Here is a 55246-nt window from a genome sequence, read left to right as displayed (position 1 = left end):
CTACAGCGACGTAGCACGCACCCGCCGTTCGGCGAGTGGTCCGGGCTTCCCGCACCGGGATGCCCCGCAGCGGACGAACACGGGTCCCCGGATGGGCATTCCACGCATTCTGCGCCGCCGCGCCCGCTGGGTGTCGGTCCGTCTGCGTCACCCACGCGGCTGACCCGGCCCAGAGCTTCCCGGACTTCCGGGTTCTCCCCGCCTTCTCGGGCCTCCCCGGCCTCCCGGCTCACAGCGCGCAGTTCCCGGGCCTTCCGGCTCACAGCGCGCAGTTGTCGCTGCCCACCTGCTGGTACGCGGCACGTCCCTGGACGATGTCCTGCCGGATCTCGTCCACCGTGAGGGCGTAACCGGTCTCGGCGTCGTCGAGGGACTTGGCGAACACCACGCCGTACACCTTGCCGTCGGGCGTGAGCAGCGGGCCGCCGGAGTTGCCCTGACGGACGGTCGCGTACAGCGAGTAGACGTCACGGCGGACGGTGCCGCGGTGGTAGATGTCCGGGCCGCTGGCCGCGATGCGCCCGCGCACCCGTGCGGCACGGACGTCGTACGGCCCGTTCTCCGGGAAGCCGGCGATGATGGCGCTGTCCCCGCTCTGCGCATCCGCCTCCGTGAACTGCAGGGCGGGTGCCTCGAGGTCCGGCACGTCGAGCACGGCGATGTCGCGGCGCCAGTCGTACAGGACGACGGTGGCGTCGTACTTCCTGCCCTCGCCGCCTATCTGGACGGTGGGCTCGTCGACGCCGCCGACGACGTGCGCGTTGGTCATGACACGGCGTTCGTCGAAGACGAAGCCGGTGCCTTCCAGGACCTTGCCGCAGCTGCGCGCGGTGCCCATGACCTTGACGACGGACTGCTTGGCGCGCAGGGCGACGGCGCTGTTGGCCAGGGCCGGGTCCGGGGGCCGTACGTCGGTGATGGGCTCGTCGGTGAACGGGCTGAAGACCTGCGGGAAGCCGTTCTGCGCCAGGGCCGAGCTGAAGTCCGCGAACCAGTTGTCGGCCTGGTCGGGCAGCACACCGGAGATCTCGCCGAGCACCTTGGAGGTGCGGACCTCCCTGCCGATGGTCGGTATCGTCGTGGCGCTCAGGAGCGAGCCGATCAGCCAGGCGACGAAGAGCAGGGCGGCGACGTTGACCAGGGCGCCGCCGGTGGCGTCCAGGGCGCGGGCCGGGGACCAGGTGATGTAGACGCGCAGCTTGCTGCCGAGATGCGTGGTCAGGGCCTGTCCGACCGAGGCACAGACGATCACGACGACGACCGCGACGACGGCCGTGGCGGTGCTGACGGGCGAGTTGTCCGTCAGGGCGTCCCAGACGACCGGGAGCGCGTACACGGCGGCGAGACCGCCGCCCAGGAACCCGGCCACCGACAGGACACCGACGACGAATCCCTGGCGGAAACCCACGACCGCGAACCAGGCAGCGGCGATCAGCAGCAGAATGTCCAGCACGTTCACCGCGTCGAGCCTCGCCTTGTCGTGTTCCGATCGCCACAGGCCGGCCGGGTCCCCGGCCGTGGTGCCCACCCTGTCATGATCGCCAGTCGAGTGGGACCTGCTTGCTGCGATCCCAGGGCCGCTCCCAGCCGGCGTAGTGGAGCAGGCGATCGATGATCCCGGCGGTGAACCCCCACACCAGGGCCGATTCGACCAGGAATGCCGGACCTCGGTGGCCGCTGGGGTGGACGGTCATGGCCCGGTTGGCCGGGTCCGCGAGATCCGCCACGGGGACGGTGAAGACGCGGGCGGTCTCCGCCGGGTCGACGACGCCGACCGGGCTGGGCTCGCGCCACCAGCCGAGCACGGGGGTGACCACGAACCCGCTGACCGGGATGTACAGCCGGGGCAGCGCGCCGAACAGCTGGACGCCCCTCGGATCGAGCCCGGTCTCCTCCTCGGCCTCGCGCAGGGCGGCCCGCAGCGGGCCCTCGCCCTGCGGGTCGCCGTCCTCCGGGTCGAGGGCCCCGCCGGGGAAGGACGGCTGGCCGGCGTGCGAGCGCAGGGAGCTCGCACGCTCCATGAGCAGCAGTTCGGGGCCGCGCTCGTTCTGTCCGAAGAGGATCAGGACGGCGGCCGGGCGTCCCGCGCCGTTTTCCGGCGGCAGGAAGCGGCTCAGCTGGTGGGGCCGGACCGTCTCGGCGACCCGTACGACCGGCCGCAGCCAGTCCGGCAGGCCCTTTGTGCTGAGCGTCACGGAGTCCTCCCGTGTGCCGCTCGCCGTCTCACCCGCCCGTGTCATCGCCGCCCCCCGTCCCCGTCGTCTGCCGCCGCCGTCCATACCGTCCTGTGTGCCGCCGCCGTCCTGCCGTGTCCAACGCACGGGGGCGCCGGGTTCGTTCCGCCCGCCCCGGGTCCGTGCGGGCCCCACCGGTGTCATCCGGCCCCCAGCGGTGGTGCCGGCCTGCCGCCCGCGTCCAGATAGGACTGCGGGGGCTTGAGCCGCTGGCCCGGGAAGCCGCCCTTTTCGTACTTCAGCAGCTTCTTCGCCTTCTCCGGATCCGTCTCGCCCTCGCCGTAGGCGGGGCACAGCGGGGCGATCGGGCAGGCGCCGCACGCGGGCTTGCGGGCGTGGCAGATACGGCGGCCGTGGAAGATCACGCGATGCGAGAGCATCGTCCACTCGCTCTTGGGGAAGAGCGCGCCGACGGCGGCCTCGATCTTGTCGGGATCGGTCTCCTCGGTCCACTTCCAGCGCCGCACCAGCCGCTGGAAGTGGGTGTCCACGGTGATGCCGGGGCGGCCGAAGGCGTTGCCGAGCACCACGAAGGCGGTCTTGCGGCCGACGCCGGGCAGCCTGACGAGGTCCTCGAGCCGGTCTGGGACCTCGCCGCCGAACTCCTCCACCAGCATCCTGGACAGGCCCATGACCGACTTGGTCTTGGCCCGGAAGAAGCCGGTGGGCCGCAGGATCTCCTCGACCTCCTCCGGGTCGGCGGCGGCGAGGTCCTCGGGGGTGGGGTACCTGGCGAACAGCGCGGGGGTCGTCTGGTTGACCCGCAGGTCCGTGGTCTGGGCGGACAGGACCGTGGCGACCAGCAGCTGGAAGGGGTTCTCGAAGTCCAGCTCGGGGTGGGCGTAGGGGTACACCTCGGCGAGCTCGCGGTTGATCCGGCGGGCGCGGCGGACCAGGGCGGTGCGCGACTCGTTCCCCGGCGGCTCCGGGGCGACGGTCTTCGCGGGCGGGGTCCCCCTGACGGCGGCGGTGGCCTTCTCCGGCGCGACGACCGCCTTCCGGGGAGGCGTGGCCTTCTGCACAGGGGTCTTCTGCACGGGGGCCTTCTGCACGGGGGCCTTCTGCCGGGAGGTCTTCCGCGTGCCCGTCTTCCGTGCGTCCGTCTTCCGCGGGCCCGCCTTCCGCGCACCCGCTTTTCCGGTGGCTGCTTCAGTGGCCGCCTTTCGGGCAGAAGCCGCTTTCTTCACCGGCGCCTCTTGCGCCGCTTCCGCCGCACTTGTTCCGTCGTCGGCCTCTTGTTCGCCCAAGGCGGAATTCCGATGCACAACCACCCGCGCAGTCCCTTCGACCCGTGTTCTCACCGGCGATTTGGACACTCGGCCAGCCTAGAGCCCTGCACCGATATCCGCTTCGGAGCCCGAGGATCAGGTCCCGATTAGTCCCCTGGCGGGTATCCCGGAACATCTGTACGGCATCCTTGTGACAGATCACACTGTTTGGACCGTCCGGCAAAATGGGGAACACAGGCCCCCGGCACGCGGGGGGCCGAGGTCCCCCTGAGCAGGTCGACAAGGAGAGAACTCGTGGACGACGTTCTGCGGCGCAATCCGCTCTTCGCGGCGCTCGACGACGAGCAGGCCGCGGAGCTCCGCGCCTCCATGACGGAGGTGACCCTCGCACGTGGTGACTCGTTGTTCCACGAAGGCGACCCGGGCGATCGTCTGTATGTGGTCACCGAGGGCAAGGTCAAGCTGCACCGCGCCTCCCAGGACGGCCGCGAGAACATGCTGGCCGTCGTGGGCCCCGGTGAGCTCATCGGTGAGCTGTCGCTGTTCGACCCGGGCCCCCGCACCGCGACCGCGACCGCGCTGACCGAGGTCAAGCTGCTCGCCCTCGGCCACGGTGACCTCCAGCCCTGGCTGAACGCGCGGCCCGAGGTGGCCGGCGCCCTGCTGCGTGCCGTCGCCCGGCGTCTGCGCAAGACCAACGACCAGATGTCCGACCTGGTCTTCTCCGACGTGCCGGGCCGTGTCGCCCGCGCCCTGCTGGACCTCTCCCGCCGCTTCGGCGTGCAGTCCGAGGAGGGCATCCACGTCGTCCACGACCTCACTCAGGAGGAACTGGCCCAGCTGGTCGGCGCCTCCCGCGAGACCGTGAACAAGGCCCTGGCCGACTTCGCCCAGCGCGGCTGGCTCCGTCTGGAGGCCCGCGCGGTGATCCTGCTGGACGTGGAGCGCCTCGCGAGGCGCTCGCGCTGACGGCGACGGCCGTACGCGCCGGAAGACCGCGTACCACCGCGTACTGAAGACAGAGAGGCGGCGGGCTCCGTCCCCGGGCGGGACGGAGCCCGCCGTCGTCGTCGTGCCGGGAGCCCGCCGCCGTCGTGCCGGGAACCCGCTGTCGTCGTGCCGCCGCGTCCGTGCCGCCGGTGTCCCGGCCCGGCCCGGGCCGTCAGATGAGCCCGTGCTCCTCCAGGTACTCCAGCTGGGCCCGTACCGACAGCTCCGCGGCCGGCCACAGGGCGCGGTCGACGTCGGCGTACACATGGGCGACGACCTCGGACGGGGTGCGGTAGCCGTTCTCGACGGCCGTCTCGACCTGGGCGAGCCGGTGGGCGCGGTGGGCGAGGTAGTACTCGACGGCGCCCTGGGCGTCCTCCAGGACGGGACCGTGACCGGGCAGGATCGTGTGGACGCCGTCGTCGACCGTGAGGGACCTGAGGCGCCGCAGGGAGTCCAGGTAGTCGCCCAGGCGGCCGTCGGGGTGCGCCACGACCGTCGTGCCGCGGCCCAGGACCGTGTCACCGGTGAGGACCGCCTGGTCGGCCGGGAGATGGAAGCAGAGGGAGTCGGCGGTGTGCCCGGGGGTCGGGACGACCCTCAGCTCCAGGCCGCCCACCCCGATCACGTCCCCGGGGCCCAGGCCCTCGTCGCCCAGCCGCAGGGCCGGATCGAGCGCACGCACGGGAGTGCGGGTCAGTTCGGCGAAGCGGGCGGCGCCCTCCGCGTGGTCGGGGTGGCCGTGCGTCAGCAGGGTCAGCGCGACGCGCTTGCCCGCCTTCTCCGCCGTGCCGATCACGTTGGCCAGATGGCCCTCGTCCAGCGGCCCCGGGTCGATCACCACGGCCAGGTCGGAGTCCGGCTCCGAGACGATCCAGGTGTTGGTGCCGTCCAGCGTCATGGGGGACGCGTTGGGGGCGAGGACGTTGACGGCCCGCGCGGTGGCGGGGCCACTGAGAACGCCGCCTCGGGGCTGGCCGGGGAGCGCTGCTGCGTCCGTCATGTGAAGAAACCTTCCTGGACCTCTGCCGTGCACAGGCCGCGGCTCACGCGGGAGCCGCCCCGTTGGGGATGTGCTTGGTGAACTCGTCGTGGCCCGGCCAGGACAGCACGATCTCGTCGCCCACCAGGCGGGCCTGTGCGAGAACGGGGGTCAGATCGCGGTCCCGCGCGGCCGCGAGCGCCTCGGCCGGGCTGCCGCAGGGGATCAGCTGGCGCAGGGTGGCGATGGTGGGCGGCATCATCACCAGCTCGCCCCTGTCGTACGCGGCCGCCGCGTCCTTGGGCCGGACCCACACCGTACGGTCCGCCTCCGTGGAGACGTCCCGGGTGCGCTGGCCCTCGGGGAGCGCGGCCACGAAGAACCAGGTGTCGTAGCGGCGGGCCTCGAACTCCGGGGTGATCCAGCGTGTCCAGGCCCCCAGCAGGTCCGAGCGCAGCACCAGGCCCCGGCGGTCCAGGAAGTCCGCGAAGGACAGCTCACGGGCGACCAGGGCGGCACGGTCGGCCTCCCAGTCCGCGCCCGTGGTGTCGCCGACCACCGAGTCGGCGTCGGGTCCGGCGAGCAGGACACCGGCCTCCTCGTACGTCTCCCGGACGGCGGCGCAGACGATCGCCTGGGCCGCGCTCTCGTCCACACCGAGCCGGTCGGCCCACCACGCGCGCGTGGGGCCCGCCCAGCGGACCAGGTGGTCGTCGTCGCGGGGATCGACGCCACCGCCCGGGTATGCGTACGCGCCTCCGGCGAAGGCCATGGAGGCGCGTCTGCGCAGCATGTACACGGCAGGACCGGCGCCGGTGTCCTTCAGGAGCATCACGGTGGCCGCGCGCTTCGGCGTGACCGGGGTGAGGGTGCCGTCCGTGAGCGCGCGGATACGTTCCGGCCAGTCCGGGGGATACCACTGCCCATTCGCCATGGGCGGAGGCTATCCCGTGGTGAGCGGATGTTCGAGAGGGGACCGGGGCCAGGACCTGTTCAGGCCCCGTTCAGGGCCTGCCCGGGACCTGCCTGGCGTTCCTCCAGCTCGACCTGGACCTCCACCTCCACGGGCGCGTCCAGCGGCAGTACCGCCACACCGACCGCACTGCGCGCGTGCACGCCCTTGTCGCCGAGCACCTCGCCCAGCAGCTCGCTGGCGCCGTTGACGACACCCGGCTGGCCGGTGAAGTCCGGGGCGGAGGCGACGAACCCCACGACCTTCACCACGCGCGCGATGCGGTCCAGGTCGCCCGCGACGGACTTCACGGCGGCGAGGGCGTTCAGTGCGCAGATGCGCGCCAGGTCCTTGGCCTCCTCCGGCGTGACCTCGTGGCCGACCTTGCCGGTGACCTCCAGCTTGCCGTTCACCATCGGCAGCTGGCCGGAGGTGTAGACGTACACACCGGAGCGCACGGCCGGCTGGTAGGCGGCCAGCGGCGGCACGACCTCCGGCAGCGTCAGCCCCAGCTCGGCCAGCTTCGCCTCGACCGCGCTCATCCCTGCTTCTCCCGCTTCAGATAGGCCACCAGCTGCTCCGGGTTCGGTCCGGGCACGACCTGGACGAGCTCCCAGCCGTCCTCGCCCCAGGTGTCCAGGATCTGCTTCGTGGCGTGGACGAGCAGCGGCACGGTTGCGTATTCCCACTTGGTCATGGGCCGACTGTAGCCCCTGTGGCACGCCGGTCGTACGGTCGGCCACGACCGGCGGTTGTCCACAGCCTGCCGCGTGCACGGAGCACTGACTGGTTAGGCTCGAGAGCGTGAGCAGGCTCCAGGTCGTCAGCGGCAAGGGCGGGACCGGAAAGACGACGGTCGCCGCCGCCCTCGCGCTGGCCCTGGCCACGGCAGGGAAGCGGACGCTCCTCGTCGAGGTCGAGGGCCGACAGGGCATCGCGCAGCTCTTCGAGACAGAGGCGCTGCCCTACGAGGAACGGAAGATCGCGGTCGCTCCCGGGGGCGGGGAGGTGTACGCGCTCGCCATCGACCCCGAACAGGCTCTGCTGGACTACCTCCAGATGTTCTACAAGCTGGGCAGCGCCGGCCGGGCCCTGAGGAGGATCGGTGCCATCGACTTCGCCACCACCATCGCCCCCGGCCTCAGGGACGTCCTGCTGACCGGCAAGGCGTGCGAGGCGGTGCGGCGCAAGGACCGCGGCGGACGGTTCGTCTATGACTACGTCGTCATGGACGCGCCACCCACTGGGCGCATCACCCGTTTCCTCAACGTCAACGACGAGGTGGCGGGTCTGGCGAAGATCGGCCCGATACACAATCAGGCGCAGGCGGTGATGCGGGTGCTGAAGTCGGCCGAGACGGCCGTGCACCTGGTGACGCTGCTGGAGGAGATGCCCGTCCAGGAGACGGCCGACGGCATCGCCGAACTGCGCGCCGCCCGGCTGCCGGTGGGCCGGATCATCGTCAACATGGTGCGTCCGCGGGTGCTGGACGCCAAGGACCTGGAACTCGTACGGACCGTCCCGCGTGCCGCCCTCGCCCGGTCGCTGTCCTCCGCCGGGCTCGGCGGCGCACGGCGCGGCGGAGGCGCCGAGCGGCTGGTGGAACCGCTGCTGGAGCAGGCCGAGGAGTACGCCGAGCGGTACGCGCTGGAGGAGGAGCAGCGGTCCGTGCTGGGCGAGCTGGGCCTGCCGCTGCACGAGCTGCCGCTGCTCGCCGAGGGCATGGACCTGGCAGGTCTGTACGAACTGGCGACCGAGCTACGGAAGCAGGGGATGTCATGAGTCCGGACCCGGCGCACGCGCGTGAGGCGTCACGCCCGCACGACGGCTCGCGCGCGTACGACGGCACCCGCCGTCTCGCCCCCGCGCGCGTGCTCGAGATCGACCCGCTGCTCGACGACCCCGAGACCCGGATCGTGGTGTGCTGCGGCTCGGGCGGGGTCGGCAAGACGACCACCGCCGCCGCCCTCGGTCTGCGCGCCGCCGAACGGGGCCGCAAGGTGGTCGTCCTGACCATCGACCCGGCCCGCCGGCTCGCCCAGTCCATGGGCATCGACTCGCTCGACAACGTGCCGCGCCGGGTGAAGGGCACGGAGGGCGACGGCGAGCTGCACGCCATGATGCTCGACATGAAGCGCACCTTCGACGAGGTCGTCGAGGCGCACACGGATCCCGAGCGGGCCGCCGCGATCCTGGCCAACCCCTTCTACCAGTCGCTCTCCGCGGGCTTCGCGGGCACGCAGGAGTACATGGCCATGGAGAAGCTGGGCCAGCTGCGGGCCAAGGACGAGTGGGACCTCATCGTCGTCGACACCCCGCCGTCCCGCTCCGCGCTGGACTTCCTGGACGCCCCCAAGCGGCTCGGTTCCTTCCTCGACGGCCGGCTGATCCGGCTGCTGACGGCCCCGGCGAAGCTGGGCGGGCGTGCGGGGATGAAGTTCCTGAACGTCGGGATGACGATGATGACCGGCACGCTCGGCAAGCTGCTGGGCGGTCAGCTGCTCAAGGACGTCCAGACGTTCGTGGCCGCGATGGACACCACCTTCGGCGGCTTCCGTACGCGCGCGGACGCCACGTACAAGCTGCTGCAGGCGCCCGGAACGGCGTTCCTGGTGGTCGCGGCCCCGGAGCGCGACGCGCTGCGCGAGGCCACGTACTTCGTGGAGCGGCTGGCCGCGGAGAGGATGCCGCTGGCCGGCCTGGTGCTCAACCGGGTGCACGGCAGCGGCGCCGCCCAGCTGTCGGCCGAGCGGGCGCTGGCCGCTGCGGAAAATCTTGAAGAGTCCCGCATTGTGGATCAGAAGGACGGGAAAAGACTCCGTAACTCCCCCCAAACGTACGGCAGTTCAGACTCTCCCGCTTCTCATTCCGACCCCGGTGCGCCGCAGGCCGACGCCGACGCGTCCAGCGGCACCGATGCCTCCGCTTCCGCCGACGCCCCGGACCCGGCCGTCGACCAGGTCGCCGCGGGCCTGCTGAGGCTGCACGCCGAGCGCATGCAGCTGCTGCTCCGCGAGCAGCGCACCCGTGACCGCTTCACCGCCCTGCACCCCGAGGTGCCGGTGGCCGAAGTGGCCGCGCTGCCCGGCGATGTGCACGACCTCGCGGGGCTGCGGGACATCGGAAACCGGCTCGCGAACAACCGGCGCGAGCCGTCCGACCCGAGCGCCTGACGCGCACGCGGCCCAGGAGGACGCAGAAGGACGTCCTCAGCCCACCGCCGCGTACTTCTCGTGCGCCCGGCCGTTCTCCATGGCTGCCGCGTTCGCCGCGCGCTCGTACTCCATCCGCGCGGTCTCCAGCAGCCGGCGCCAGGAGGTGACGGTCGGCCGCCGGCGCAGCAGCGCGCGGCGCTCACGCTCCGTCATGCCGCCCCAGACGCCGAACTCCACACGGTTGTCGAGCGCGTCGGCGAGGCACTCGGTGCGAACCGGGCACCCGGTGCACACCGCTTTCGCCCTGTTCTGCGCCGCTCCCTGAACGAACAGTTCATCCGGATCGGTAGTGCGGCAGGCCGCCTGCGCACTCCAGTCGGTTACCCAGCCCATACCGGCGCCGTCCTCTCCCGAATCGAGGCTCCCCCACGGCGACGGCGGCATATTCACCGCCGCCAGTTGAGGACGTTACGGAAGGTGGGCACGACGCAACACCCCCAGCGGGCCCAATCTTGAATGGTCCGAACGGACTATGGGGAAGCGGCAGATCACCCGGGGGAGTGAGCTGGCGACATGCGCGACATCACCGACATCGTGGAATAATTACGGTGCGCGACAACAGACTTCAGATGACATACAAGATGAATTCGGACACGCGCCTCCATGCCCCTGCGGCGTGCCCCGACACACTCCGCCCTCCCCCTCCGACAGAGAAGTCGAGCGGACCCGGAACGTTTCGAGGCCGTCGGACGTATTGATACGTAGCCGCGCGGCTGTGACAGTGAGAGCAGCTTAGGCCAAGGCATGTACGCGTGTCCGGCGAATGAGAACGTAGGCTGCCCTCATGCCAAAGAAGCGCTCCGGTGGAGGTCTGTCGCCCGCGCAGCAGGCCGCCAAGTTCCTCGGTGTCAGTGTGCTCGCGGGAGTCGTGATGGCCGGCATCGCGCTGCCCGCGGCCGGCGCGCTGGGCCTCGCGGCCAAGGGATCGGTCGAGGGGTTCGACCACATTCCGGCCAACCTCAAGCGTCCGCCGCTCAGCCAGCGCACCACGATCCTGGACAGCCAGGGGAACAAGATCGCCCAGGTCTACTCACGCGACCGTACGGTGGTGGATCTGAAGGACATCTCGCCGTACCTGCAGAAGGCCATCGTCGCGATCGAGGACGCGCGCTTCTACGAGCACGGCGCGATCGACCTGAAGGGCATCCTGCGCGCACTCAACAAGAACGCGCAAAGCGGCGAGGTCACCGAGGGCGCCTCCACGCTCACCCAGCAGTACGTGAAGAACGTCTTCGTGGAGGAGGCCGGCGACGACCCGACGAAGGTCGCCCAGGCCACCCAGCAGACCCTCGGCCGCAAGATAAAGGAGCTGAAGTACGCCATCCAGGTCGAGCAGGACCTGGGCAAGAAGAAGATCCTCGAGAACTACCTCAACATCACCTTCTTCGGCCAGCAGGCCTACGGCGTCGAGGCCGCCTCCCAGCGCTACTTCTCCAAGCACGCCAAGGACCTGACCCTCCCGGAGGCCGCGATGCTGGCCGGCCTCGTCCAGTCGCCCAGCCGCTACGACCCGGTCAACAACCCGACGGAGGCCACCAGACGGCGCAATGTCGTGCTGCAGCGCATGGCCGAGGTCGGCGACATCTCCCAGGAGGAGGCCGACAGGGCCAAGGAGCAGCCCCTGGGCCTGAAGGTCACCCGGCCGCGCAACGGCTGCATCACGGCGGCCAAGGGCGCGGGCTTCTTCTGCGACTACGTCCGCGAGGTGTTCCTGAGCGACCCCGTCTTCGGCAGGACCAGGGAGGAACGGGCGAAGATCTGGAACCAGGGCGGCCTGACCATCCGCACGACGCTCGACCCGCAGGCGCAGGAGGCACTGCAGAAGGCGATCCGGAACCACGTCAACAAGAGCGACGAAGTGGCCGCCGCGGCCGCCGTCGTCGAGCCCGGCACCGGCAAGATCCTCGCCATGGGCCAGTCCCGACCGTACGGCTTCGGCAAGAACGAGACGCAGATCAACCTCTCCGTCGACCGCGCCATGGGCGGAGGCGCCGGCTACCAGCCCGGCTCGACGTTCAAGCCGATCGTCGCGGCCGCGGCCCTCGAGAACGGGATGCCCCCGACGAAGACGTACGCCTCGCCGTACAAGATGAACTACCCGACCCCGGTCACGACCTGCAACGGCCTGTGGAAGGAGCGGGGCGTCCCGGTCGAGAACGAGAACGAGTCGGAGGTCGGCCCCTACGCCATGAAGGAGGCGACCGCGAAGTCGGTCAACACCTACTTCGTGGAGCTGATCAGCGAGATCGGCATCTGCCCGGTGACGAAGATGGCCAAGAAGATGGGCATCGAGCGGGCGGACGGCAAGGCGCTGGAGCAGGCCCCGTCCATCGCCCTCGGCACCCAGGAGATGTCCCCGCTGACCATGGCGAACGGCTACGCCACCTTCGCCGCGCGCGGCATCCACTGCACCCCGGTGGCCATCGAGTCGATCAGCCAGCGCATCGGCAACACGACCAAGTCGTTCAAGGTCCCGAAGACGACCTGCTCACGCGCGATGTCGGAGAGGACCGCCGACACCGTCAACACGCTCCTCAAGGGCGTGGTCGAGGACGGTACGGGTACGCAGGCCGGCCTCGGCAGCCGTCCCAGCGCCGGCAAGACCGGTACGACGGACTTCCGCTACGCCGCCTGGTTCGTGGGCTACACGCCGAACATGGCCGGCGCGGTCTGGGTCGGCGACCCGGCGCACAAGCGGCGGATGGAGAACATCTCGATCGGCGGAGTCTGGCACTCCAAGGTCTTCGGCGGCCAGGTGCCCGGCCCGATCTGGCGCGACATGATGAGCGGCGCGCTGGAGGGCAAGCCCGCCCTGCCCTTCACCCTCGTGGACATCCCGGACCCGGAGAGGGAGCGGGACAGGGGCAGGAACGACGAGGACAGGGACGAGGACAAGAACAGGGGCAGGGGCCGCGGGAACGGCGGATTCATCGGCGGCCTGTTCGGCGGCACCGGCGGACCGGGCGGACCCGGCGGGACCGGACCGGGAGGAACCGGACCGGGCGGCAACGTGACCGGCGGAATCAACGGCGGCATCCCCGGCCCGGACCCGTCCTTCACCCTTCCGGGCGGCTTCTTCCAGGGCCAGGACGGCGGCCCGCGCGGCATCGACAGCGGGCAGCGCGGCTGACGGGCCGGCCATCACGGCAAGGACCACCCGCAGGGGGCGCACGGCTGAGAGCCGGCGCCCCCTGTGCCGTTCAGTGGCCGGCCGCTGATCAGCCCGCCAGCATCTTCTTGACCACGGCGGCGACCCGGCCTCCCTCGGCCCGCCCCGCGATCTTGGGGCCCACGATCTTCATGACCGCTCCCATGGCCCGCGGCCCCTCGGCACCGGCCGCCTTGGCCTCCTCGATGGCCTCGGCGACGATCGCGGTCAGCTCCTCGTCGGACAGCTGCTTGGGCAGATAGGCGGCCAGCACCTCGCCCTCGGCCCTCTCCCGCTCGGCCGCCTCCGGACGACCGCCCTGCGCGAAGGCCTCGGCCGCCTCCCGGCGCTTCTTGGCCTCCCGGACGATCACCTTGAGGACCTCGTCGTCGGAGAGCTCGCGCTTCTCCTTGCCCGCGACCTCCTCCTTGGTGATCGCGGCAAGCGTCAGCCGGAGCGTCGCGGAGCGGAGCTCGTCGCGCTCCTTGATCGCGGTGTTGAGGTCATCGTGCAGCTTCGACTTGAGCGTGGTCATGGAGGTGATTGTCGCAGCTGTGGTCACATCCCCGCGCGTCAATTCCCGGGGCGCGCCGGTACGCCGGATGCGGGACGTGCCGGTACGCCGGATGCGGGACGTGCCGGTAAGCGGATGCCGGACCGGGCCCACGGACCGGCCTGGGGCGGGCCGCCTCCGATTTCGCCGCGGGGCGGGAGCCTGAGACGATGACCGCATGCGCGCGCGATACAGAATTCCCCTGGGCATCACGGCGGTTGCGGCCGCCGGCCTCCTCTACTCGGCGGGCTTCGAGGCCCGCTCCTTCCGCCTGAGGCGGGTGACGGTCCCGGTCCTGCCCCCGGGCATGCGCCCCCTGCGCGTCCTGCACATCTCCGACATCCACATGGTCAGCGGCCAGCGCAAGAAGCAGCGCTGGCTGCGCTCCCTGGCCGGCCTGCGCCCCGACTTCGTGATCAACACAGGCGACAACCTGTCGGACCCGGAGGGCGTACCGGAGGTCCTCGACGCCCTCGGCCCCCTGATGGAGTTCCCCGGCGCGTACGTCTTCGGCTCCAACGACTACTACGGCCCCAAGCTGCGCAACCCCGCCCGCTACCTGGTGGAGAGGGCGACCGGCCGCCACGGCCTGAACGGCAACCCGCCCGTCGTGGGCGCCGTCCACAACCCGTGGGAAGACCTGCGCGACGGCTTCGACGAGGCCGGCTGGCTCAACCTGACGAACACGCGCGGCATCCTCAAGATCGAGGGCGTCACGGTGGAGCTGACCGGCCTGGACGACCCCCACATCAAGCGGGACCGCTACGCACAGGTCGCGGGCGGCCCCTCCAACACGGCGGACTTCTCCATGGGCGTGGTCCACGCCCCGTACCTGCGCGTCCTGGACGCCTTCACGGCCGACGCCTACCCCCTGATCCTGGCCGGCCACACCCACGGCGGCCAGCTCTGCATCCCCTTCTACGGCGCCCTGGTCACCAACTGCGACCTGGACACCGACCGGGTGAAGGGCCTGTCCACCCACACCGCCGAGGGCCGCACCTCCTACCTCCACGTCTCGGCCGGCTGCGGCACCAACCGCTACACCCCGGTCCGCTTCGCCTGCCCTCCGGAGGCGACGCTGCTGACCCTGGTGAGCCGGGAGTAGCCCCCGTATCCCCCTGAACGGCACCCTGCCGACGCCGGCCGCCGCCACCCCGCCCAAACCGGATTTCGTCTCCGGCCGCCAGTGGGCTAAAGTAAACGTCGTCGCCGCCGCGAGCGGCGACACCGGGGTGTGGCGCAGCTTGGCAGCGCGCTTCGTTCGGGACGAAGAGGTCGTGGGTTCAAATCCCGCCACCCCGACACAGGCCAGGGGCCTGACCCGCTGAGTGGTCAGGCCCCTGGGTGATTTCGGAGAGCGTCCGGGAGCCGCGTTCAGAACCCGGCCTCCGGAAGCTACAGCCCGCAACACGCTCACGCCCACCAGCAAGCAGGCCCAGAAGCCGGCCACGCTGCGACTGGCCTGGGCTCAGACACTGAGTTTCTTCAGCGTTGTCGCTCCAGGGTGAGGACGGCTTCGGCGCCTGACGTCACGCGGTCGGGGCTGGGTGATCTTCTTGATCTCCCTCGCTCGGGGAGGATGAAGCTCCTGAACCGGCCGCCTTGTACGTGGGGCAGAGCGAGTCGAAGCCACCGGTGCCGAAGGTGTGGATCACATCTCGGACCCGGTCCCCCCGATGAACGGCACCTCGGCGGCCTTCGCCACAGGCTTGTCCTGCGCGGACAGCAGCACCCTCTGCACACGCCGCCAGGTCATCGCCGACCAGGTGCCCATGGGAATGATCCGCAGCAGCCTTCGGCTCCACTCGTCGTCGGTCTTCCGTGCCCGCACTCGTTCAGCCATGCGCACACCCTGGCAACAACCGGGACTTCGAGACGATGCCGCACCCCTCTTCACCTTGCTCGGCGCTCCTTCAGTTCAGCAAGCCACGCCCGTAGCTGTTCGCCGTCGTGCAGGTAGCCGCCACTCTCGCCCGCGGGGAGATCGATTCCGTGGAGACAGTTCAGCGCCCACCAAGAGAGGTCGTCCCAGACGATCCCGTCCTCCGCCACCCACCTCGCTGCCCAGCGGTCGGCCTCGTCCCGGGACAGCCGCCCCTCGACGAGTTCGACAAAGCGCTCCTCGATCTCGTCAAGAGTCGGCCGACCGCTGGCATCCATGCCCTAACCGTACAGGCAGAACAAACATTGCTTGGTACGGCACTGATGACAGGGCTTTCCCCCTCCTGGGAACTCTTCGGGAGCCAACCTGCTCCTCGAGCCCCCCAAGCCCGCAACATCGACCGAGCCCACCCATCTGACCTGCGGAAACATCATCGAAACTGGCAGACGCCCAAACCGAGCTTCATTCGAAGCGAAGAGGCCATGGGTTCACATCCCGCTCCCCGGCACAGGTCAGGTCCGGTACTGAGGAGCCAGTACCGGACCTGATTCGTTGCATGTCCCCCTTTCTTTTGGGAGTCGTCTCAGGAACCGGCTCCCAGAGCCCGGCTGACGACGAACACGCAGAAGTGTGCGCAATCAGAGCCACTGTCGGCACTTGAAAGCGAAGTACGGCGCCAGAGAGACAACGACGATGACCGTGCTGGAAACGTAAAACCCGACTGGTGTCCGAAATCAGGGCGGGAAAGGCTCTGTCCGCACACATCAGTGATCGCAGTGAGCACGGCGGTGATCGTGGCTCAGCTCGTCGCCTTCTTCATGCCGGGTTCATCCGGTTCGCTTGCGCCGATAAGCTGGCCCCTTCACCAATGGCCACCAGGTCGCACAGCGACTCCGTTCACTGACCGACAACGTGGCACGTAGCCGTAGCGTCGTCGTGGACGCTGATCAGCGCCTGTGGTGCGAGGGTGACCACGATCTCGCTCCTTGCCAGTCCTGCATCCGTCCGGGTCGACGACCATGCAGACACTGAAGAAGTAATGGATGCGGTTAAGGGGTCGTCCCACTGCTACGGTCACCCGTATGCCGTTCTCGGTCTCGACGGACTTGGCTGCTGATTTACGGGTGCAGCCGATTGATGAGGTTCTCGATCGCGTCGAGCGATCTCTCCAGGTGCGCCTGCTCCCGGACACGATGGTGCGCAAGCGCCGGTCCGTGGGAGCCCGGACGAACCGCGATACCTGGGTCCGGATCGAGCGGCGCTCGCTCTGCAAGATCACCGAACAGGGCTGGAATGGCACCGAGTGTGCCGCCCACCTGGAAGGGGTCGTCCAGCCAGCATGGCAGGGATGTGTGGTCTGGCGGGACGCGAACGAACCAGTGATGTGGCGGGCCGACGAAACCGACCTCCTGCCGGCCGCTCCCGTCGGAAACGCCGTCTTGAGTGAGGACCCGGAGCTGCCGGATGAGTGGTGGAAGGCGTTGAACGCCTCGCTGGACTCGCTGACGGCTCATAAAACGAGGCGGGTCGCCACACCGGACACCGACACCATCACACAGGAACTGGTCACCGAGTCCATCCGGAGTGTCTTCCCCGGTGACTTCGACACGACCGTCCAACGATGGGTGCCGGCCCACGCGGACCTGAACTGGGCCAACGTGACCGCTCCGGTGTTCAGCCTCTTCGACTGGGAGGACTGGGGAAACGCACCGCAGGGGCTGGACTCCGCCTCGCTGTGGGCGAGTTCGCTTGCCGTCTCCGCTCTGGCCGATCGTGTACGGCAGGAACGTCGGTGCGACTTCGAGAGCCGGGACGGCAAGCTGATGACGTTGTTCGTCTGCTCGAAGATCCTCGGGCCGTACGCGCACCCGGAAGACCCTCGGCTGGGACCCGCCCGGTACATGGCCGAGCAGGTCGTCGAGGAGCTTCAGGCGGGCTGAGCACGTGAGCGGTCGCGAAGGAGTTTTCGGTACTCCCGGATGGTCCGCTCCTCGACCTCGCCGGTCAGGGCATCGACGAGTTCGCCCAAGTGAGCGGGGTCGTCAGTGCCCACGGCAACGGAGCCGACCCGCGGGAGGTGACAGGCAACCCGGAAGGCTGCCTGCACATGGGAAAACCGGCTGCCGTCCCGTAAAAAGACACGCGGGTCGATTCTGGCCCACACCGGGGCGCCGACGCTGCCTCCGAAGGGGCTCATCCCCCACACCGCACCGTCGTCCAGGTCCCATACCTTGATGAGGGCATCAGCGGCATCGAGCGTTCTGGCTCCGACCAGCAGGCCGGCGCGGACCATGAGAACCGACGGTTTCGGAGCAGCCGGGTCGATCAGGGCCGGCAGCGGTGACGGGTCCCAGGAAGCAACTCCCCAGGCGGCGCACAGCCCTTTCTTCACCGCGTCGTCGAGGACAGTGCACGCCTGTGTCAGCACATCCCGGTCGTAAGGGGCAGCAGCACAGAGCGAGTGTTCCGGATTGTGCAGAAAGACAAGGTCAGGTTCCCGCCCGAGATCGTCGGCCGCCTGTTCCACAGCCGCGTGCAGCCGTACAGGATCCAGGGAGTGCTCCCCGCCATTCCTCCCCGGGAAGTATCCGACCTTCGTGGAGACCGTGAACTGCGGCAGCAGATCACCGGCTGTCTGCGCCAAGATCTGGTGCGAGCGAAAGCCGAGGTAGTTGGTGCTGGTGTCAAGTGCGGTGACACCGAGATCAAGCGCCCCGGTCAGGACGCGGCGTTCGTGACAAGATCGGTGTAACCCGAGGACAACTCGGGTGTCAGCACCGCACACAGCTCCTCCTTCACCAGGATCCCGGCAAGCTCCGTCACTTCGGCCCCGACGACGGCCGCGGCTCGCTCCAGGAGGACTGGCCTGCCGCTCAGCAGCAGCCGCAGCGCGGGCAGGGCCTTGGCCGTGAGAGTGAGCTTCTTTCCTGCGGCCACCACATCGACGGTTTCCCCGTTCTCCAGGATCCGGGGAGGAAAGTGGGTGGTGCACACCACGGCGTCGAGCGACCCGAGAATGTCAAGGAACGGTACGTGGCGTGGCAGTGTCGTCTCCTGCTCGTACATGGTCAGAAAGTCGGCCGGGGAGCGTTCTTCGACCAGCGCGGTGACGGCATCGATCAGGGGCTTGCTGTCGGGGCCGTGCCAGCGGTCCAGGTCGTGCCGGAAGATCTCACGTTCACGGCACCAGTCGGCCAGCCAGGCAAGCCAGCTCGCTCCGGTGCGTTTGGTGATGCCGAACGTGATGTGGAGGCTCTTTCCCGAGCCGCTGCCGGTCCGGGTCGCCTGGTGCCAGTGCCCTCGGGGGATGTGCATGACATCACCGGTCCTCATCACGCCGGACCAGATGATCTCGTCGCTTGGGATGTTGTTGGGGTCGGAGTCCCGGTACATGGGGAACTTACGGGAAGCCGCGCGCACCTCCCATTCCTTCTCCCCCGCGAGCTGCACGATCACGACATCGTGGTCGTCCCAGTGCAAGGGAAAGCCGGCGGCGTCGTTCGTCGTCAGGTACGCGTTGACCTGCACGCGTTCGTGGGACCACCACTGCAGCGCCCGGCACGCGACCTCCATCGTCGGATCAAAGACGTTGACCTGGTCGAGGATGAGCGTCGCGCCTTCTCGCAGGAGCCTCCCAAGGCTGCGCATGTTGACCATGGGGATGCTCTGGCCCCGAGGGCTGACGCTGTCGGTGTAATAGACGGCCGGATGCACCTCCTCGCCTTTTTGGAAGCACCGGAACTGCGGGCGGTTCAGGCTCCTGCGCATCGCGATGTCGAGCAGGCGATTGGGGGTCAGAAGGCGGGAGACGAGTGCGAGGTCATCCATGTTTCCTCGCACGAAGCCCTTGCCCAGCTCCTCCGCTCCGCTCCATCCGAGCGCTGTCTCGATCGCGCTGATCAATCGATGTTCCATCGCTGCGTCCTCCCTTGGGTTCGACCACGTGATGCGGACAACGGTGGGGTCGACACGCCGGTTGCGCCGACCCCACCGCTTGGTGACTACTCGCTGTCGTGCAGGTTGCCGTCGCCGCCCGGCCACGGCGCGTCGCCGGAACTTCCGGCGTTGTCGGACCGGAGGCTGTCGTACCGGTCGTGGACGGCGGTCAATTCCTCCACCGCCACCAAGAGCCCACTGCGGGCCGGAGGCGATGCGGTGTGCTCTTCCATCTCGTGCTCCTTCCTTGATGGGTCTCCCACCGGGGATCCGGCGGAAGGTCGCGGCCGCCCCACGGCTGTGGAAGAGATGGATTTCCGTAGAACGGCGATCGTTGTGGACGCGATCAGCTGCAACGTCACGCCTAGGACCAGGCAGCCCGGCCGCCCACGGCAGGGCAGCCGCGCCCTGGCGTACATCGGTCTCCAGACGCACTGGTTCAGTTCGTACAGACACACATGACAGAAGAAGAGAGCCGCGTGCAGATCGCTCGACCGGACGAGACCGGTCCACACGTCACCTCGATGTCCTCGTGTCTGCACCACAGCCGACACTCCCCATGAGCTTCCCGCGCGTGCCGGTCCCACAGCGCGTAGGCGGTGGACTCCCCGGTGACAGGGGCGATGTCGCGGCACGTGAGTCGGAACGCCAGATCACAGTCCGAGACGGAGCCGTTCGCACCGCATATCGCCCCCCCTCACGCGACTGCCAGTGCCGGGGCCTTGGGCTTGGTTACGACCTGCTGCTCGGCCCACTTCGCGGACAAGCCGCACGGAACGGCGGCGCGGGTCACCGGCACCACCATGGGCAGCTCGATCTCAGCCCACACACGCTTACCGGAACCGACGGGTTTCCAGGCACAGCACGCCGCGAGAAGACCAACCAATGCCAGACCTCGCCCGCTCTCGTCGTCCGCTCGGACGCGCCCCGTCCGCGGAACCGACGGATCGCCGTCAAGGACATCGATCGCCAAACGACCCGGCCGGTACCGCAACCCGACGGTGATCGGTCCCTTCCCATGGACCACGGCGTTGGCGATGAGTTCGGAGGCGACCAGGCGAATGGCGTCAGTTGTCCCCTCATCCAGCGGCACACCCCACGCACGCACTTTGTCGACGATCTCGCGCCGGACCTGGGGCACCTCCTTTTCCGTACCCGTGAGGACGAACCAGTGGACGAGCATGGACATGGCGGACGCCTCCGAGGAGCTGGAGACGGCTCCACCCCCCGACGAGGGCACGGGAATGGGGCCGTCGATCTGAGGAACCGCTCTGCGAGCGCCCCCTTTCAGGACGCTCTTGACGGCTGACACCCAGTCAACGGCGCTGACACGCAAGTCGGAACGTTTCCAGGGGGTTTCTCCTGAAAACACCCCTCCCCGCGCTCGGATACGAGAAGTAATCTCCCCGCTACGCCTTGAGGGGATGACAGGAGGGGTGACATGCCTGATGATCCGTTAGCAGTTCATCCACTGACCTTCCTGCTGCAAACCCGTGGGTGGGGGAAAGCAGAATTCGCTCGCCTCATGCAGGAGCACGGGAGGTCGCTCGGTATCCCGCTGGCGACCAACCGGACGACCGTGTGGAAATGGGAACAGGGTCAGGAGCCTGATGCGGACGCTCAGCGCGTTCTCGCCCACCTGCTGTGCGTTCCGTATGAGCAGGCACGCGCGGAAGGATGGCCCCGGTGGCTCCCTGTCTGGGAGGTGACAGGGCTCACCGCTCCGTGGACCGAGGCCGGTACCGTCGAGGCATTGTCCGATCTGGTGGGGAGTGGTCGCGTGGACCGCCGGGGCTTCCTCACCATCACGGGCGCCACCCTGACGGGTCTCGCAGCGAGCTGGGTGGACGCGCCCTCCGCCGTGGCCGCGGCACTCAACGGCGACCGGGTCACGGACACGATGGTCTCGACGATCGAGCAGCGCATCGGCACGCTCCGCACGCTCGACGACCAGCTCGGCGGCGCTGGACTGCTGGAGCAGGCGCGAGGCGACCTGGCCCTGGTCACCGGTCTCCTCCGCGGTGGCCGCTGCACCGACAGAGTCCGGCTCCGGCTGTACGCACTGGCGGCCCGCACAGCGCACCTGACCGGGTGGATGGCCTACGACGCCGGTCTACGATCCGCGGGACAGCGCTACTACGTCGGTGCTCTGCGCAGCGCCCGCACTGCCGGTGACGATGCCTTCGGCGCGTTCGTCCTGGCGGAGATGGGCGTGCACGTCTCCGAGGCCGGACACACCGCCGAGCGGGTCGACCTCATCTCGACCGCCATCGACAACGCGCCACGCTCTCTCTCACCCTGTATCCAGACCTTCCTCCACTTGCACAAGGCCGAGGCGCTCTCGCGGAACGGAGACCATCGTGAGGCCGGTACGGCGCTCAACCGTGCCATGTCCCTTTGGGAACGTCAGGAGGCGGAGGATAGCCCCGACTGGCTCGACTGGTTCGGCGAGGCGCAACTGAGGTCGACCGAGGGAAAAGTCCTGTTGCGCTCGGGACAGGTGGAACGCGCGACCAGCTCCCTGGAGGTCTCCGTGACGAGAGCCGCCCCTCGGGACAAGGCCGTACGATCCAGCCGCCTGGCAAAGGCCCGGCTTGCCGGCGGTGACCTGGAGGGCGCGCTGGACGCCGCACACTACGGTGCCGGACTGCTGGAGGACAACGTCAGTTCCATACGGGCTCTGGACCGCCTCAAGGAGTTCTCCGCACAGCTGGAATCGCACAAGTCCGTTCCTGCTGTCTGCGAGTTCCGCGAACGTCTGCGGGAACTGTCCGTCGCCATTTGACGGCCACCGCCTGGGCGCCGAGGATGACTCCGCCTCGGTGAAAAGGGCGATGAGGCTGCCAGGATGGGCGGCATGACGACGATCCACGGTGAGGTGGCACCCGGGTTCGAGCCGGTGCGGGCGGCGTTCGTGGAGAACTTCTCCCGGCGCGGAGACCTCGGTGCGGCGGTGTGCGTGTACCGGGACGGCCGACCGGTGGTGGACCTGTGGGGTGGTGTGGCCGACCCCGAAACGGGTCGTCCCTGGACGCGGGACACGCTGCAACTGGTCTACTCGGCGACCAAAGGCGCGACCGCGACTGCGGCGCACATACTGGCCGAGCGTGGCGCGCTGGACCTGGACGCGCCCGTCGCGAAGTACTGGCCGGAGTTCGCCGCGAACGGCAAGGCGGACATCCCAGTGCGTTGGCTCCTGTCCCATCAGGCCGGTCTGGTCGCGCTGGATCGGCCAGTGCCGTTGAGGAAGGCGCTGACCTGGTATCCGATGGCGGAGGCACTGGCCGCCCAACGGCCCCTGTGGACTCCGGGCACGACGCACGGGTACCACGGCCGGACCTGGGGCTGGCTGGTCGGCGAGGTGATCCGACGAGTGTCCGGCCGCTCGCCGGGGCGCTTCTTCGCCGACGAGATCGCAGCTCCCCTCAGGTTGGACTTCTTCATCGGCTTGCCGACGAGTGAACGCGACCGAGTCAGCCGCATGGTGCACCAACGGCCGGACGTCGACCTCACCACCGTGCCCACCGAGTCGGTTCCCGAGGAGCTCCGTGAACAGGTCGCCGCCTGGCGGGACCCGGACTCGTTCAGCAACAGGGCGTACGCGGTCACCGATCCGCCCGAGATCGACTTCGATTCACCTGAGGTACAGGCCGCGGAGCTCCCGGCGTCCAACGGGATCGGTACCGCACGTGCGCTTGCGCGCATGTACGCCGCGTTGATCGGCGAGGTGGACGGGGTACGCCTGCTCTCCCCGGCCGCCCTTGCATCAGCGACTGAGGAACAGGCCGCCGGGAAGGATCAGGTCATGCTGGTCCCGAGCCGCTTCAGCTCCGGATACATGCTGCCCACCAAGGCCAATCCGATGATCGGCCCGAGTTCTTTCGGGCACACCGGCCGTGGGGGATCACTCGGTTTCGCCGATCCGAAACATGGAATTGCCTTCGCTTATGTGATGAACCGTGTCATCGGAGGCAGCGATGATGTGCGCGCTGCCTCACTGGTCGACGCAGTGCGGAGGTCACTGGCGTAGCCTTCCAGAGCTTCTGGAGCTCCCGCCGAGGTCTTTGACGGGGCACGTGGGTGTACACCTCCATACCTTCATCGTCACGGCGATCTCGGAGCGACAAAGGGGCTGCATGACGCTCCGGACACGTCAAGGAAAGCCGGAAACAAGGCGCGGGTGTACCGGGAGTACGCGCGGAGTTGCCGCACATCGCCGCCTTTGTCGTCTTTGTTCCCTTCCTCCAGGTCCGGAGGGTTGTTCGTGGCTGCTTAGCATTGCCGCATGGAGGCGCGTGGTCAGGCTGGCCGGCAGGTCAAGCGGATAGAGCACAAGTGGGGATTCGGGCTGGCTCCGGTCAAGCCGGAGGTGCAGCGCGAGCGTGTCGAGGCCGCGCGGACGGTCCTGGCCACCCTCACCCAGGGGCACCATGCGGCTCTCGGCCGGCTCGACGACCTCTCGACGGTCACGGGCCTGTTCACCCGGGCGTACGACAAGAAGCAGTGGGACTGGTTCACGGTGTGCGCCCAACTGGGGTATCCGTCCTACAAGGAAGCACGCCGGGCGTCCAGTACGCTCCGTCACCTTCGCCTCTGTCTCCGGGACGCCAACTGGCAGGCGGCGGAGGAGGCCGCGACGACCTTGAAGAAGGCCGGGCTCGCGGACCGGCTGCGCAACTTCATCGCCGGTACGCCGGCTTCCCTCGACGGCCGTGGCTTCATCTATGTGCTCTCCACCCGCGAAGCCCCCGAGATGCTCAAGATCGGTTACACCAACCGCGATCCTCTGACCCGGGCCAAGGAGATCAATTCTGCGACCGGCGTGGTCATCCCCTGGGGTGTTCGCGGTGCGTGGATGGTCGACCACGCCCACCGTGTCGAAGCGGACGTTCACGCCCTCCTCGCCGACTACCGCGTCCGCAAGGACCGTGAGTTCTTTCATCTGCCGTTCGCGGAGGCAGCCCGCATCATCGACGACTACGTGGCAGGGCTCACCGAGGTTTCGCAGGAGCGTTGTCAGCGCGTCCGTTCTTCTTGAGCGGCACTTTCCTGTTCGTCGGATGTCGGCCGTGGGAACGCCTGTCCCGGCGGGCAGTCGTGGCGGGTCCGGGCCGCGCCGTGCTCCGGGTGGGGCAACTGTGTTTCCGGGACGCAGGGTTACCGAGTCGTCGGTCATGCGTCGCGGTTGGCGGCCACGCTGTGTCATCACTCGGACGGACCTGTCCAGCAAGGCGTGCGGGCGTTGGTCCTTCAGGCTGATGCACGACCGGCCCGTCCCCTGAAAGAGGTACAGCCATGAAGTTGCCTCGTCCTCTGTACGGCAGGGCACGCCGCATACGCACACGGTCCGTCGGCGTGGCGACGCTCCTCGGTACCGCACTGATCATGGCGGCAGCGCCGGTGGGCGGTCCCCCGGCCGTCCCGGACAGCGGGGCACAGGGCAAGGACGGCGCGACGGCACAGCAGCGTCCCACCGTCGTCCTCGTGCACGGCGCCTTCGCCGACTCCTCCAGCTGGAACGGCGTGATCCAGCGCCTCAAGGACGACGGATACAACGTCGTGGCCGCCGCCAACCCGCTGCGTGATGTCGCGGGTGACGCCGCCTACCTCAGGGGAGTCCTCGACACCATCGAAGGACCGATCGTCCTGGTCGGCCACTCCTACGGCGGCTTTGTGATCACCGAAGCCGCGGCCGGCGACCCGGATGTGAAGGCGCTGGTGTACGCCGCCTCGTTCCTTCCGGAGAAGAACGAGAGCGCGTCGGCTCTGTCCGCGAAGTTCCCGGGGAGCACCCTCAACGAGAACGTGACGTCCTTCACCTACCGCTTGCCCGACGGGTCCACCGGCACCGACCTCGTCATCAAGCCGGACAAGTTCCACGAGCAGTTCGCGGCCGACGTCCCCGCCGCGCAGGCCGCGTTGATGGCCGCGACCCAGCGTCCGATCGCCGCCTCGGCGCTGGACGACAAGCCGGCGGCAACCGCCTGGAAGTCCATCCCCTCCTGGGTGCTGCTCACCTCCGAGGACCGCAACATCCCCGTCGCCGTCCAGCGCTGGATGGCCGAACGCGCGGGCGCCCGCACCAAGGAGGTCCGCTCCTCGCACGCCGTCATGGTCTCGCATCCCGACGTCGTCGCCGACTTCATCGCCGACGCCGCTCGTGCCACCGCCCAGTGAGGCAACCGCGTGGTCGCCCGGGGGCCGTCCGGCGCGCACCGGGCGCCGGGGAAGGGCTCGCCTCGCCGAGAGTGCGCCTGTCAGGCTTCGATGCGTCGTCCGGGCGTCAGCCCCGGTTGCCGGCGCTGGCAGCCGGTGTCCTGTCCGTGTCCGCGGCGTTCTCGGGCTCCCAGCGCAGCAGGTCCCCGGGCTGGCAGTCCAGCGCCTCGCAGAGTGCGGCGAGCGTCGTGAAGCGCACCGCCTTGGCGCGGCCGTTCTTGAGGACTGCCAGGTTGGCGGGGGTGATCCCCACGCGTTCCGCGAGTTCGCCCACGGACATCTTGCGCTTGGCCAGCATCACGTCGATGTCGACGACGATCGGCATCAGATCACCCCGGCCAGCTCGGCCCGCATCCGCGCGGCCTCGACGTCACGCGCGACGGCCTGGGCGAGCAGCGTCCGCAGAACGAGCACGATCAGCGCGACCCCCAGGGCCGCCAGGCTGACCCCGCAGATCAGAAGGACGATGCCCGGGGCGACGGCCTCCCCCGGCGCCAGGACGACAGCGAGCGCGAACACCAGGAGGGCTGCCGCCGCGAAGGCACCGGTCACGATGTCCACGTACCGGAAGGCAGCGTGGGAGAACACCGTTCCGCGCCGCACCATCGTCACCAGTCGCCACACGCAGACCAGGACAACCTGGGCCGACGTGATGCCCAGAATCATGATCACGAGGACCGGGGTGCGCAGGTGCGCGTATTCCGGCTTGAGTCCGTTCATGTCGATGGCCAGCAGAGGCATCATCACCGTCTGGACGAAGACCGAACCGACGAACAACACCGCGAGCACGGCCCGCAAGGCGAGCACCGCCGCCTTTCCCATCGCCCCTCCTCCGATCGAACAACGATAACAATCTATCGATATTCGATAGGCGCAACAAGGGGGCAGCAAGGGAAGAGGCCGCGTTCGGTGGGGCAAGGTTCCCGTACGGTTCCAAAAGGCTCAGCATGCGGTCGACGGTCGGCAACCGACGGCCGTCACGGCAGGGGCTGTTCCGTCCAGATGACCTTTCCGTCGGCGGTGTAGCGGGTGCCCCACCGTTCGGTGAGCTGGGAGACGAGGAAGAGCCCGCGTCCGCCCTCGTCCTCGTTCCTGGCGCGGCGCAGCCTGGGGGACGTACTGCTGCCGTCGGAGACCTCGCAGACGAGCGCGCGGTCGCGGAGCAGCCGCAGCCGGACCGGGCCGGTGGCATGCCGGAGGGCGTTGGTGACCAGTTCGCTGGCGACGAGCTCGGTGGTGAAGGCCAGCTCGTCCAGTCCCCAGTCGGCGAGCTGCGCGGTGACCGCCGCACGGGAGCGGGAGACGACCGTCGGGTCCTCGGGCAGGTCCCACTGGGCGACCCGGTCCGGGCCGAGCGCATGGGTACGGGCGACGAGCAGGACGATGTCGTCGGCCGGCCGGTCCGGGAGCAGTGCGCCGAGAACCGCCTCGCAGGTGTCCTCCGGAGCGAGGTCGGCGCGGGCGGCGCGGGCGAGGACGGTGCGCAGCGCGTCCAGACCGACGTCGACGTCCTGGGACCGTTTCTCGATCAGGCCGTCGGTGTACAGCACCAGCCGACTGTCCTCGGCCAGCTCCAGCTCGACGGTCTCGAAGGGCGTCCCGCCGAGTCCGAGCGGCGGCGCCGGCGGCAGGTCGACGAACGTCACCGTGCCATCGGGAGCGACCACCGCGGGCGGGGGGTGCCCGGCATGGGTGAGGGTGCAGCGCCGGGACACCGGGTCGTACACGGCGAGCAGACACGTGGCGCCGATGATCCCGGAGCCCTGGTGCGAGGGCTCCACCATCCAGCCCTCGCCCCGGTCGAGCCGGCACACCAGGTCGTCCAGGTGGGCGAGGAGGTCGTCGGCCGGCAGGTCCAGGGAGCAGAAGTTGTGGACGGCGGTGCGCAGCCGGCCCATGGTGGTGACGGCGTGCAGTCCGTGGCCGACCACGTCGCCCACCACCAGCGCCACCCGGGCGCCGGACAACGGGATGACGTCGAACCAGTCGCCGCTCACCCCGGTCTGTGCGGGCAGGTAGCGGAAGGCGACGTCGACGGCGTTCTCCTCGGGCCGCCCCCGAGGCAGCAGGCTGCGCTGCAGGGCGAGAACGGTGTTGTGCTCGCGCGTGTAGCGGCGGGCGTTGTCGATGCAGATCGCCGCGCGGGCGGCCAGCTCCTGGGCCAGGGACAGATCGTCGTCCTCGAAGGGGGCCGGCTTGCCGGAGCGGTAGAAACTCACCACGCCGAGAGTCTCGCCGCGGGCCTGCAGCGGCACCGCTATCAGGGAGTGGATGCCCGCTGCGAGAATCCGCTCACTCCGCGCCGGGTCCTGGGTGAGCCAGCCGCCGGCCTCGGCCAGGACGGGCTCGAGCACGGGCTGCCGGCTGTCCAGACTGCGGGCCTGCGGCGTCAGCGGCGCGAACCGTATCTCCGCACCGACGTCGTACAGGGAGGAGTCCTTGTGCACGGCGCCCAGCGCCACCCGGCGCAGCACGGTCCCCGTGTGGAACGGCTCGGGCTCCTCGCCGTCCAGCACGGCACCGGGCAGATCGACGGCGGCGAAGTCGGCGAACCCGGGGACGGCCACCTCCGCCAGCTCCTCCGCGGTACGGGTGACGTCCAGCGTGCTGCCGATGCGCAGGCCGGCCTCGTGCAGCAGCTCCAAACGCCGGCGGGCCTGCACCGCCAGCCGGCTGACGCCGGTCTCACCGACGAGCAGCGGCCAGCCTCCTCCCTCGCCGCTCTGCTCGTCGCCCTCACGGCCGTCACCCCCATGGCCGTCGCCGTCACGATCGTCCGGTCCGGGCCGGGCCCGCGGGTGCGGCCCGTCGCCCCCGCGCGCCGAAGAGGACGCGGTCGGCGGCGTGTGCGGGGCGGCCAGAGGTGTTCCGTCCGTCTCCGGCGCGACGGGAGGGGAGACGAGAGGGGATGCGGGAGGGAGCGCGGACGGGAGGGGGACGGCGGCCGCCGGGAATGCCCGGGACGGCGCCGCCGGACGCGGCGTTCCGGCGGCGACCGGGCTCGAACCACCGCGTATACGGGCCTCGACGACCACTCCGGTCTCACCCGCCGCTGCGGTGACCGGGCGGCACCGCAGCGTGGCGACCCGCCCGTCGGAGAGAACCACCTCGTCCAGGGTGCGCTGCGGGAAGGCGATGAGTGCCTCGGCCTTCTCCCGCAACAGGGCCAGGTCGACCGGGCCGAGCTCCGCGTTCGCGTATCCGGTCTCGTATCCGGTCTCCCGGCCCGACGACGTCCGCTCGAGCCAGGACCATCCGAGCGCGCCGTCGTATGCCTGCCGGTAGGCGGCAAGCAGAGCCCGTTCGCGCTCCGTGGCCTGCTCCAGCAGCCGTGCCTCGATGCCGTGAACGGCTTCGCGGACCACGCGCAGCATGGCGGGGTCACCGTGTTCCCGCAGGCAGGTGAGGTCGACAACGGCCTCGATACGCCCGCTGAGCGGGTCGCGGACGGGCGCGCCCGCACAGGCGAACGGCACCAGGAAGTCGGAGAAGTGCTCGCGGCCCACGACGTAGAACGGGCGGCGCCCGCTCAGCGCGGTGCCCACACCGTTGGTGCCCGAGACCGATTCGGAGGCATCGCATCCGGGGGCGAACGCCACCTTGTCGAGGCGCTGGAGGAGCTCCCGGCCGCCCCCGCGGCGCTGGGCCATACGGCCTTCCCCGTCGCACAGCACGACCGTCACCCCCATCTCGTCGAGCGAGGCGGCCAGGTCCCCCAGCACCGGCTCGGCGGCCCGCAGGAGCCGGTCGTCCAGCCCCAGGCCGGGGACGTAGGGGCATGCCGTCCGGTGCGGTTCGAGCCCCGCGAACCGACACCGCTTCCAGGAGTCGAGCACCGGCCTCCGTACGTCCGCTTCGATCGGCGCACCGGAAAGGAAACGTTCATGTGCATCGGCGAGCCCACCGATGTCGTCCCAGGTGATGGGCACCAGGATCACTTCCTCGTGTGGAAGCTCCCCGACCGCGCCGCCGCTCGGCCGGTCCAGGGCCTTCTTCACGCAGCTCTCACCGTAGGCACCCTGTGACACGCACCACAACACACGAGGTGTGAGGACCGGCTGCCTACGCCGCATTGGTCCGGACCAGACCAGAACGACGGCCCGTACCGGCGCCCGCGTCTGCTCGACCGTGCGATGTCCCGACCGCGCGGCGTCCCGGCCATGCCGTGTGCGAGGCCGCCGGGAAAGCCGCACCAGGCATTCCGGGTTCCCGGGCGCCGGCGGACCATGCCGCCGGGGCACCGGGGCACCGGGGCACCGGGGCGGGCCGGGAGGCCGGTCAGGACAAGGACACCTCCGCCCAGACCGTCTTGCCCACGGGTCGGCGAGGTGCCCATCCCCAGTTCCTGGCCAGCACGTCCACCAGGAGCAGGCCACGGCCCGACTCCCCGTCGGGGTGACACGAGGGCGCGGTCATCGGTGGCCGTCTGTCCGAGGCGGCGTCCGCCACTTCGATGCGGATCACGCCGGCCGTCGCGTCGAGGGTGAGACTCAGGGCGAAGTCGCGGCCGGGGACCCGGCCGTGCCGCACCGCGTTCGCCGCCAGCTCGCCGACGATGAGCGCCACCGTGCACGACGCGTCCGACTCCGGCGGATGTCCCCACTCCTCCACGCACCGCACGGCAGCACGCCGGGCCAGCCGTGCGCCTCGGGTCGTGGAGGCGAACTGCGCGGCAAACGTACGGGCGTTGGGCGCCACGCCTTCCCCCGGAGCGGTCGTTCCTGTCAGCACGGCCTGTCCACCCTTCGTGCACGATTCATCACGTTCCGCGCTCAAGAGTCGGCCCAGAGCCCTACTTTCGGAAGATGGCGTGGCCTTACCCCCCAACTCGTAAGAACTCGTAAGAAACGGAAGTGACGCCTTGGCCAAGGAAATTGACCCCAGTACGTCCATGGCGGCGCTGTTCGGTTCACGGGTCCGCCGACTCCGTCTGGCCGCCGGACTGACCCAGGCCGAACTCGCCAGGAAGATCCATGTGGTGAGCAGCCGGATCGCCCAGATCGAACGCGCCTGCGGGGCAAAACCGACCCTGCGCATGGCGCAGGCGCTGGACGTCGCCCTCAACGCGGACAACCTGCTGGTCGACCTGTGGCCGTACGTGTACCGGGAGGCGTTCCCCGACTGGTCACGGATGTTCATGGCGTACGCGGAGAGGGCCGTGTCCATCCGTGAGTACGCGGCCCATGTGGTGCCGGGCCTGCTGCAGACCGAGGCCTACGCACGAGCAGTCCTGAGTGTCGGTCAAACGCTGACCGGAGAAGAGCAGTTGGAGGAGAGGGTCGCCGCCCGCATGGAACGTCAGGAACGCCTCGGTGCGCCTGACCGGCCGGACCTGTGGGTCATTCTGGACGAGGCGGTTCTGAGACGTTCTGTCGGTGGTCACGCGGTGATGCACGAGCAGTTGAAGCGACTGCTCGGGGACGCGGAGGAAACCTCCATCACCGTGCAGGTCCTGCCCTTCGACCAGGGAGAGCACCCTGTGATGGGCGGATCGCTCACGCTCCTCACGCTGCCGGACGGCTCGGAGGTCGCGTACAGGGAAGGCGCGCACTACGGCCAACTCATCGAAGAACCGGACGATGTCAGGCACTTGGCGCTGACTTACGATCGGCTGCGGGCGGCAGCTCTGCCCCCACTCATGTCGCTCGACATGATCCGGTCCGTGATGGAGGGCAACCATCATGCAGCGCATCTCCCGTCCCGATCCGCACGGCGTCGTGTGGCGCAGGAGCAGCTACAGCAATCAGGAGGGTGGCAACTGCGTGGAGGTCGCGGACGGACTCCCCGGCGTCGTCCCCGTCCGTGACAGCAAGGTTCCGGGCGGTCCCGCTCTGGTCTTCCCGGCCGGTTCCTGGTCCGCCTTCATCGACGGGCTGAAGAGCGGCCGGCACCGCGTCTGAGCCGGTCGAACACCGGTCACCATCCGTTCTCCGGGGCCCGAGACCCGGCCGCTGCCAGGCTGCCGGGCCGGGACGGACCACCCGGACAGGAGGGTGCGGGCGCGTTAACCTCGTGCCATGACCAGCGACGACTCCACACCCCCCGCCCGCTCCCTCGAGACCCGTACCGAGCTCTCGCCGGACGAGGTCGACGCCGTGCTCGAGCTGCTGGCGGCGGCCGCCCGGCACGACGGGCAGCAGGCGGTGTCCGAGCAGGGGCGGCTGCAGTTGCGCGGCGGTGCCCGGGCCGGGGTGTCGCATCTGCTGCTGCGCGCCGGCGGGGAGCTGGTCGGATACGCACAGCTGGAGGACACCGACCCGGTGGAGGCGCCGGCCGCCGAGCTGGTGGTGCATCCGGCGCACCGCGGACGCGGGCACGGGCGGGCGCTGGGCGCGGCGCTGCTCACCGCGTCCGGCAAGCGGCTGCGGGTGTGGGCGCACGGCGGACACTCCTCCGCCCGGCATCTCGCACAGGTCCTCGGGCTGACCCTGTTCCGTGAACTGCGCCAGATGCGGCGGCCGTTGAAGGACTTCGAGCTGCCGGAGCCGGTGCTGCCCGAGGGGGTGACGGTACGGACCTTCGTGCCCGGGCAGGACGACGCCGCCTGGCTCGCCGTGAACGCCGAGGCGTTCGCCCACCATCCCGAGCAGGGCTCCCTCACCCAGCGGGACCTTGACGACCGCAAGGCCGAGCCATGGTTCGACCCGCAGGGGTTCTTCCTCGCCGAGCGCGAGAGCGACGGCCGGCTGATCGGCTTCCACTGGACCAAGGTCCACCAGGAGGAGCGGCTGGGCGAGGTGTACGTCCTCGGGGTCCGCCCCGGTGCCCAGGGCGGCGGCCTCGGCAAGGCCCTCACCCTGATCGGTCTGCGGCATCTGGCCGCGCAGGGGCTGCCGACGGCGATGCTGTACGTGGACGCCGACAACAAGGCGGCCGTGTCGGTCTACGAACGGCTGGGCTTCACGACGTACGAGACCGACCTCATGTACCGCACGGAGAGCTGATCTCCGGCCACCGGAGCGCCGCCCCACGGCACCGGCACTCCGGTCCGCTTTTGCCGGTGCGGCTTTCCCCCGTACGGCTTTCCCCCCGTGCGGCTTCGTCCGCAGGGCCGTGTCCGCTGCGGGCCCGGTGTCATGGCCGGAAGCGGGCAGTCATCGGCGGCCGCCACCGCCTTTCGCACACTCGGCCGACCGGCAGCACACCTGGTCGACCGACAGCGCATCCGGTCGACCCGACCGGCCGGGCCGGACACCGGTGGTCCCCCGCGAGCCGCCGCCCGGATATCCCGCAGGTCATGGCTCCGTAACCGCTGCTTCAGACGGGCTCGCGACGCTCGGCCGATGAAGCCCGCCGCGCCCGAGCCCGTGCCGCTCCCCCAGGGGCGCGCCGTCGTGCTCCCGCCCGTGCTCCTCGACGCGACTGTCCCGCGCCCTGCGCGGAAGAATGGGTTCATGAGGCAGCAAGACTCCCAGGCAGCGCAGCCGCACCCTTCCCCTGTCGGGAAAGGCGCCGCGGGCCGCGCCTCCCTGCGCACCCCTCAGCCCTCCGTGGGCTCCATCGCCGCGCACCGCCCGCGCACCGTGGCGGCCACGGTCTCCGGTCTGGCACCGGACCTCGACTCCGACCTCGACAGCTACGCGGAGTCGCCGGCTGGGAGCGAACAGTTGCCCGCGGACCGCTTCCTGGACCGGGAGCGCAGCTGGCTCGCCTTCAACGAGCGCGTCCTGGAACTCGCCGAGGACCCGAGCACGCCCCTGCTGGAGCGGGCGAACTTCCTCGCGATCTTCGCCAGCAACCTGGACGAGTTCTTCATGGTCCGGGTCGCCGGTCTCAAACGCCGCATCGCCACCGGGGTCGCCACCCGGTCCGCCTCGGGCCTGCAACCGCGCGAGGTGCTGGAGATGATCTGGGCGCGCTCGCGTGAACTCATGGCCCGGCACGCCGCCTGCTTCCACGAGGACGTCGCGCCCGCCCTCGCGGAGGAGGGCATTCATCTGGTGCGCTGGAACGAGCTCACGGAGAAGGAGCAGGCCCGCCTGTTCACGCTCTTCAAGAACCGCATCTTCCCCGTGCTGACGCCGCTGGCCGTCGACCCCGCGCACCCCTTCCCGTACATCTCCGGCCTGTCCCTGAACCTGGCCGTCGTCGTCCGCAACCCGGTCACCGGCCACCGCCACTTCGCCCGGGTCAAGGTGCCGCCGCTGCTGAACCGCTTCCTGGAGAGCTCCCCGGGCCGCTACGTCCCCCTCGAGGACGTCATCGCCGCCCACCTGGAGGAGCTGTTCCCGGGCATGGAGGTCCTGGAGCACCACACCTTCCGGCTCACCCGCAACGAGGACCTGGAGGTCGAGGAGGACGACGCCGAGAACCTGCTCCAGGCCCTGGAGAAGGAGCTCATGCGGCGCCGCTTCGGGCCGCCGGTCCGCCTGGAGGTCGAGGAGTCCATCGACCGCGACGTGCTCGACCTGCTGGTACGGGAGCTGAAGATCAGCGAGGCCGAGGTGTACCCGCTGCCCGGCCCGCTCGACCTCACCGGCCTGTTCCGGATCCACAGCCTGGACCGGCCCGAGCTGAAGTACCCGAAGTTCGTCGCCCGCACCCACCGCGACCTGGCGGAGGTGGAGTCCGCCTCGCCGCCCGACATCTTCGCGGTGCTGCGCGAACGGGACGTGCTGCTGCACCACCCCTACGACTCCTTCTCCACCTCCGTCCAGGCCTTCCTGGAGCAGGCCGCCGCCGATCCGGACGTCCTCGCCATCAAGCAGACCCTGTACCGGACCTCGGGCGACTCCCCCATCGTCGACGCGCTCATCGACGCCGCCGAGTCCGGCAAGCAGGTCCTCGTCCTGGTCGAGATCAAGGCCCGGTTCGACGAGCACGCCAACATCAAGTGGGCGCGCAAGCTGGAGGAGGCCGGCTGCCATGTCGTCTACGGCCTGGTCGGGCTGAAGACCCACTGCAAGCTGTCCCTGGTGGTGCGTCAGGAGGGCGAGATCCTGAGGCGCTACAGCCATGTCGGCACCGGCAACTACCACCCCAAGACGGCCCGCCTCTACGAGGACCTCGGCCTGCTCACCTCCGACCCGCAGGTCGGCGCCGACCTCTCCGACCTCTTCAACCGCCTCTCCGGCTACTCCCGCCGCGAGACCTACCGGCGGCTGCTCGTCGCCCCCAAGTCCCTGCGCGACGGTCTGGTCTCACGGATCAACAAGGAGATCCAGCACCACCGCGCCGGGCGTCCCGCCTTCATCCGCATCAAGGTCAACTCGATGGTCGACGAGACGGTCATCGACGCCCTCTACGGCGCGTCCCGGGCGGGAGTGCCGGTCGACGTGTGGGTGCGCGGCATCTGCGCCCTGCGCCCCGGTGTGCCCGGCCTGTCGGAGAACATCCGCGTCCGCTCGGTCCTCGGCCGCTTCCTGGAGCACTCCCGTGTCTTCATCTTCGGCAACGGCGGCGAGCCCGAGGTGTGGATCGGCAGCGCCGACATGATGCACCGCAACCTCGACCGCCGTATCGAGGCGCTGGTCCGGGTCACCGACCCGGGCCACCGGGCAGCCCTGAACCGGCTGCTGGAGGCCGGCATGTCCGACGCCACCTCCTCCTGGCACCTCGGCCCGGACGGCGAATGGACCCGGCATGCGACGGATCCGGACGGCCTGCCCCTGCGCAACATCCAGGAGATGCTCATTGACGCCCGGAGGCGCCGGCGTGGCACAGCGGCACCCTGACCCGGCGGACCCCACGGCCGGGAGCACCGTTCCCGCCGACGCGGCGTATGCGCTCGGTGTGCTCCACACCGATCAGCGGCACGAGGCGGAGGCGGCCAGGTTCGCCTTCCAGCAGTCGCGGCAGAAGCAGACCGTCGGCGCCAACTGACAGGTGGTGAGGAACCGTTGACTTCCTCGAACAACAAGCCCGGCGCGTCCGACGCACCTGACGCATCCGGCACCCCCGATGCGCCTGTCCTGGCGGCCGGCTGCGTGCTGTGGCGCCGCTCCCCGTCGGACGGCACCCTCGAGATCTGCGTGGTGCACCGGCCGAAGTACGACGACTGGTCGCACCCCAAGGGCAAGCTCGACCCCGGCGAGGACCCGCTCGCGGGGGCCCTGCGCGAGGTGGCGGAGGAGACGGGCTACAGCGCCGTCCCCGGTACCGAACTGAGCACGGTGACCTACCGGGTGGGCGACCGCCCCAAACACGTGCGCTACTGGGCCGCCGAGGCCGTCGCGGGCCGTTTCACGCCCAACAAGGAAGTGGACCGCGTCCTGTGGCTTCCCCCGGCCGAGGCCCGCGCCCGGCTGACCCGGCCCGGCGACCGCGCCCTGATCGACGAGCTGCCCGAGGCCGCACACTCCGGCTGAAGACACCCGGCTGGAGCACATCCTGGCTGCAGCGCGCCGCCCAAGCCGCGCCGCGCGCGTGTCCCTCCGCGTCCGTGCGGGCCAGGCAGAAGCGGCCCTGCTCGACGGTCGTCGTGCCGTGCGCCAGGCCCCTTCGGCCCCCGGAAGGCCCGAGAGCGGGAGCGCGCTCCGCGCAGAACGCCGAGGACGCCGAGTACGCCACGACGACGAACGTATCCACGCCAGGTGAACGGCGCGTTGCGGCCGGCTGTCGCTCCGGTGGGCGCGTGACGGGGGCCGCCCGCCCGTCGTTGACCGGACGACAGGGGCCCTTGACGGACGGAGCGCTGGGGGTAGGCAGGCAATGACGGAGCGGCAGCGGCCAGGGGCCACCTCCGCGCGAGCGAGGCCGAAGGGCACGATCCTCGCGGCAGGGCTCCTGGTCTGCGTGTGCGTCACGGGCTGCGCCGACGTCGCCGCCGAGGACGCGCGTGCCGTGGCCGACCCGGTGCAGACCCTGCGCCAGGCGCCGGACGTGCTGCTGGAGGCGGGCAGTGCGCAGGCCCGTACGTCGATGGAGATGGCCACCGGCGGGACCCGTGTGAAGATCCGCGGCACGGGGGTCTACGACTTCCGCGGGCAGCGGGGACAGCTGACGCTGGTGCTGCCGCAGCAGCCGACCGGGACCGCCGAGCATCTGCCGATCACCGAGATCCTCACGCCCGGCGCCCTGTTCATGAAGAACCGGGGGGCCGGGGTGCCCGCCGACAAGTGGGTGCGGATCGACACGGCCTCGCTCGTCGACGGCAATCTGGTCACCGGCGGCGCCACCGACCCGTACGCCGCCGCCGAGGTCCTGCGCGGCACCCGCACGGCGATCTTCGTCGGCAGGACCGAGATCTTCGGGGTCGCGGTACGGCACTACCGGGGCACCGCCGATCTGGCCCTGGCCGCGAAGAACGCCTCGGCGGCCGACGCGGTGGCGCTGAAGGCGGCGGCGAAAGGGTTCGCCACGCCCCTGGTCCCGTTCGACGTCTATCTCGACGACCAGGGGCGCATCCGGAAGATCCGCCAGCGCTTCGCCTTCGTCAACGGGCAGCGGAACCGCGCCGTGGCCGTCCATTCGACCACCCACCTGTACGCCTTCGGGATCCCGGTGACCGTGACCCTGCCGCGGGCGCAGGACATCTACACCGGACGGATCGCCGAGAAACAGGGGTGACCAGCCGGAAATGACCGGCGAACTAGCCCTTCCGTGCCATGCGCGGCGCGTAGACCGCTCCTTACCCTGGGTCCTGTCGTCATGCTCCCCGCCTCTTCTCCCCTCCTCCTGCTCCGTGCCGGGCGGACGGGAACGAGCGGCGGGCCGGTGACGGCGGGACCCCGAAAAGCCCGGCAACGGCAGGGAATGAGGTGATGCACGTGGCTTTGACACGCGGAAGAGCGGTTCAGGACCACGTGGCTCTCGCCGAGATAGAGCTGTGCGGAGACCTGATCATCGCGGCCTCGGCGGCCGAGGAACGGCTCAGTCTGGAAAGCATCGACAGGGTGCTGCGGGTGGCCGAGGAGCGTGAGGCCGGCACCGGCCGGTGACCGGATCCGCTCGGTTCAGGTCCGCAGCAGCCGCCCGATCGCCTTCGTGGCCTCCTCCACCTTCGCATCGATCTCCGAGCCGCCCTTGACCGCCGCGTCGGCGACGCAGTGCCGCAGGTGTTCCTCCAGCAGTTGCAGGGCGAAGGACTGCAGGGCCTTGGTGGAGGCGGACACCTGGGTGAGTATGTCGATGCAGTAGGCGTCCTCGTCGACCATCCGCTGCAACCCGCGAATCTGGCCCTCGATCCGGCGCAGCCGCTTGAGGTGCTCACCCTTTTGATGGTGATACCCGTACGTGACGGTCTCGTGCCCGTTGTCCTCGGAGGGCGCTGCCGCGCCGGCCTCGGTGGTCGTCATCGCGTCCTCCTCTGCGAACCGTACGGATCCGTACGGATGGGTCACGGATGGGTTACGGATAGATACGGACAGGCAAAGAAAAGAAGAAAGGCGGAGATATACCCCTGCCGGGTATATCGTAACGAACTTCACGGGGCAGCAGGATCCTTGGCAAGCCCCCCGTGCGGAGCGCCGTACCCGATGGGTGACACTGGGGACGGCCCCTTAGCCGTGGCCGAATGATGCCTTTAGCATCACCCTGACCGAAACCGAAGCACCCCGAGGATCCCACGTGCGCTTCCGTCTGACCCCCAGGGAGACGAGCTTCTACGACATGTTCGCCGCGTCCGCGGACAACATCGTCACCGGCTCGAAGCTCCTGATGGAACTGCTCGGGGCGGACACCTCCGCCCGGGCCGAGATCGCAGAGCGTATGCGGGCGGCGGAACACGCAGGTGACGACGCGACGCACGCAATCTTCCACCAGCTGAACTCCTCCTTCATCACCCCCTTCGACCGGGAGGACATCTACTCCCTCGCCTCCTCCCTCGACGACATCATGGACTTCATGGAGGAGGCCGTCGACCTGGTCGTCCTCTACAACATCGAGGAACTGCCCAAGGGCATAGAACAGCAGATCGAGGTCCTGGCCAGAGCGGCGGAGCTGACGGCCGAGGCCATGCCGCACCTGCGGACCATGGAGAACCTCACCGAGTACTGGATCGAGGTGAACCGCCTGGAGAACCAGGCGGACCAGATCCACCGCAAGCTCCTCGCGCACCTGTTCAACGGCAAGTACGACGCGATCGAGGTACTCAAGCTCAAGCAGATCGTGGACGTCCTGGAAGAGGCCGCGGACGCCTTCGAGCACGTGGCGAACACGGTGGAGACCATCGCGGTCAAGGAGTCCTGAGGCGTCCATGGACACCTTCGCGCTGATACTGACCATCCTGGTCGCCCTCGGTTTCGCCTACACCAACGGCTTCCACGACTCGGCCAACGCCATCGCGACATCGGTGTCGACCCGCGCCCTCACCCCGCGCGCCGCCCTGGCGATGGCCGCGATGATGAACCTCCTCGGCGCCTTTCTGGGCAGCGGGGTCGCCAAGACCGTCAGTGAGGGCCTGATCCAGACACCCGAGGGCAGCAAGGGGATGGGCATCCTCTTCGCCGCCCTGTTCGGGGCCATCACCTGGAACATGATCACCTGGTACTTCGGCCTGCCCTCGTCCTCCTCGCACGCGCTGTTCGGCGGCATGGTGGGCGCGGCGCTGGCGGGCGGTACGACGGTGTACTGGTCCGGCGTACTGGACAAGATCGTCGCCCCGATGTTCCTGTCGCCGCTGATCGGTCTGGTCGCCGGCTACCTGGTGATGACGGCGATCCTGTGGATCTTCCGCCGGGCCAATCCGCACCGCGCCAAGCGCGGCTTCCGCATCGCCCAGACGGTGTCGGCGGCCGGAATGGCGCTCGGACACGGCCTGCAGGACGCCCAGAAGACCATGGGTGTGGTGGTGATGGCGCTGGTCATCGCCGATGTGTCGGACTACGGCGACCCCATCCCGACGTGGGTGAAGCTGATCTCCGCCCTCATGCTGTCCCTGGGCACCTACGCGGGCGGCTGGCGCATCATGCGCACCCTGGGCCGCAAGATCATCGAACTGGACCCGCCGCAGGGCTTCGCCGCCGAGACGACCGGCGCGTCGATCATGTTCGTCACGGCGTACCTGTTCAAGGCGCCGATCTCCACGACCCATGTGATCACCTCGGCGATCATGGGCGTGGGGGCGACGAAGCGGGTGAACGCGGTCCGCTGGGGCGTGGCGAAGAACATCGTGCTCGGCTGGTTCATCACCATGCCGGCCGCGGCGGCCGTGGCGGCCTGCGTCTTCTGGCTGATCCAGCTGGCCCTCGGGTAGCCGGTTCTCGTGCAGCAGGTCCTCGCGCAGCAGGCCCTCGCGCAGCCAGTCTTCGTGTAGCAGCCTGGCCCGGCGCGACGACACTGGAAACATGACTGTCAAGGCACTCCTCGAGGGCGGGCCGGAGGACCTCGCGGGCACCGTCGTACCGGTGGTCCCTCCGGGACAGGAACTGAAGATCCCGCACCTCGGGGGATACGAGCACTACAAGGTCACCTCGCGCCACGAGAACACCGAGGAGGGACGGGCCACCGTCTACCAGTGGTGGGAACGCACCGAAGTCGCCGAGTGAACGGCCGGCCGCCCCGGCCGGAGAGAGACACGGGGCCCGCCCCGGGCCCCGGGGGGCGGGTCCTTCTGCGTCCTCGCGGTGGCACCGCCATGCAGCACCGCGAGGGGCCGGGAAACCAGCCGCGGATCAGCCGAAACGGCCCGAGATGTAGTCCTCGGTGGCCTGCACGGACGGGTTGGAGAAGATCCGCTCGGTGTCGTCGATCTCGATCAGCCGGCCCGGCTTGCCCACCGCGGCCAGGTTGAAGAACGCCGTACGGTCCGAGACACGTGCCGCCTGCTGCATGTTGTGCGTCACGATGACGATCGTGAACCGCTGCTTCAGCCGGCCTATCAGGTCCTCGATGGCGAGGGTCGAGATCGGGTCCAGGGCGGAGCAGGGCTCGTCCATGAGCAGCACCTCCGGCTCGACCGCGATGGCGCGGGCGATGCACAGCCGCTGCTGCTGACCGCCGGACAGACCGGCCCCCGGCTTGTGCAGCCGGTCCTTGACCTCGTTCCAGAGGTTGGCGTCCCGAAGCGACTTCTCGACGATGTCGGCAAGCTCGCTCTTCTTGTATTTGCCGTTCAGCCGCAGGCCCGCCGCCACATTGTCGAAGACCGACATGGTGGGGAAAGGATTCGGCCGCTGGAAGACCATCCCCACCTCGCGGCGCACCGCCACCGGGTCCACCCCGGCGCCGTACAGGTCCTCGGAGTCCAGCAGCACCTTGCCCTCGACCCGGCCGCCCGGAGTGACCTCGTGCATGCGGTTGAGGGTGCGCAGGAACGTCGACTTGCCGCAGCCGGAGGGGCCGATGAACGCCGTCACCGAGCGCGGCTCGATCGTCATCGAGATGTCCTCGATCGCCTTGTGGCTGCCGTAGTAGGCGGTGAGCCCGCTGACGTCGATGCGCTTGGCCATGACTGCTTCACTTCCCGTCTTCGATCGCTGGTGGCCGCGTCAGCGACCGGTCTTGGGCGCCTTCCAGCGGGCGATGCCGCGGGCCCCCAGGCTGAGGACCATCACGAAGGCGATCAGGGTGAGCGAGGCCGCCCAGGCACGGTCGTACGCCGCGCCGGAGCCCGCGCTGTTGGCGTACTGCTGGTAGATGTACAGCGGCAGCGAGGCCTGAGCCCCCTCGAAGGGGTTGTTGTTGATGAAGGGGTTGCCGAACACCAGCAGCAGCACGGGGGCGGTCTCCCCGGCGATCCGGGCGACGGCCAGCACGATGCCGGTGGCGATGCCGCCGACCGAGGCCGGCAGGACCACCTTCAGGATCGTCCGCCACTTCGGCACGCCCAGGGCGAGGGACGCCTCACGCAGCTCGTTCGGCACGAGCTTGAGCATCTCCTCCGTGGAGCGGACCACGACCGGCATCATCAGGATGGCCAGGGCCAGCGAGCCGGCGAAGCCGAAGGGCTGCATCTTCAGGATCAGCATCAGGCTGAGGATGAACAGGCCCGCGACGATCGACGGGATACCGGTCATCACGTCGACGAAGAAGGTGACGGCCCGGGCCAGTCCGCCGCGCCCGTACTCCACCAGGTAGATCGCGGTGAGCACGCCGATCGGCGCGCCGATCAGGGTGGCGAGGCCGACCTGCTGGAGGCTGCCGACGATGGCGTGGTGGATGCCGCCGCCCGGCTCGGTGTCGGCGACCACGCCCATGGAGTGGGTCAGGAAGTGGACGTCCAGGACCTTCACGCCGCGCGTGAGGGTCGTCCAGATCAGGGAGACCAGCGGCACCACGGCGAGCAGGAAGGCGGCCCAGACAAGGCTGGTGGCGAGCCGGTCCTTGGCCCGGCGCGGGCCCTCGACACGCGCGGAGGCGCCGTACAGGCCGAGGACGAAGAGCGCCGCCGCGATCAGCCCCCACTGGATGCGGCTGTGGAGGTCGCCGAGCGTGCCGACGAGGACCGCCAGGGCCAGCGCCCCGAGGGCGATGGCGTACGGGGACCACCGGGGCAGTCCGGCCCCGTGCAGACTGCCCGGGCTCCTGTCGGCGACGGTGTCGGCGATGGCTGCGTGGCTCATGCGGCGGCCCCCGCGTACTCCTCGCGGCGAGCGATGATCATGCGAGCCGCGCCATTGACCAGCAGCGTGATGACGAACAGGACCAGCCCGGAGGCGATCAGCGCGTCACGGCCGAACTCCGTCGCCTCGCTGAACTTGCTCGCGATGTTCTGGGCGAAGGTGCCGCCGCCCGGATCGAGCAGGCTGGCCCTGATGTCGAAGGCCGGCGAGAGCACGGTGGCGACGGCCATCGTCTCGCCGAGCGCACGGCCCAGACCGAGCATCGAGGCGGAGATCACCCCGGAGCGGCCGAAGGGCAGCACCGCCATGCGGATGACCTCCCAGCGCGTGGCGCCAAGGGCCAGGGCCGCCTCCTCGTGCGTGCGCGGGACCTGGCGGAAGACCTCACGGCTGACGTTGGTCACGATCGGCAGGATCATGATCGCCAGCAGGATGCCGACGGTGAGCATCGAGCGGGGAGCGCCGCCCTCCCAGGAGAAGATCCCGGTCCAGCCGAGGTGGTCGTCGAGCCAGCCGAACAGGCCGTTCAGGTGGGGAACGAGGATCAGCGCGCCCCACAGGCCGTACACGATGGACGGCACGGCGGCGAGCAGGTCGACCACATGGGCGATGGGGCCGCGCAGCCGGCGCGGTGCGTAGTGCGTGAGGAAGAGCGCGACGGCGACCGCGACGGGAACCGCGAGGACCATGGCGATGACCGAGGAGACCACCGTGCCGTAGGCCAGCACGGCGATGCCGAAGACCGGCGGGTCCTGGTGGGTGTTCCACTCGAAGGTGGTCAGGAAGTTGCCGTGGTCCCGGCCGATGGCCAGGGACGCACGGTAGGTGAGGAAGACCGCGATCGCGGCCATGATCAGCAGCAGGAGGATGCCGGAGCCGCGGGAGAGGCCGAGGAAGATCCGGTCCCCGGGGTGGGCGGCACCGCGGGCGGCGCTGCGGGCGGCACGCTTCCGCTCGGCCGCACTCGGCGGTGGAGGGGGCACCAGGGTGCCCGCCTGGGGCTGGTGGGTGACTGTGTCCATCGAGTTCTCCGGTCTGCGGGGCCGTACGCGTCGTACGGCGCCTGGCGGCGGTGCACCGGACGGTGCGGCCCGGCCCCTGGCGCGGGGACCGGGCCGCACGGGTCAGCTCAGGCCCTCGATGGTGGTGCGGACCTTGCCGATGATCTCTTCGGGGATCGGGGCGTAGTCGTTCCGGGCGAGCAGGCTCTGGCCCTCCTCGCCGGCGATGTAGCGCAGGAACGCCTTGGTGGCCGGCAGGGTGTCGCTCTTGTTGCCCTTGTCGCAGACGACCTCGTAGGTGACCAGGACCACCGGGTAGGCGTTCTCGGCCTTGGTCGTGTAGTTCAGCTCCAGCGACAGGTCCTTGCCGGTGCCGACGATCTTGGCGTCCGCGATGGCCCGGGAGGCGTTCTCGACCGTGGCCTTGACCGGGGCGGAGGCACCCGTGTCGATGGCGACCGTGGACATGCCCTTGGCGTACGACAGCTCGAAGTAGCCGATGGCGCCGTTGGTCTGCCTCACCTGCTGGGCCAGGCCGGAGGACTGCGGAGCGGCCTGACCGCCCTGGGCCTGCCAGGCCTTGCCGCCGGAGTACTTCCAGTCGTCCGGCGCGGCGGCCTTCAGGTACTTGGTGAAGTTGTCGGTGGTGCCGGACTCGTCCGAGCGGTGGAACGCCTGGATCTTGAGGTCGGGCAGGTCGGCGTCGGGGTTCAGCCTCTTGATCGCCGGGTCGTTCCAGTTCGTGATCCTGCTGTCGAAGATCTTGGCCAGGGTCGGGGCGTCCAGAATCAGGTCGTCGACCCCGGGAAGGTTGTAGCCGACCGCGATCGGGCCGCCGAGCATCGGCAGGCCGATGCCCCGGCCGTCGGTGCAGACCTTCTGGGAGGCGGCGACCTCCTCGGGCTTCAGCGGGGAGTCGGTGCCGGCGAAGGCGACCTGCCCCTGGGTGAACGCCGTGACACCGGCGCCGGAGCCGCCGCCCTTGTAGTTGATCTGCACGCCGCAGGCCCGGCTGAACTGCTTCACCCAGGCGTCGATCGCGTTCTTCTGCGCCGAGGAGCCGTCCGCGAGCAGCTGCCCCTTGGCGTCGTCGCACGTGATGGAGCCGGTGGAGGCGATGGTGCTGTCGCCGCCGGCGCCGTTGGTGCCGCCGGTGTCGTCAGAACCGCACGCCGTGAGGGCCAGGGCGCCGGAGACGGCGAGAGCGCCGAGAGCGAGTGCTCGCCGGTTCTTGCGCTGAAGCTTCACTTGAGTTCCTTCCAGGAGCCGCCGTCCTGATCGGCGGCGTGCGAAGTGTGGGCGACGCCAATGCGCCGGAAGGCACATCGGCACCGGGCAAGGCCGACATTAGGCAGAACAAGTGAAGCCGCTCATGGCCGTAAGTGAACGAGGAGTGAACCTCCGCCGAAAGTGCGGTGAGATCACGGAATGCCCATGGGAAGAACACGTGGAGATCCCAGCGGGGGCACGCGGAGGTTCCAGCGGTTCCCGCGGCGGGTTCGGCAGCGGGCCCGGCAGCGAGTCCGGCGCAGCTCCGGCAACGGGTCCGGCATAGGTCCGGCAGCGGGTCCAGCACGGGTCCAACAGCGGGTCCGGCGTAGGTCCGGCGCAGGTCCGGCGCGGGTTTCGGTCCAGGGCTCCGGCAGCCTGCCCAGGGCCGCCAGGGTGCCGGGGCGGCCTACGCCGCCAGGTCCCGCTCCTCCGCCTACGCCGCCAGGTCCCGCTCCTCCGCCGACGCCGGCTCCCGCGCACCGTCGCGGTCGGCCTCCGCCTCGTCCCGCCGCACCCGGGAACTCCGCGCGGACACCAGCCACCCGCCCCACGCCGTTGCCTCGACCGCTCTCAGCAGCGGTGTGAGCAGCGCCATGGCCAACGGGGACAGCAGCAGCGCGACGGCCGTGCCCAGCGCGAACCCGCCCACGACGTCCGTCGGATAGTGCACGCCCATGTAGACCCGGCAGAAGCCCTCGAGCAGCGCCAGCCCCATGCCCACCAGCCCGAACCGCCGGTTGGCGACGAAGAGCGCGACCCCCATCGCCATGGTGACCGCCGCGTGATCGCTCACGAACGAGTAGTCGGTCTTCCCGGTGACCAGGACCTCCAGCCCCTGGTGGTCCAGGAACGGCCGGGGCCGCTTCACAAACTCCCGTATCGGTACGTTCACCAGCACCGCGATGCCCGCCGCGAGCGGCGCCCACATCAGCGCGGCGACGGTCGCCGCCGCCTCCGTACCGCCCCGGCGCCGCACGGACCACCAGCACCCCAGCACAAGCAGCACCATGGCGAGCAGCAGCCCGTACTCACCGACGTACTCCATGACACGGTCGAACCAGCGCGGCGCGTCCTTGGCCAGCCCGTTGATGTCGTAGAGCAGGTTGACGTCGGGGTTCGACCCGGAATCAGCGAGTCCAGCCATGACGCTGCGGCCCCTTCGTCGTGTCGTTCGTCGTGTCGTTCCTGGCGCACCCCGCGTGCGCCGCTCCTGCCCACCCCCGTAGTTGTAGATCCACTACGCCAACAGCAACGCACGACACCGTTGGATACGTTCCGTACTCCACCGAATGATCACGCAGACGTTATCGAAGAGAGATTCATCACCGCAGCTCAGGGACTGGATTCACGCGGAGGTGGGTAGAGCTTTCGCTCCCTCTGCGGTGACTCTGGTGGCCCCGAAGTAGTCCGGTGTGTCGATGGGATCGAACCGGATCACCGCCCCCGGTCTCGGCGCATTGATCATGTACCCGCCGCCGACGTAGATGCCCACGTGCCGGATGGCCCGGGGATCGGTCGGATCGTCGGAGAAGAACACCAGATCGCCCGGCAGCAACTCGCTCCGCTTGGGATGAGGACCGGCGTTGTACTGATCGTTGGCGACCCGCGGCAGAGTGATCCCCACGCTCGCGTACGCCGCCTTGGTCAGCCCCGAGCAGTCGAACCGCCCGCCCTGCTCGGCCGTGCCGTTCCCACCCCATAGATAAGGAGTGCCGAGCTTGCTCTGCGCATAGGCGATGGCCCCGGCGGCCTGCTTGGCGGGAGCGACCCGCCCGACGGGCGCGGCGAAGCTCTTCGCCAGAGCCGTGATGCGCTTGACGTAGTTCCGGGTCTCCGCGTACGGCGGCACACCCTGGTGGCTGATGACGGCGTCCGGGCCCGCGTTGTAGGCCGCGAGCATGTTGTGGGTCGGGTTCCCCGGCACGCTCTTGACGTACCGGGCGAGCGTGCAGTCGTAGGCCGCGGCCGAGGGAATCGCGTCGTCCGGGTCCCAGACGTCGCGCTTGCCGTCGCCGTCGCCGTCGATGCCGTGCCTGGCCCAGGTGCCCGGGATGAACTGGGCGATCCCCTGCGCCGAGGCGGGGCTCTGGGCCCTCGGGTTGAATCCGCTCTCCTGGTACAGCTGGGCGGCCAGCAGCGCGGGATTGATGGCGGGACAGAGATTGCCCCACTTCTGCACAAGATGCCGGTACGCGGCCGGCACCGCACCTTTGGCGAGTCCCACGGATCCGCCGCCCACCCCGCCCGCGATGTTCCCGGCGGCGACGTACACCCCCACGACGAGCAGGGCGAGGAAGCTGAACACGGTGCCGACGGCGGCGATCGCGACGATCCATGCCCTACGCACCGTCAACCTCCCCTCACCGCCCAGGAGTACGCCGCCGACAGTCTAGAGGCGCCCCCTGTGCTTTTGGAGTGATCACACACAGGGCGCAAGGCAGCACGACGGCCGCCCCCGTGCGACCCCGCCCGCACCGGCCGGGCAGCGGGACCTCGGCCCTCTCCCGTGCGCCCCGCCTGCACCGGCCGGGCGACGGGACCGCGGCCCGCGGGCGTGAGACCCGTGAGACCATCGAAGCGGTCACACACCCGACTGGCCGTCAAAAACCGTGACGGACGGTGAAAAAACATCAACGACGGGACCACACAACAGGTTCCGCTCGGACTTCATTGCCCGGCGTGACCTGCCGTGATACACAGAGTGACGATGCATACCAAACGCATAAGGCAATAGCGCCAAGTCGACATCGCCGGCGTGATTGTCGGCGAGAATAGCCCTGACCTCTGCACAAGGACAGGGAACGTGAACTACCCAACAGGGGCGGTGAGTTACATGCTCTTTGCGGCCGACAAGGGAGACATCAACACCATCATCGGCGGGATCGCTCCGAACTGGGGCCCCTTCGGCAGCCTGGGCAACGAGGCCAAGGTGATGATCGAGGTGGTGATGGCCGTCGCCATCCTGATGTGCCTCGGCATCGCCATCTGGGGTGCGGCCAAGCAGCGCATCGGCGCCACGGCCCTGCGTGACACGTTCAGCGCCGAACAGGGCAAGGGGCTGATCATCGCCGGCCTGACAGGGGTGTTCATCATCGGCTCGCTCGGCACGCTCTTCACCATCGTGTACGGCATGGCCGTATAAGTCGTCCAACCGGCGCACACCCGCGCATGCCGCGCACGGTGCTCCGCCCGCGCCGCAGGCCAGACCCCTCCGGGCGCGCCTGGTGCCCCCACTACCCCCACCCACCCACCGTGCCCACCGGCTGAGGTTGCGTTTCCCTGATGTCGAGTCACCACACCGCGTTCACGCGGGAACCAGCGCGGCTACCGTCGTACTTCCACGCGTTCCGGTACGAGGTCGGGTACGAGGTCGAGGGGGCGTACGGGGCATGAGCCACGGAGACGAGCACAGGTACGGCGGTCCACGGCGCGCCGACGACGGACCGTACGAGGGCGGACAGACCCGCACCCGGCTCCCGGACCGGCCCGGCGATCCCTACGGCGGCGCCCGGCGCGGCAGCCGCTCCTCCTCCCACGGCCTGATCACGGCCGTCGCCGTGATCGTCCTCCTCATCGCCGCGATCGCCTTCGCGAACCGCTCGGACGGCTCGTCGTCCTCCGCCTCCGACCGCGGCGACAGCGACCGGCCGAAGGCCGCCGCGACCGCGGCGAGCGGGACACGGCCGGTGGAGACGAAGAAGGACGGCATCCCCTCCGGGTTCGCCCGCAACGAGCAAGGGGCGCAGAGCGCTGCCGCGAACTACTCGGTGGTCCTCGGCTCGACCGACATGTTCGACACCGACCGGCGGCGCCGGATCGTGAACGCCCTCTACACCCCCGAAGTCGCCGCCCGCCGCCAGGCGGACCTGGACCGCGCGTACGCGAGCGAGGACTTCCTCAAGAACATCGGGCTCGACAAGGACGGCAAAGCACCGGCCGGTCAGACCTTCATCTCCCGGGTCATCCCGGTAGGCACCAAGATCACATCATTGCGTGACGACCAGGCGACCGTCTCGGTCTGGTACACCTCGCTCTTCGGCCTGTCCGGCAAGACGTCGACCAACCCTGTCACCGAGAGCTGGTACACCACCACCTACCAGCTGAAGTGGGTCGACAACGACTGGAAGATCATCGACTTCCAGCAGAAGGACGGCCCCGTGCCGATCGGGCGCGACCAGAGAGCCTCCACCGCCGACGACATGACGAAGGCCGTCGAGGAATACGGAGGGTTCACATATGCGCGCTAACCACCCCGTCCTCAAGGTGACGGCTGCCGTCGCCGCCGTACAGGCCGGCGCCGTGCTGCTGGCCACCCGTGCCTTCGCCGCGCCCACGCCCGATCCGAGCCCCTCGCCGACGGACAGCGACAACACGTGCGACCTGATCCGCGGCCCCGCCAGGGAGTACTGCGAACGAGGCAACAGCGGAAGCGGCGACACCTCGGTGTACGAGGACCCCTCCGCCACCCTCGACCCCCTCTCCTCCCTCGCCAAGGGCTGCGCCGACGCCGCCTCCTGGACCGTCACCAAGCTCAGCAAGGCCGTGCAGGAGACGGCGAACGTCGACTTCACCAACCAGAAGTTCCTCCAGCAGTACGCGGTCGTGTTCGCCGCGTCGACGATCCTCACGCTCCTGCTCTGGCTGCTGGCCGTGGCCAAGCGGGCCGTGCGCGGCGTGCCGCTGCCCACCGCGATCTCGGAGGCGGTCGGCTTCCTCTGGCTGACCGTCCTCGCCTCCGCCTTCACCCCGCTGATCCTCCACACGGTCGTCTCGGCCGCGGACGGCGTCTCCGACGTGCTCGCGAAGGCGACCGGCAACCAGGCGGACATCTTCTTCGGCACGTTCGCCGCCGCGCTCGACAAGGGAGAGAACATCGGCGGCGGCCCGATCATGCTGATCGTCGTCTCCCTCGTCACCATCCTCGCCGCCGGCGTGCTCTGGCTGGAGCTGGTCATCCGCGCCGCCCTGCTCTACGTCGGCGCCCTGCTCGGCACCGTCGTCTACGCCGGACTGGTCGACAAGAATCTGTGGGGGCACGTACGCCGCTGGGCCGGAATCATGATCGCCGTGATCCTGGTCAAACCGATCATTGTGATCGTGCTCGGACTCGCCGGTGCCCTGTCCTCCAGCGACGAAGGCCCGGGCGCCTTCTCCGCGGTCGTCTCCGGCCTCGCCATCATCCTGCTCGCCATCTTCGCCAGCGCGATGATCTACCGCTTCGTCCCCGGCTTCGGCGACGAGATCGCGGCCGGCCGCAACAACCGCATCATGCGGAGCGCCGAGAGCAAGGCCGCGGCCGTCATCAGCTCCCCGGCGACCCTGGTCGCGCAGGGCATCAAGACCCACAGCACCCGCACCGACCACAGCGGCGGCGGCCCCTCGTCCACCGCCCCGCGCCCGGCCAACCCCGCCTCCGGCGGCGTCGCCGCACACAGCACACGCGTCCCGGACGGCGGCAGCGCACCCGCGCCCTCCGCACCCACACCCGCTGCCGCACCCGCTCCCCGGGCACCCAGCCCGGTGACCAGTCCGCATGCCGGCAGGACCCGCAACAGCAGTACCCACCGCACGGGAGGTGAAGGGCGTTGACGACCGAGTCCCCTATGTCCCCCACGATCACGCCCCGCCGTACCTATCTGATCGGCCGCGCACGGCCGAACGCGTTCATCGGCCGCAACCGCGAGAACGGCGAGATCGCCCTGATCATCGCGGGCGCGTTCCTGGGCATGGTGTGCGGACTCGTCGTCCCCATGCTGTCCCTGCGCATCGTGCTGCTGGTCGGCTTCCCGCTGCTGGCCCTGGCCGCGGTCTACGTGCCGTACCGGCACCGCACGTTCTACAAGTGGTTCGAGATCAACCGCTCCTACAGACGCACCCTCAAACGCGGCGCCGTCTACCGCTCGGACGCGATGGAGGCCGGCACACGCCTGGACGGACAGGAGGTCGAGATCGGACCGCCGCCCGGCATCGGCCGGATCACCTGGCTCTCCGCACCGTTCGGGCCGGACGAGATCGCCGTCCTGCTGCACGCCGACCGCAGGACGGTGACCGCCGCCATCGAGATCGAGGGCCCCGGCGTCGGCCTGCGTGACTCCGAGGACCAGGAAGCCCTCGTCGACCGCTTCGGCACCCTGCTCAAGCACGTGGCCAACGGCGACGGCTTCGTCACCCGCCTGCAGATGCTCGCCCGCACGCTGCCCGCCGACCCCGACGCCCACGCCAAGGACGTCGCCCTGCGCGGGGACGACCGCGCACCGGCCTGGCTGCGGGAGTCGTACGACCAGCTGCAGTCCATGGTCTCCACCAGCAGCGAGCAGCACCGCGCCTATCTCGTCGCCTGCATGCACTACACCCGCGAGCTCGCCGCCGAGGCCCAGGCCATCGCCCGCGCCGCCCGGCCCCGGACAGGCCGCAAGCTGGACCGGGACGCCGGTCTCGCGGTCATCATGGCCCGCGAGCTGACCGACATCTGCTCCCGGCTCCAGGAGGCCGACATCCGCGTACGGCAGCCGCTCGGCCAGGGACGGCTGGCCTCGCTGATCCACTCCATGTACGACCCGGACCACCCCATCGACCACATCCAGGCGATGACCAAGCGCAACGCCTGGCCGGCCGAGCTGGACGCCAGGGAGCCGACGTACCTCCAGGCCAAGACCCGCGAGTCCGCCACCCGCGAACCCTGGTGCCACGCCACCGCCTGGATCAAGGAGTGGCCCATGACCCCGGTCGGCGTGAACTTCCTCGCGCCCCTGCTCGTCCACACCCCCGACGTCATCCGCACGGTCGCCGTCACGATGGACCTCGAACCCACCGAGGTCGCCATCGAGCGCATGCTGACCGAGAAGACCAACGACATCGCCGAGGCCAGCCGTGCCGCCAAGATGAACCGCACCGTCGACCCGCGCGACATCGCCGCCCACCACCGCCTCGACCAGCGAGGCGAGGACCTCGCCAGCGGCGCCGCCGGCGTCAACCTCGTCGGTTACATCACCGTCTCCGCCCGCTCCCCGGAGGCCCTGGCCCGCGACAAGCGGACCATCAGGGCCGCGGCCGGAAAGTCCTACCTGAAGCTGGAGTGGTGCGACCGCGAGCACCACCGTGCCTTCGTGAACACTCTCCCGTTCGCCACCGGAATCCGAAGGTAGGGGCTGATGCTCTGATGCGGGACCCGCTGACCGCTCTCACGGACGCCTTCACGTCCTTCCTGTTCGGAAAGGTCGAGACGACCCGGCTGCCGGTGAGAACATCCACGGGCCAGGCCCAGGCGGTCTATCTGCCCACCGCCGCCCCCGGCCTCGGCGACTCGGGCGTCATCATCGGGCGCGAGGTGTACTCCGGCAAGGGCTACATCTACGACCCCTTCCAGCTGTACGGCCAGCAGCTCCCCGCCCCGCACTGGCTGGTCCTCGGCGAGTCCGGCAACGGCAAGTCGGCCCTGGAGAAGACCTACGTCCTGCGCCAGCTGCGCTTCCGCGACCGCCAGGTCGTCGTGCTGGACGCCCAGGGCGAGGACGGCGTCGGCGAGTGGAACCTGATCGCGGAGAAGATGGGGATAACTCCCATCCGGCTCGACCCGATGGCTGCCCTGGACCACGGCATCCGCCTCAACCCGCTGGACCCGGCGATCACCACGACCGGGCAGCTCGCCCTGCTGAGGACCATCATCGAGGTCGCGATGGGCCACGGCCTGGACGAGCGCTCCGGCTTCGCGCTGAAGGTCGCGCACTCCTACGTCAACGAGACGATCGTCGAACGCCAGCCGGTGCTCTCCGACATCGTCGAACAGCTGCGGCACCCGGAGCCGGAGTCGGCCGAGGCGATGAACGTCGCCATAGAGGACGTACGCGCCTGGGGCCTGGACGTGGCCCTGGTCCTGGACCGCCTGGTCGACGGCGACCTGCGCGGCATGTTCGACGGGCCGACGACCGTCGGCATCGACCTGGACGCCCCGCTGATCGTCTTCGACCTGTCCCACATCGACCGCAACTCCATCGCCATGCCCATCCTCATGGCGATCGTCGGCGTATGGCTGGAGCACACCTGGATCCGCCCCGACCGGAAGAAGCGCATCTTCCTGGTCGAGGAGGCCTGGCACATCATCAACAGCCCGTTCGTGGCACAGCTGTTCCAGCGACTGCTGAAGTTCGGACGACGGCTCGGCCTGTCCTTCGTGGCGGTGGTGCACCATCTGTCGGACGTCATCGACGGAGCGGCGGCCAAGGAGGCGGCAGCCATCCTGAAGATGGCGTCGACCAGGACGATCTACGCCCAGAAGGCCGACGAGGCGCGGGCGACCGGCCGGGCGCTCGGCCTGCCCAGGTGGGCGGTCGAGATCATCCCGACCCTGACCCCCGGTATCGCGGTGTGGGACGTCAACGGCAACGTCCAGGTGGTCAAACACCTGGTCACCGAGACCGAACGCCCCCTGGTCTTCACCGACCGCGCCATGACGGAGTCCTCCAGCGACCTCCTCTCCCACGACGCGCTGCGCGCCGCCGAACGGGAGGCGGAGGAGCGGGCGGCGGCCTTCATGGAACAGCACATCGCCGACCTGGACGGCTCCTCCGAGTCGACGGTCGCCTAAGGGGTGCCGTTTGGACCGGGCCGGCTCCGGTAAGCGGTGCCTTGTGACGGCGTCGAGCGGGGCTCGGCACGCACGGCCGCAAGGCGGAGAGAGGGATGAGGACGGAAGAAGCCGACGCGGCGGAGCGCCGGCGAGCGACGACAACGCGGCAGCCGTGCGGTGCCGACCCCCGCGGCCCACGGCACGATTCGAATGACACCCCCCAGGGGAGACGCACGCGTGAGACCGGACAACCGTGACCACCGGCAGGGACGGCAAAACGGCCAGGGCGGCCAGGGCGGCATTCCCGACGGTCTGCTGGTCGGCATCCTCGCCTTCCTGCTCGGCATGACCCTGCTGGTGTGGACGGCCACCGGACTCTCCGGCCTGTTCGCCCACGGCTCCTGGCCATCTCACCTCGCCTTCACCCGCACACCGCTGGCGATGCGCCACCTCATGGCCGACCCGCACGACATCCGCGGCGCCTGGCCGGACACGCCGCCGGAGCAGCTGTCGGGGTACGGACTGTTCTGGGGGCTGTTCATCGGACAGCTGATGGTGCTGTTCGTGCTGGCCGTGTTCGTGATCGGCACGGTGGCCCGGTGGAAGGCCAGAAGACTGCGCAGACGGATGAAGGCGACGGCACCGGCACCGGGCCCCCGGGAGACGCCGGCGCCGGTGCCGCGGGAGATCCCCGGCCAGCGGAAGGCCACGGAGCCCGAACAACCGTTCATGGACACGCGGCTGACGGAGCAACCGCCCGCGGAGACACCGTCAGCGGAGACATCGCCGGTGGAGACATCGCCGGTGGCACCGCCTCTCACGAAGACGCCGCTGATGAGGACACCGCTGGTGGCACCCCAGGGCCCGGCGGAGGCAGAATCCGTCAGCGGGTGGGAGAAGATCCTCGTCGCACCGAAGGAGAGCCGCCGGGCGACAGCCACCCAGGTCATCCGGGACACGGCAGGCCCGGCCCTGGTCATCACCTCCAACCCCGCCCTCTGGCAGGACACCAAGGACCTCCGGGCCAAACTGGGCCCGGTTCTCCTCTACGACCCCGCCCACCTGTGCGACACCCCGGCCCGTCTCCACTGGTCCCCCATCGCGGGCTGCGAGGACAAGAAAACGGCGGCGGCGAGAGCCATGACCCTCCTCGCCCCGATCCGCCCCACCGCCAAAATCGACCAGGCGATAGCGGACACCGCGGAAACCCTCCTGCGCAGCTTCCTCCACGCCGCCGCCGTGGACGGCCGCACCGTCCGCCACGTCCACCGCTGGGCCCAGGGAACCCAGGTTCAGGAGGCGGTGCGCATCCTGCGCACGAACCCCAGGGCCGCCTCCGGATCGGCCGGCGAACTCGAGGCGGCGCTCACCTCGCACCCCGAACGCCGCGACATCGCCCAGGAACTGACCAGCCGTGCACTGTCCTCACTGTTCACGGTGAACGTCCGCAACGCCTGCACTCCGCACCGAACTGATGCGCTCGCCTTGGATTCCTTCATCAACGAAGGGGGAACGCTTTATCTGGTGGGGGAATCCATCGAGGATCCCCGCACCAACCCTGGTGCGATGCCTCTTCTGACGGCACTCGCCTCAAGCGTGGTCGAGCGCGGCCGGCGCATGGCCGAACGGTCATCCTCCGGTCGGCTCGACCCACCACTCACCCTCGTCCTGGACGACGTGGCCGCCGTCGCCCCGCTCCCCCAGCTCCCCGAGCTGCTGGCCACGGGAGCCGACCACGGGCTGCCGACCCTGGCCCTGCTCCGCTCCCTCGAACAGGCCCGCGCCCGCTGGCCCCACGACGACCTCCCGGCGTGACGTCTCAGGGGCGCTCGAGGACGTACTCCAGCTCGGACTCGTCCAAGTGCCCCTCCAGTGGCACGGTGACCCCGCTCGGCCGGAAGCCGATCCTCTGGTAGAAGCGCAGGGCCCGCCCGTTGTTCTCGTGCACGATCAACCGCACCCGCTCCACCCCGACGTCCCAGGCCCACTGGAGGGCCTCGTCGAAGAGCACCTCGGTCAGCCCGCACCCACGGTGCTCGGGACGGACGTACACGCCGACGATGTGCCCCTGCCGCCGCTCGACCGGAAAGCCGGCCCAGTCCGTGGTACCGGCCTCCTCCACGAACACGGTCAGACTGCCGACCCACTCACCGTCCGGACCCTCCGCGATGAACTGCTGCGCATCGGTCGCCCCCACGGCGGCTTGAGCCGTCCGCTCCTGCCAGTAGGAGTCAGGTTTGGCGACGGCGTCCTCGTACGTCTCCAGAAAGGCGAGATGCGCGATGGGGTCCTGGAGCGCGCGCAGCCGCAGCGCTTTGACAGCAGGCCACTCCTCGGTGCGTACCGGTCGAATCACATAGTGTCCGGGGGCCGTGGTAGTCATGCCGGCCACCGTAATACCCGGGTGCCGTCCTCCTCACCCGAAATACCGCCCCGGCCCGAGGCCCGACGCCCCTGCCACCGCGCGGGCAAACAGGCGGAAAATGCAGAAGGGCCCCGCACCACACGGGTGCGGGGCCCTCCCCTTTTTCAAATCTTGTCCGGCGGCGTCCTACTCTCCCACAGGGTCCCCCCTGCAGTACCATCGGCGCTGTAAGGCTTAGCTTCCGGGTTCGGAATGTAACCGGG

Annotated in this window: 55 protein-coding genes, 1 tRNA gene and 1 rRNA gene (1 of these 57 cut by a window edge); 29 read left to right on the top strand and 28 right to left on the bottom strand. The window is 69.6% G+C overall.

Features of this window, described 5'->3' with window-relative positions:
• Positions 1–163: the 3' portion of a hypothetical protein gene (locus tag ABD224_RS18955; RefSeq protein ID WP_344051358.1), read on the top strand. It extends 17 nt beyond the left edge of the window; 163 of the gene's 180 nt are visible here — the last part of the coding sequence; its start codon lies beyond the left edge, outside the window; its stop codon occupies positions 161–163.
• Positions 164–259: 96 nt separating this feature from the next.
• Here ABD224_RS18955 and ABD224_RS18950 read toward each other — a convergent pair whose 3' ends face one another.
• From ABD224_RS18950 to nth, 3 genes are all read right to left on the bottom strand, one after another.
• Positions 260–1459, bottom strand: coding sequence for a MarP family serine protease (locus ABD224_RS18950; protein ID WP_344051403.1), 1200 nt, complete (start codon positions 1457–1459; stop codon positions 260–262).
• A 73-nt stretch (positions 1460–1532) separates the two neighbouring features.
• Complete coding sequence (locus tag ABD224_RS18945) at positions 1533–2240, bottom strand: NUDIX hydrolase (protein WP_344051356.1); 708 nt, start codon at positions 2238–2240, stop codon at positions 1533–1535.
• 134 nt (positions 2241–2374) lie between these two features.
• Positions 2375–3271: an endonuclease III gene (gene nth, locus ABD224_RS18940; RefSeq protein ID WP_425581008.1), complete on the bottom strand. Its 897-nt coding sequence runs from the start codon at positions 3269–3271 to the stop codon at positions 2375–2377.
• A 486-nt stretch (positions 3272–3757) separates the two neighbouring features.
• Between nth and ABD224_RS18935 the strand changes: the two genes are divergently transcribed.
• A complete protein-coding gene (locus ABD224_RS18935; protein ID WP_067393821.1) occupies positions 3758–4432 on the top strand; it encodes a Crp/Fnr family transcriptional regulator in 675 nt (224 codons plus the stop codon).
• A 193-nt stretch (positions 4433–4625) separates the two neighbouring features.
• On the opposite strand, the gene ABD224_RS18930 is transcribed toward ABD224_RS18935, so the two are convergent.
• Genes ABD224_RS18930 through sp36 form a run of 4 tightly spaced genes read right to left on the bottom strand, consistent with a single transcriptional unit; the run spans position 4626 to position 7084 of the window.
• The gene (locus ABD224_RS18930) at positions 4626–5456 is read right to left on the bottom strand and encodes an MBL fold metallo-hydrolase (protein ID WP_344051351.1); all 831 of its coding nucleotides are present in this window, start codon (positions 5454–5456) and stop codon (positions 4626–4628) included.
• A gap of 43 nt (positions 5457–5499) precedes the next feature.
• On the bottom strand, positions 5500–6369 hold the full coding sequence (locus ABD224_RS18925; RefSeq protein ID WP_344051349.1) for an NUDIX hydrolase: 870 nt from the start codon (positions 6367–6369) through the stop codon (positions 5500–5502).
• Between the two features lie 59 nt (positions 6370–6428).
• Positions 6429–6929 (bottom strand): RidA family protein, encoded by a 501-nt coding sequence (locus ABD224_RS18920; protein ID WP_344051347.1) that lies wholly within the window; start codon positions 6927–6929, stop codon positions 6429–6431.
• Positions 6926–7084 (bottom strand): Sp36 family protein, encoded by a 159-nt coding sequence (gene sp36, locus ABD224_RS18915; RefSeq protein ID WP_073947089.1) that lies wholly within the window; start codon positions 7082–7084, stop codon positions 6926–6928. Before sp36 ends, ABD224_RS18920 begins: the two co-directional genes overlap by 4 nt.
• Before the next feature lie 107 nt (positions 7085–7191).
• On the opposite strand from sp36, the gene bagA reads away from it, so the two are divergent.
• Both bagA and bagB read left to right on the top strand, forming a co-directional pair.
• Positions 7192–8169 (top strand): ATPase BagA, encoded by a 978-nt coding sequence (bagA, locus tag ABD224_RS18910; RefSeq protein WP_344051343.1) that lies wholly within the window; start codon positions 7192–7194, stop codon positions 8167–8169.
• Positions 8166–9560, top strand: a complete 1395-nt coding sequence (gene bagB / locus ABD224_RS18905; protein WP_344051341.1) for an ATPase BagB — start codon at positions 8166–8168, stop codon at positions 9558–9560. The genes bagA and bagB overlap by 4 nt, the downstream gene beginning before the upstream one ends.
• 36 nt (positions 9561–9596) lie before the next feature.
• Here bagB and ABD224_RS18900 read toward each other — a convergent pair whose 3' ends face one another.
• On the bottom strand, positions 9597–9935 hold the full coding sequence (locus tag ABD224_RS18900) for a WhiB family transcriptional regulator (protein ID WP_344051339.1): 339 nt from the start codon (positions 9933–9935) through the stop codon (positions 9597–9599).
• A gap of 451 nt (positions 9936–10386) precedes the next feature.
• Between ABD224_RS18900 and ABD224_RS18895 the strand changes: the two genes are divergently transcribed.
• Positions 10387–12732 carry a transglycosylase domain-containing protein gene (locus ABD224_RS18895; protein WP_344051336.1) on the top strand — a complete coding sequence of 782 codons (2346 nt, stop codon included), beginning with the start codon at positions 10387–10389 and terminating at the stop codon, positions 12730–12732.
• Between the two features lie 88 nt (positions 12733–12820).
• Here the strand turns inward: ABD224_RS18895 and ABD224_RS18890 are convergent, their stop codons facing one another.
• Positions 12821–13285: a GatB/YqeY domain-containing protein gene (locus tag ABD224_RS18890; protein ID WP_344051334.1), complete on the bottom strand. Its 465-nt coding sequence runs from the start codon at positions 13283–13285 to the stop codon at positions 12821–12823.
• A 196-nt stretch (positions 13286–13481) separates the two neighbouring features.
• Between ABD224_RS18890 and ABD224_RS18885 the strand changes: the two genes are divergently transcribed.
• Both ABD224_RS18885 and ABD224_RS18880 read left to right on the top strand, forming a co-directional pair.
• Complete coding sequence (locus tag ABD224_RS18885; protein WP_344051332.1) at positions 13482–14408, top strand: metallophosphoesterase; 927 nt, start codon at positions 13482–13484, stop codon at positions 14406–14408.
• A gap of 123 nt (positions 14409–14531) precedes the next feature.
• Positions 14532–14605: transfer RNA gene (locus ABD224_RS18880), tRNA-Pro, on the top strand.
• A 349-nt stretch (positions 14606–14954) separates the two neighbouring features.
• Here ABD224_RS18880 and ABD224_RS18875 read toward each other — a convergent pair.
• Positions 14955–15146 (bottom strand): hypothetical protein, encoded by a 192-nt coding sequence (locus ABD224_RS18875; protein WP_344051329.1) that lies wholly within the window; start codon positions 15144–15146, stop codon positions 14955–14957.
• 50 nt (positions 15147–15196) lie between these two features.
• Positions 15197–15463: a hypothetical protein gene (locus ABD224_RS18870; RefSeq protein ID WP_344051327.1), complete on the bottom strand. Its 267-nt coding sequence runs from the start codon at positions 15461–15463 to the stop codon at positions 15197–15199.
• Positions 15464–16267: 804 nt separating this feature from the next.
• Here ABD224_RS18870 and ABD224_RS18865 point away from each other — a divergent pair.
• A complete protein-coding gene (locus tag ABD224_RS18865) occupies positions 16268–17125 on the top strand; it encodes a hypothetical protein (RefSeq protein WP_344051325.1) in 858 nt (285 codons plus the stop codon).
• On the opposite strand, the gene ABD224_RS18860 is transcribed toward ABD224_RS18865, so the two are convergent.
• From ABD224_RS18860 to ABD224_RS18845, 4 genes are all read right to left on the bottom strand, one after another.
• Positions 17113–17970 carry an aldo/keto reductase gene (locus tag ABD224_RS18860; protein ID WP_344051323.1) on the bottom strand — a complete coding sequence of 286 codons (858 nt, stop codon included), beginning with the start codon at positions 17968–17970 and terminating at the stop codon, positions 17113–17115. The genes ABD224_RS18865 and ABD224_RS18860 overlap by 13 nt on opposite strands.
• Positions 17904–19100, bottom strand: a complete 1197-nt coding sequence (locus tag ABD224_RS18855; protein ID WP_344051321.1) for a JmjC domain-containing protein — start codon at positions 19098–19100, stop codon at positions 17904–17906. Before ABD224_RS18855 ends, ABD224_RS18860 begins: the two co-directional genes overlap by 67 nt.
• A gap of 86 nt (positions 19101–19186) precedes the next feature.
• Positions 19187–19354: a hypothetical protein gene (locus ABD224_RS18850; protein WP_344051318.1), complete on the bottom strand. Its 168-nt coding sequence runs from the start codon at positions 19352–19354 to the stop codon at positions 19187–19189.
• Positions 19355–19818: 464 nt separating this feature from the next.
• Entirely contained in the window at positions 19819–20310 is a 492-nt protein-coding gene (locus ABD224_RS18845) for an ATP-binding protein (protein WP_344051316.1), read from the bottom strand.
• 252 nt (positions 20311–20562) lie between these two features.
• Between ABD224_RS18845 and ABD224_RS18840 the strand changes: the two genes are divergently transcribed.
• The 4 genes from ABD224_RS18840 (at position 20563) to ABD224_RS18825 (ending at position 25298) form a co-directional block, all read left to right on the top strand.
• Entirely contained in the window at positions 20563–21906 is a 1344-nt protein-coding gene (locus ABD224_RS18840; RefSeq protein ID WP_344051314.1) for an NsdA family TPR-like regulatory protein, read from the top strand.
• A 72-nt stretch (positions 21907–21978) separates the two neighbouring features.
• Complete coding sequence (locus tag ABD224_RS18835; protein WP_344051401.1) at positions 21979–23151, top strand: serine hydrolase domain-containing protein; 1173 nt, start codon at positions 21979–21981, stop codon at positions 23149–23151.
• A gap of 255 nt (positions 23152–23406) precedes the next feature.
• A complete protein-coding gene (locus tag ABD224_RS18830) occupies positions 23407–24159 on the top strand; it encodes a GIY-YIG nuclease family protein (protein WP_344051312.1) in 753 nt (250 codons plus the stop codon).
• 257 nt (positions 24160–24416) lie between these two features.
• Positions 24417–25298 carry an alpha/beta fold hydrolase gene (locus ABD224_RS18825; protein WP_344051310.1) on the top strand — a complete coding sequence of 294 codons (882 nt, stop codon included), beginning with the start codon at positions 24417–24419 and terminating at the stop codon, positions 25296–25298.
• A 106-nt stretch (positions 25299–25404) separates the two neighbouring features.
• On the opposite strand, the gene ABD224_RS18820 is transcribed toward ABD224_RS18825, so the two are convergent.
• From ABD224_RS18820 to ABD224_RS18805, 4 genes are all read right to left on the bottom strand, one after another.
• A complete protein-coding gene (locus tag ABD224_RS18820) occupies positions 25405–25662 on the bottom strand; it encodes a helix-turn-helix domain-containing protein (RefSeq protein ID WP_344051308.1) in 258 nt (85 codons plus the stop codon).
• Positions 25662–26159, bottom strand: a complete 498-nt coding sequence (locus tag ABD224_RS18815) for a DUF2975 domain-containing protein (protein WP_344051306.1) — start codon at positions 26157–26159, stop codon at positions 25662–25664. The genes ABD224_RS18820 and ABD224_RS18815 overlap by 1 nt, the downstream gene beginning before the upstream one ends.
• A 155-nt stretch (positions 26160–26314) precedes the next feature.
• The gene (locus ABD224_RS18810; RefSeq protein WP_344051304.1) at positions 26315–29335 is read right to left on the bottom strand and encodes a SpoIIE family protein phosphatase; all 3021 of its coding nucleotides are present in this window, start codon (positions 29333–29335) and stop codon (positions 26315–26317) included.
• Positions 29336–29615: 280 nt separating this feature from the next.
• Positions 29616–30068 (bottom strand): ATP-binding protein, encoded by a 453-nt coding sequence (locus ABD224_RS18805; RefSeq protein WP_425581007.1) that lies wholly within the window; start codon positions 30066–30068, stop codon positions 29616–29618.
• Positions 30069–30228: 160 nt separating this feature from the next.
• Between ABD224_RS18805 and ABD224_RS18800 the strand changes: the two genes are divergently transcribed.
• The 8 genes from ABD224_RS18800 to ABD224_RS18765 all read left to right on the top strand — a co-directional run bounded on the left by ABD224_RS18800 (position 30229) and on the right by ABD224_RS18765 (position 37216).
• Positions 30229–31143: a helix-turn-helix domain-containing protein gene (locus ABD224_RS18800; RefSeq protein WP_344051397.1), complete on the top strand. Its 915-nt coding sequence runs from the start codon at positions 30229–30231 to the stop codon at positions 31141–31143.
• Complete coding sequence (locus ABD224_RS18795; protein WP_344051302.1) at positions 31055–31237, top strand: DUF397 domain-containing protein; 183 nt, start codon at positions 31055–31057, stop codon at positions 31235–31237. The genes ABD224_RS18800 and ABD224_RS18795 overlap by 89 nt, the downstream gene beginning before the upstream one ends.
• 117 nt (positions 31238–31354) lie before the next feature.
• A complete protein-coding gene (gene mshD, locus ABD224_RS18790) occupies positions 31355–32281 on the top strand; it encodes a mycothiol synthase (RefSeq protein WP_344051299.1) in 927 nt (308 codons plus the stop codon).
• Positions 32282–32620: 339 nt separating this feature from the next.
• Positions 32621–35011 (top strand): RNA degradosome polyphosphate kinase, encoded by a 2391-nt coding sequence (locus tag ABD224_RS18785; protein WP_425581006.1) that lies wholly within the window; start codon positions 32621–32623, stop codon positions 35009–35011.
• On the top strand, positions 34992–35159 hold the full coding sequence (locus ABD224_RS18780) for a hypothetical protein (protein ID WP_344051407.1): 168 nt from the start codon (positions 34992–34994) through the stop codon (positions 35157–35159). The genes ABD224_RS18785 and ABD224_RS18780 overlap by 20 nt, the downstream gene beginning before the upstream one ends.
• 17 nt (positions 35160–35176) lie before the next feature.
• Positions 35177–35644 (top strand): NUDIX hydrolase, encoded by a 468-nt coding sequence (locus ABD224_RS18775; RefSeq protein WP_425581005.1) that lies wholly within the window; start codon positions 35177–35179, stop codon positions 35642–35644.
• Positions 35645–35987: 343 nt separating this feature from the next.
• The gene (locus tag ABD224_RS18770) at positions 35988–36845 is read left to right on the top strand and encodes an SCO4651 family lipoprotein (RefSeq protein WP_344051294.1); all 858 of its coding nucleotides are present in this window, start codon (positions 35988–35990) and stop codon (positions 36843–36845) included.
• Between the two features lie 200 nt (positions 36846–37045).
• Positions 37046–37216 (top strand): hypothetical protein, encoded by a 171-nt coding sequence (locus ABD224_RS18765; RefSeq protein ID WP_344051405.1) that lies wholly within the window; start codon positions 37046–37048, stop codon positions 37214–37216.
• A gap of 15 nt (positions 37217–37231) precedes the next feature.
• On the opposite strand, the gene ABD224_RS18760 is transcribed toward ABD224_RS18765, so the two are convergent.
• Positions 37232–37573: a metal-sensitive transcriptional regulator gene (locus tag ABD224_RS18760; protein WP_344051292.1), complete on the bottom strand. Its 342-nt coding sequence runs from the start codon at positions 37571–37573 to the stop codon at positions 37232–37234.
• A gap of 271 nt (positions 37574–37844) precedes the next feature.
• Between ABD224_RS18760 and ABD224_RS18755 the strand changes: the two genes are divergently transcribed.
• The 3 genes from ABD224_RS18755 to ABD224_RS18745 all read left to right on the top strand — a co-directional run bounded on the left by ABD224_RS18755 (position 37845) and on the right by ABD224_RS18745 (position 39763).
• Positions 37845–38465 (top strand): DUF47 domain-containing protein, encoded by a 621-nt coding sequence (locus tag ABD224_RS18755; protein WP_067399877.1) that lies wholly within the window; start codon positions 37845–37847, stop codon positions 38463–38465.
• A 7-nt stretch (positions 38466–38472) separates the two neighbouring features.
• On the top strand, positions 38473–39471 hold the full coding sequence (locus tag ABD224_RS18750; protein ID WP_344051289.1) for an inorganic phosphate transporter: 999 nt from the start codon (positions 38473–38475) through the stop codon (positions 39469–39471).
• A 91-nt stretch (positions 39472–39562) separates the two neighbouring features.
• Positions 39563–39763, top strand: coding sequence for a DUF5988 family protein (locus ABD224_RS18745; RefSeq protein WP_344051287.1), 201 nt, complete (start codon positions 39563–39565; stop codon positions 39761–39763).
• A 126-nt stretch (positions 39764–39889) separates the two neighbouring features.
• On the opposite strand, the gene pstB is transcribed toward ABD224_RS18745, so the two are convergent.
• The 6 genes from pstB to ABD224_RS18715 all read right to left on the bottom strand — a co-directional run bounded on the left by pstB (position 39890) and on the right by ABD224_RS18715 (position 46399).
• Positions 39890–40666 (bottom strand): phosphate ABC transporter ATP-binding protein PstB, encoded by a 777-nt coding sequence (gene pstB, locus ABD224_RS18740; protein ID WP_344051284.1) that lies wholly within the window; start codon positions 40664–40666, stop codon positions 39890–39892.
• Positions 40667–40705: 39 nt separating this feature from the next.
• The gene (gene pstA / locus ABD224_RS18735; protein ID WP_344051282.1) at positions 40706–41779 is read right to left on the bottom strand and encodes a phosphate ABC transporter permease PstA; all 1074 of its coding nucleotides are present in this window, start codon (positions 41777–41779) and stop codon (positions 40706–40708) included.
• Positions 41776–42801, bottom strand: coding sequence for a phosphate ABC transporter permease subunit PstC (gene pstC, locus ABD224_RS18730; RefSeq protein ID WP_344051280.1), 1026 nt, complete (start codon positions 42799–42801; stop codon positions 41776–41778). The genes pstA and pstC overlap by 4 nt, the downstream gene beginning before the upstream one ends.
• 102 nt (positions 42802–42903) lie before the next feature.
• Positions 42904–44028 carry a phosphate ABC transporter substrate-binding protein PstS gene (gene pstS / locus ABD224_RS18725; protein WP_344051278.1) on the bottom strand — a complete coding sequence of 375 codons (1125 nt, stop codon included), beginning with the start codon at positions 44026–44028 and terminating at the stop codon, positions 42904–42906.
• A 457-nt stretch (positions 44029–44485) separates the two neighbouring features.
• Positions 44486–45196, bottom strand: a complete 711-nt coding sequence (locus tag ABD224_RS18720; RefSeq protein ID WP_344051276.1) for a phosphatase PAP2 family protein — start codon at positions 45194–45196, stop codon at positions 44486–44488.
• Between the two features lie 201 nt (positions 45197–45397).
• Positions 45398–46399 (bottom strand): bifunctional lytic transglycosylase/C40 family peptidase, encoded by a 1002-nt coding sequence (locus tag ABD224_RS18715; RefSeq protein ID WP_344051274.1) that lies wholly within the window; start codon positions 46397–46399, stop codon positions 45398–45400.
• Positions 46400–46885: 486 nt separating this feature from the next.
• On the opposite strand from ABD224_RS18715, the gene ABD224_RS18710 reads away from it, so the two are divergent.
• The 6 genes from ABD224_RS18710 (at position 46886) to ABD224_RS18685 (ending at position 54433) form a co-directional block, all read left to right on the top strand.
• Entirely contained in the window at positions 46886–47194 is a 309-nt protein-coding gene (locus ABD224_RS18710; protein ID WP_344051393.1) for a hypothetical protein, read from the top strand.
• Between the two features lie 247 nt (positions 47195–47441).
• On the top strand, positions 47442–48299 hold the full coding sequence (locus tag ABD224_RS18705) for a DUF8175 domain-containg protein (RefSeq protein WP_344051272.1): 858 nt from the start codon (positions 47442–47444) through the stop codon (positions 48297–48299).
• A complete protein-coding gene (locus ABD224_RS18700) occupies positions 48289–49641 on the top strand; it encodes a hypothetical protein (RefSeq protein ID WP_344051270.1) in 1353 nt (450 codons plus the stop codon). Before ABD224_RS18705 ends, ABD224_RS18700 begins: the two co-directional genes overlap by 11 nt.
• A gap of 14 nt (positions 49642–49655) precedes the next feature.
• Positions 49656–51197 carry an SCO6880 family protein gene (locus ABD224_RS18695; protein WP_425581009.1) on the top strand — a complete coding sequence of 514 codons (1542 nt, stop codon included), beginning with the start codon at positions 49656–49658 and terminating at the stop codon, positions 51195–51197.
• A 14-nt stretch (positions 51198–51211) separates the two neighbouring features.
• On the top strand, positions 51212–52636 hold the full coding sequence (locus tag ABD224_RS18690) for an ATP-binding protein (protein ID WP_344051266.1): 1425 nt from the start codon (positions 51212–51214) through the stop codon (positions 52634–52636).
• Between the two features lie 219 nt (positions 52637–52855).
• A complete protein-coding gene (locus ABD224_RS18685) occupies positions 52856–54433 on the top strand; it encodes a type IV secretory system conjugative DNA transfer family protein (RefSeq protein WP_344051263.1) in 1578 nt (525 codons plus the stop codon).
• Between the two features lie 4 nt (positions 54434–54437).
• On the opposite strand, the gene ABD224_RS18680 is transcribed toward ABD224_RS18685, so the two are convergent.
• Together ABD224_RS18680 and rrf are read right to left on the bottom strand one after the other, a co-directional pair.
• Positions 54438–55001, bottom strand: a complete 564-nt coding sequence (locus tag ABD224_RS18680; RefSeq protein WP_344051261.1) for a GNAT family N-acetyltransferase — start codon at positions 54999–55001, stop codon at positions 54438–54440.
• A gap of 155 nt (positions 55002–55156) precedes the next feature.
• Positions 55157–55246 (bottom strand): 5S ribosomal RNA (rrf, locus tag ABD224_RS18675); the annotation flags it as partial.

It is taken from the genome of Streptomyces thermoalcalitolerans, assembly GCF_039525155.1.
Classification (GTDB): domain Bacteria; phylum Actinomycetota; class Actinomycetes; order Streptomycetales; family Streptomycetaceae; genus Streptomyces; species Streptomyces thermovulgaris.
This window is presented reverse-complemented; position numbering and strand designations above follow the sequence as displayed.

Excerpts from the sequence above, each read along its gene's own strand:
- ABD224_RS18945 (WP_344051356.1), bottom strand. The coding sequence starts at position 2,240 with ATGACACGGGCGGGTGAGACGGCGAGCGGCACACGGGAGGACTCCGTG.
- ABD224_RS18930 (WP_344051351.1), bottom strand. The coding sequence starts at position 5,456 with ATGACGGACGCAGCAGCGCTCCCCGGCCAGCCCCGAGGCGGCGTTCTC.
- ABD224_RS18925 (WP_344051349.1), bottom strand. The coding sequence starts at position 6,369 with ATGGCGAATGGGCAGTGGTATCCCCCGGACTGGCCGGAACGTATCCGC.
- ABD224_RS18920 (WP_344051347.1), bottom strand. The coding sequence starts at position 6,929 with ATGAGCGCGGTCGAGGCGAAGCTGGCCGAGCTGGGGCTGACGCTGCCG.
- sp36 (WP_073947089.1), bottom strand. The coding sequence starts at position 7,084 with ATGACCAAGTGGGAATACGCAACCGTGCCGCTGCTCGTCCACGCCACG.
- bagB (WP_344051341.1), top strand. The coding sequence starts at position 8,166 with ATGAGTCCGGACCCGGCGCACGCGCGTGAGGCGTCACGCCCGCACGAC.
- ABD224_RS18900 (WP_344051339.1), bottom strand. The coding sequence starts at position 9,935 with ATGGGCTGGGTAACCGACTGGAGTGCGCAGGCGGCCTGCCGCACTACC.
- ABD224_RS18895 (WP_344051336.1), top strand. The coding sequence starts at position 10,387 with ATGCCAAAGAAGCGCTCCGGTGGAGGTCTGTCGCCCGCGCAGCAGGCC.
- ABD224_RS18890 (WP_344051334.1), bottom strand. The coding sequence starts at position 13,285 with ATGACCACGCTCAAGTCGAAGCTGCACGATGACCTCAACACCGCGATC.
- ABD224_RS18885 (WP_344051332.1), top strand. The coding sequence starts at position 13,482 with ATGCGCGCGCGATACAGAATTCCCCTGGGCATCACGGCGGTTGCGGCC.
- ABD224_RS18875 (WP_344051329.1), bottom strand. The coding sequence starts at position 15,146 with ATGGCTGAACGAGTGCGGGCACGGAAGACCGACGACGAGTGGAGCCGA.
- ABD224_RS18870 (WP_344051327.1), bottom strand. The coding sequence starts at position 15,463 with ATGGATGCCAGCGGTCGGCCGACTCTTGACGAGATCGAGGAGCGCTTT.
- ABD224_RS18865 (WP_344051325.1), top strand. The coding sequence starts at position 16,268 with ATGCCGTTCTCGGTCTCGACGGACTTGGCTGCTGATTTACGGGTGCAG.
- ABD224_RS18855 (WP_344051321.1), bottom strand. The coding sequence starts at position 19,100 with ATGGAACATCGATTGATCAGCGCGATCGAGACAGCGCTCGGATGGAGC.
- ABD224_RS18850 (WP_344051318.1), bottom strand. The coding sequence starts at position 19,354 with ATGGAAGAGCACACCGCATCGCCTCCGGCCCGCAGTGGGCTCTTGGTG.
- ABD224_RS18845 (WP_344051316.1), bottom strand. The coding sequence starts at position 20,310 with ATGTCCATGCTCGTCCACTGGTTCGTCCTCACGGGTACGGAAAAGGAG.
- ABD224_RS18840 (WP_344051314.1), top strand. The coding sequence starts at position 20,563 with ATGCCTGATGATCCGTTAGCAGTTCATCCACTGACCTTCCTGCTGCAA.
- ABD224_RS18835 (WP_344051401.1), top strand. The coding sequence starts at position 21,979 with ATGACGACGATCCACGGTGAGGTGGCACCCGGGTTCGAGCCGGTGCGG.
- ABD224_RS18830 (WP_344051312.1), top strand. The coding sequence starts at position 23,407 with ATGGAGGCGCGTGGTCAGGCTGGCCGGCAGGTCAAGCGGATAGAGCAC.
- ABD224_RS18825 (WP_344051310.1), top strand. The coding sequence starts at position 24,417 with ATGAAGTTGCCTCGTCCTCTGTACGGCAGGGCACGCCGCATACGCACA.
- ABD224_RS18820 (WP_344051308.1), bottom strand. The coding sequence starts at position 25,662 with ATGCCGATCGTCGTCGACATCGACGTGATGCTGGCCAAGCGCAAGATG.
- ABD224_RS18815 (WP_344051306.1), bottom strand. The coding sequence starts at position 26,159 with ATGGGAAAGGCGGCGGTGCTCGCCTTGCGGGCCGTGCTCGCGGTGTTG.
- ABD224_RS18800 (WP_344051397.1), top strand. The coding sequence starts at position 30,229 with ATGGCGGCGCTGTTCGGTTCACGGGTCCGCCGACTCCGTCTGGCCGCC.
- mshD (WP_344051299.1), top strand. The coding sequence starts at position 31,355 with ATGACCAGCGACGACTCCACACCCCCCGCCCGCTCCCTCGAGACCCGT.
- ABD224_RS18785 (WP_425581006.1), top strand. The coding sequence starts at position 32,621 with ATGAAGCCCGCCGCGCCCGAGCCCGTGCCGCTCCCCCAGGGGCGCGCC.
- ABD224_RS18770 (WP_344051294.1), top strand. The coding sequence starts at position 35,988 with ATGACGGAGCGGCAGCGGCCAGGGGCCACCTCCGCGCGAGCGAGGCCG.
- ABD224_RS18760 (WP_344051292.1), bottom strand. The coding sequence starts at position 37,573 with ATGACGACCACCGAGGCCGGCGCGGCAGCGCCCTCCGAGGACAACGGG.
- ABD224_RS18750 (WP_344051289.1), top strand. The coding sequence starts at position 38,473 with ATGGACACCTTCGCGCTGATACTGACCATCCTGGTCGCCCTCGGTTTC.
- ABD224_RS18745 (WP_344051287.1), top strand. The coding sequence starts at position 39,563 with ATGACTGTCAAGGCACTCCTCGAGGGCGGGCCGGAGGACCTCGCGGGC.
- pstB (WP_344051284.1), bottom strand. The coding sequence starts at position 40,666 with ATGGCCAAGCGCATCGACGTCAGCGGGCTCACCGCCTACTACGGCAGC.
- pstA (WP_344051282.1), bottom strand. The coding sequence starts at position 41,779 with ATGAGCCACGCAGCCATCGCCGACACCGTCGCCGACAGGAGCCCGGGC.
- pstC (WP_344051280.1), bottom strand. The coding sequence starts at position 42,801 with ATGGACACAGTCACCCACCAGCCCCAGGCGGGCACCCTGGTGCCCCCT.
- ABD224_RS18720 (WP_344051276.1), bottom strand. The coding sequence starts at position 45,196 with ATGGCTGGACTCGCTGATTCCGGGTCGAACCCCGACGTCAACCTGCTC.
- ABD224_RS18710 (WP_344051393.1), top strand. The coding sequence starts at position 46,886 with ATGCTCTTTGCGGCCGACAAGGGAGACATCAACACCATCATCGGCGGG.
- ABD224_RS18705 (WP_344051272.1), top strand. The coding sequence starts at position 47,442 with ATGAGCCACGGAGACGAGCACAGGTACGGCGGTCCACGGCGCGCCGAC.
- ABD224_RS18700 (WP_344051270.1), top strand. The coding sequence starts at position 48,289 with ATGCGCGCTAACCACCCCGTCCTCAAGGTGACGGCTGCCGTCGCCGCC.
- ABD224_RS18695 (WP_425581009.1), top strand. The coding sequence starts at position 49,656 with ATGTCCCCCACGATCACGCCCCGCCGTACCTATCTGATCGGCCGCGCA.
- ABD224_RS18690 (WP_344051266.1), top strand. The coding sequence starts at position 51,212 with ATGCGGGACCCGCTGACCGCTCTCACGGACGCCTTCACGTCCTTCCTG.
- ABD224_RS18680 (WP_344051261.1), bottom strand. The coding sequence starts at position 55,001 with ATGACTACCACGGCCCCCGGACACTATGTGATTCGACCGGTACGCACC.